General features: G+C 39.2%; 58 protein-coding genes and 1 tRNA gene (2 of these 59 only partly in view). 37 read left to right on the top strand and 22 right to left on the bottom strand.

Going from position 1 to position 57,671, the window contains the following annotated elements; translation table 11 throughout:
• From pduL to ACYQ2D_RS07970, 7 genes are all read left to right on the top strand, one after another.
• On the top strand, positions 1–322 hold the 3' portion of the coding sequence (gene pduL, locus ACYQ2D_RS08000) for a phosphate propanoyltransferase (protein WP_117456987.1). 248 nt of this gene lie to the left of the window's left edge; 322 of the gene's 570 nt are visible here — the last part of the coding sequence; the start codon falls outside the window, past its left edge; it ends in the stop codon at positions 320–322.
• A gap of 242 nt (positions 323–564) precedes the next feature.
• Positions 565–1,491, top strand: a complete 927-nt coding sequence (gene pfkB / locus ACYQ2D_RS07995) for a 1-phosphofructokinase (protein ID WP_022303175.1) — start codon at positions 565–567, stop codon at positions 1,489–1,491.
• Between the two features lie 24 nt (positions 1,492–1,515).
• Positions 1,516–3,429 carry a PTS fructose transporter subunit IIABC gene (locus tag ACYQ2D_RS07990; RefSeq protein WP_117456986.1) on the top strand — a complete coding sequence of 638 codons (1,914 nt, stop codon included), beginning with the start codon at positions 1,516–1,518 and terminating at the stop codon, positions 3,427–3,429.
• Between the two features lie 68 nt (positions 3,430–3,497).
• Positions 3,498–3,755: an HPr family phosphocarrier protein gene (locus ACYQ2D_RS07985; protein ID WP_022303173.1), complete on the top strand. Its 258-nt coding sequence runs from the start codon at positions 3,498–3,500 to the stop codon at positions 3,753–3,755.
• An 83-nt stretch (positions 3,756–3,838) separates the two neighbouring features.
• Positions 3,839–5,503, top strand: a complete 1,665-nt coding sequence (gene ptsP, locus ACYQ2D_RS07980; RefSeq protein ID WP_117456985.1) for a phosphoenolpyruvate--protein phosphotransferase — start codon at positions 3,839–3,841, stop codon at positions 5,501–5,503.
• Entirely contained in the window at positions 5,481–6,224 is a 744-nt protein-coding gene (locus ACYQ2D_RS07975) for a DeoR/GlpR family DNA-binding transcription regulator (RefSeq protein ID WP_459785066.1), read from the top strand. Before ptsP ends, ACYQ2D_RS07975 begins: the two co-directional genes overlap by 23 nt.
• A gap of 83 nt (positions 6,225–6,307) precedes the next feature.
• On the top strand, positions 6,308–6,748 hold the full coding sequence (locus ACYQ2D_RS07970; protein WP_022303170.1) for a MarR family winged helix-turn-helix transcriptional regulator: 441 nt from the start codon (positions 6,308–6,310) through the stop codon (positions 6,746–6,748).
• Between the two features lie 57 nt (positions 6,749–6,805).
• On the opposite strand, the gene ACYQ2D_RS07965 is transcribed toward ACYQ2D_RS07970, so the two are convergent.
• Both ACYQ2D_RS07965 and ACYQ2D_RS07960 read right to left on the bottom strand, forming a co-directional pair.
• Positions 6,806–7,114, bottom strand: a complete 309-nt coding sequence (locus ACYQ2D_RS07965; protein WP_022303169.1) for a hypothetical protein — start codon at positions 7,112–7,114, stop codon at positions 6,806–6,808.
• A 73-nt stretch (positions 7,115–7,187) separates the two neighbouring features.
• A complete protein-coding gene (locus ACYQ2D_RS07960) occupies positions 7,188–8,942 on the bottom strand; it encodes a DUF885 domain-containing protein (RefSeq protein ID WP_459785065.1) in 1,755 nt (584 codons plus the stop codon).
• A gap of 257 nt (positions 8,943–9,199) precedes the next feature.
• On the opposite strand from ACYQ2D_RS07960, the gene ACYQ2D_RS07955 reads away from it, so the two are divergent.
• Genes ACYQ2D_RS07955 through ACYQ2D_RS07945 form a run of 3 tightly spaced genes read left to right on the top strand, consistent with a single transcriptional unit; the run spans position 9,200 to position 12,768 of the window.
• Positions 9,200–10,474: a hypothetical protein gene (locus ACYQ2D_RS07955; protein ID WP_117456981.1), complete on the top strand. Its 1,275-nt coding sequence runs from the start codon at positions 9,200–9,202 to the stop codon at positions 10,472–10,474.
• Positions 10,475–10,499: 25 nt separating this feature from the next.
• On the top strand, positions 10,500–11,426 hold the full coding sequence (gene trxB, locus ACYQ2D_RS07950; protein WP_459785064.1) for a thioredoxin-disulfide reductase: 927 nt from the start codon (positions 10,500–10,502) through the stop codon (positions 11,424–11,426).
• Positions 11,427–11,484: 58 nt separating this feature from the next.
• Positions 11,485–12,768: a galactokinase gene (locus ACYQ2D_RS07945; RefSeq protein ID WP_117456979.1), complete on the top strand. Its 1,284-nt coding sequence runs from the start codon at positions 11,485–11,487 to the stop codon at positions 12,766–12,768.
• 429 nt (positions 12,769–13,197) lie between these two features.
• Here the strand turns inward: ACYQ2D_RS07945 and ACYQ2D_RS07940 are convergent.
• The 5 genes from ACYQ2D_RS07940 to ACYQ2D_RS07920 form a co-directional block, all read right to left on the bottom strand.
• Positions 13,198–13,270, bottom strand: a tRNA-Lys gene (locus ACYQ2D_RS07940).
• A gap of 280 nt (positions 13,271–13,550) precedes the next feature.
• Entirely contained in the window at positions 13,551–13,691 is a 141-nt protein-coding gene (locus ACYQ2D_RS07935) for a hypothetical protein (protein WP_372555116.1), read from the bottom strand.
• A 40-nt stretch (positions 13,692–13,731) separates the two neighbouring features.
• Complete coding sequence (gene trmB, locus ACYQ2D_RS07930) at positions 13,732–14,385, bottom strand: tRNA (guanosine(46)-N7)-methyltransferase TrmB (RefSeq protein ID WP_117456978.1); 654 nt, start codon at positions 14,383–14,385, stop codon at positions 13,732–13,734.
• Between the two features lie 404 nt (positions 14,386–14,789).
• Positions 14,790–15,404 (bottom strand): helix-turn-helix domain-containing protein, encoded by a 615-nt coding sequence (locus ACYQ2D_RS07925; RefSeq protein ID WP_008393242.1) that lies wholly within the window; start codon positions 15,402–15,404, stop codon positions 14,790–14,792.
• Positions 15,405–15,773: 369 nt separating this feature from the next.
• Positions 15,774–16,445: a helix-turn-helix domain-containing protein gene (locus tag ACYQ2D_RS07920; protein ID WP_008393244.1), complete on the bottom strand. Its 672-nt coding sequence runs from the start codon at positions 16,443–16,445 to the stop codon at positions 15,774–15,776.
• 494 nt (positions 16,446–16,939) lie between these two features.
• On the opposite strand from ACYQ2D_RS07920, the gene ACYQ2D_RS07915 reads away from it, so the two are divergent.
• The 19 genes from ACYQ2D_RS07915 (at position 16,940) to ACYQ2D_RS07825 (ending at position 34,981) form a co-directional block, all read left to right on the top strand.
• On the top strand, positions 16,940–18,001 hold the full coding sequence (locus ACYQ2D_RS07915) for a replication initiation factor domain-containing protein (protein ID WP_268885626.1): 1,062 nt from the start codon (positions 16,940–16,942) through the stop codon (positions 17,999–18,001).
• Positions 18,001–18,204 carry an excisionase gene (locus ACYQ2D_RS07910; protein WP_002610247.1) on the top strand — a complete coding sequence of 68 codons (204 nt, stop codon included), beginning with the start codon at positions 18,001–18,003 and terminating at the stop codon, positions 18,202–18,204. Before ACYQ2D_RS07915 ends, ACYQ2D_RS07910 begins: the two co-directional genes overlap by 1 nt.
• A 78-nt stretch (positions 18,205–18,282) precedes the next feature.
• Positions 18,283–19,476 (top strand): site-specific integrase, encoded by a 1,194-nt coding sequence (locus tag ACYQ2D_RS07905; RefSeq protein ID WP_459785062.1) that lies wholly within the window; start codon positions 18,283–18,285, stop codon positions 19,474–19,476.
• A gap of 282 nt (positions 19,477–19,758) precedes the next feature.
• The gene (locus tag ACYQ2D_RS07900) at positions 19,759–20,070 is read left to right on the top strand and encodes a hypothetical protein (protein WP_117456977.1); all 312 of its coding nucleotides are present in this window, start codon (positions 19,759–19,761) and stop codon (positions 20,068–20,070) included.
• A 4-nt stretch (positions 20,071–20,074) separates the two neighbouring features.
• Complete coding sequence (locus ACYQ2D_RS07895) at positions 20,075–21,115, top strand: V0D/AC39 family V-type ATPase subunit (protein WP_022303162.1); 1,041 nt, start codon at positions 20,075–20,077, stop codon at positions 21,113–21,115.
• Positions 21,116–21,131: 16 nt separating this feature from the next.
• On the top strand, positions 21,132–23,072 hold the full coding sequence (locus ACYQ2D_RS07890) for a V-type ATP synthase subunit I (RefSeq protein ID WP_117456976.1): 1,941 nt from the start codon (positions 21,132–21,134) through the stop codon (positions 23,070–23,072).
• Between the two features lie 54 nt (positions 23,073–23,126).
• A complete protein-coding gene (locus ACYQ2D_RS07885) occupies positions 23,127–23,564 on the top strand; it encodes an ATP synthase subunit C (RefSeq protein ID WP_022303160.1) in 438 nt (145 codons plus the stop codon).
• Positions 23,565–23,613: 49 nt separating this feature from the next.
• Positions 23,614–23,922 carry a V-type ATP synthase subunit F gene (locus tag ACYQ2D_RS07880; RefSeq protein WP_117457043.1) on the top strand — a complete coding sequence of 103 codons (309 nt, stop codon included), beginning with the start codon at positions 23,614–23,616 and terminating at the stop codon, positions 23,920–23,922.
• 28 nt (positions 23,923–23,950) lie between these two features.
• Positions 23,951–24,538 carry a V-type ATP synthase subunit E gene (locus ACYQ2D_RS07875; RefSeq protein WP_022303159.1) on the top strand — a complete coding sequence of 196 codons (588 nt, stop codon included), beginning with the start codon at positions 23,951–23,953 and terminating at the stop codon, positions 24,536–24,538.
• Positions 24,531–26,297: a V-type ATP synthase subunit A gene (locus ACYQ2D_RS07870; protein ID WP_117456975.1), complete on the top strand. Its 1,767-nt coding sequence runs from the start codon at positions 24,531–24,533 to the stop codon at positions 26,295–26,297. The genes ACYQ2D_RS07875 and ACYQ2D_RS07870 overlap by 8 nt, the downstream gene beginning before the upstream one ends.
• Before the next feature lie 12 nt (positions 26,298–26,309).
• Positions 26,310–27,695, top strand: coding sequence for a V-type ATP synthase subunit B (locus ACYQ2D_RS07865; RefSeq protein ID WP_022303157.1), 1,386 nt, complete (start codon positions 26,310–26,312; stop codon positions 27,693–27,695).
• A gap of 15 nt (positions 27,696–27,710) precedes the next feature.
• A complete protein-coding gene (locus tag ACYQ2D_RS07860; RefSeq protein ID WP_459785059.1) occupies positions 27,711–28,328 on the top strand; it encodes a V-type ATP synthase subunit D in 618 nt (205 codons plus the stop codon).
• Between the two features lie 176 nt (positions 28,329–28,504).
• Positions 28,505–29,440 carry a substrate-binding domain-containing protein gene (locus tag ACYQ2D_RS07855; protein WP_117456974.1) on the top strand — a complete coding sequence of 312 codons (936 nt, stop codon included), beginning with the start codon at positions 28,505–28,507 and terminating at the stop codon, positions 29,438–29,440.
• A 53-nt stretch (positions 29,441–29,493) separates the two neighbouring features.
• On the top strand, positions 29,494–30,354 hold the full coding sequence (pstC, locus tag ACYQ2D_RS07850; RefSeq protein WP_459785058.1) for a phosphate ABC transporter permease subunit PstC: 861 nt from the start codon (positions 29,494–29,496) through the stop codon (positions 30,352–30,354).
• Positions 30,347–31,192, top strand: a complete 846-nt coding sequence (gene pstA, locus ACYQ2D_RS07845) for a phosphate ABC transporter permease PstA (RefSeq protein ID WP_118701373.1) — start codon at positions 30,347–30,349, stop codon at positions 31,190–31,192. The genes pstC and pstA overlap by 8 nt, the downstream gene beginning before the upstream one ends.
• A gap of 5 nt (positions 31,193–31,197) precedes the next feature.
• Positions 31,198–31,962 (top strand): phosphate ABC transporter ATP-binding protein PstB, encoded by a 765-nt coding sequence (gene pstB, locus ACYQ2D_RS07840; protein WP_459785056.1) that lies wholly within the window; start codon positions 31,198–31,200, stop codon positions 31,960–31,962.
• Between the two features lies 1 nt (position 31,963).
• Complete coding sequence (gene phoU, locus ACYQ2D_RS07835) at positions 31,964–32,629, top strand: phosphate signaling complex protein PhoU (RefSeq protein WP_118701374.1); 666 nt, start codon at positions 31,964–31,966, stop codon at positions 32,627–32,629.
• Positions 32,630–32,645: 16 nt separating this feature from the next.
• On the top strand, positions 32,646–33,329 hold the full coding sequence (locus tag ACYQ2D_RS07830) for a response regulator transcription factor (RefSeq protein WP_118701375.1): 684 nt from the start codon (positions 32,646–32,648) through the stop codon (positions 33,327–33,329).
• Positions 33,326–34,981, top strand: a complete 1,656-nt coding sequence (locus ACYQ2D_RS07825; protein ID WP_459785055.1) for a sensor histidine kinase — start codon at positions 33,326–33,328, stop codon at positions 34,979–34,981. Before ACYQ2D_RS07830 ends, ACYQ2D_RS07825 begins: the two co-directional genes overlap by 4 nt.
• 82 nt (positions 34,982–35,063) lie before the next feature.
• Here the strand turns inward: ACYQ2D_RS07825 and ACYQ2D_RS07820 are convergent, their stop codons facing one another.
• A complete protein-coding gene (locus ACYQ2D_RS07820; protein ID WP_022303148.1) occupies positions 35,064–35,510 on the bottom strand; it encodes a GatB/YqeY domain-containing protein in 447 nt (148 codons plus the stop codon).
• Between the two features lie 76 nt (positions 35,511–35,586).
• A complete protein-coding gene (locus ACYQ2D_RS07815; protein ID WP_022303147.1) occupies positions 35,587–36,225 on the bottom strand; it encodes a trimeric intracellular cation channel family protein in 639 nt (212 codons plus the stop codon).
• Positions 36,226–36,466: 241 nt separating this feature from the next.
• On the opposite strand from ACYQ2D_RS07815, the gene ACYQ2D_RS07810 reads away from it, so the two are divergent.
• The 3 genes from ACYQ2D_RS07810 (at position 36,467) to ACYQ2D_RS07800 (ending at position 40,628) form a co-directional block, all read left to right on the top strand.
• Positions 36,467–37,786, top strand: coding sequence for a sodium-dependent transporter (locus tag ACYQ2D_RS07810; RefSeq protein ID WP_117456967.1), 1,320 nt, complete (start codon positions 36,467–36,469; stop codon positions 37,784–37,786).
• A gap of 146 nt (positions 37,787–37,932) precedes the next feature.
• Positions 37,933–39,105 (top strand): NAD(P)-dependent malic enzyme, encoded by a 1,173-nt coding sequence (locus ACYQ2D_RS07805; protein WP_022303145.1) that lies wholly within the window; start codon positions 37,933–37,935, stop codon positions 39,103–39,105.
• 215 nt (positions 39,106–39,320) lie between these two features.
• Positions 39,321–40,628, top strand: coding sequence for a CapA family protein (locus ACYQ2D_RS07800; RefSeq protein WP_117456966.1), 1,308 nt, complete (start codon positions 39,321–39,323; stop codon positions 40,626–40,628).
• Here the strand turns inward: ACYQ2D_RS07800 and ACYQ2D_RS07795 are convergent, their stop codons facing one another.
• Positions 40,629–40,829 (bottom strand): GTPase, encoded by a 201-nt coding sequence (locus ACYQ2D_RS07795; RefSeq protein WP_117456965.1) that lies wholly within the window; start codon positions 40,827–40,829, stop codon positions 40,629–40,631.
• Positions 40,830–40,934: 105 nt separating this feature from the next.
• On the opposite strand from ACYQ2D_RS07795, the gene ybaK reads away from it, so the two are divergent.
• On the top strand, positions 40,935–41,426 hold the full coding sequence (ybaK, locus tag ACYQ2D_RS07790; protein WP_117456964.1) for a Cys-tRNA(Pro) deacylase: 492 nt from the start codon (positions 40,935–40,937) through the stop codon (positions 41,424–41,426).
• Here ybaK and ACYQ2D_RS07785 read toward each other — a convergent pair.
• Positions 41,413–42,834 (bottom strand): DUF6382 domain-containing protein, encoded by a 1,422-nt coding sequence (locus ACYQ2D_RS07785; RefSeq protein WP_459785053.1) that lies wholly within the window; start codon positions 42,832–42,834, stop codon positions 41,413–41,415. The genes ybaK and ACYQ2D_RS07785 overlap by 14 nt on opposite strands.
• Before the next feature lie 95 nt (positions 42,835–42,929).
• Positions 42,930–43,349, bottom strand: a complete 420-nt coding sequence (locus ACYQ2D_RS07780; RefSeq protein WP_118701378.1) for a hypothetical protein — start codon at positions 43,347–43,349, stop codon at positions 42,930–42,932.
• A gap of 187 nt (positions 43,350–43,536) precedes the next feature.
• On the opposite strand from ACYQ2D_RS07780, the gene ACYQ2D_RS07775 reads away from it, so the two are divergent.
• Complete coding sequence (locus ACYQ2D_RS07775; protein WP_187558877.1) at positions 43,537–43,713, top strand: hypothetical protein; 177 nt, start codon at positions 43,537–43,539, stop codon at positions 43,711–43,713.
• A 135-nt stretch (positions 43,714–43,848) separates the two neighbouring features.
• On the opposite strand, the gene ACYQ2D_RS07770 is transcribed toward ACYQ2D_RS07775, so the two are convergent.
• The 8 genes from ACYQ2D_RS07770 to ACYQ2D_RS07735 all read right to left on the bottom strand — a co-directional run bounded on the left by ACYQ2D_RS07770 (position 43,849) and on the right by ACYQ2D_RS07735 (position 51,382).
• Positions 43,849–44,733: a TadE/TadG family type IV pilus assembly protein gene (locus tag ACYQ2D_RS07770; protein WP_459785050.1), complete on the bottom strand. Its 885-nt coding sequence runs from the start codon at positions 44,731–44,733 to the stop codon at positions 43,849–43,851.
• A gap of 130 nt (positions 44,734–44,863) precedes the next feature.
• The gene (locus ACYQ2D_RS07765; protein ID WP_117456959.1) at positions 44,864–46,255 is read right to left on the bottom strand and encodes a DUF5702 domain-containing protein; all 1,392 of its coding nucleotides are present in this window, start codon (positions 46,253–46,255) and stop codon (positions 44,864–44,866) included.
• A gap of 15 nt (positions 46,256–46,270) precedes the next feature.
• Positions 46,271–46,444 carry a Flp1 family type IVb pilin gene (locus ACYQ2D_RS07760; RefSeq protein WP_022303136.1) on the bottom strand — a complete coding sequence of 58 codons (174 nt, stop codon included), beginning with the start codon at positions 46,442–46,444 and terminating at the stop codon, positions 46,271–46,273.
• An 87-nt stretch (positions 46,445–46,531) separates the two neighbouring features.
• Positions 46,532–47,851: a type II secretion system F family protein gene (locus ACYQ2D_RS07755; RefSeq protein WP_459785049.1), complete on the bottom strand. Its 1,320-nt coding sequence runs from the start codon at positions 47,849–47,851 to the stop codon at positions 46,532–46,534.
• Positions 47,841–48,599 carry a type II secretion system F family protein gene (locus tag ACYQ2D_RS07750; RefSeq protein ID WP_459785048.1) on the bottom strand — a complete coding sequence of 253 codons (759 nt, stop codon included), beginning with the start codon at positions 48,597–48,599 and terminating at the stop codon, positions 47,841–47,843. The genes ACYQ2D_RS07755 and ACYQ2D_RS07750 overlap by 11 nt, the downstream gene beginning before the upstream one ends.
• Positions 48,568–49,776, bottom strand: coding sequence for a TadA family conjugal transfer-associated ATPase (locus ACYQ2D_RS07745; protein ID WP_118701383.1), 1,209 nt, complete (start codon positions 49,774–49,776; stop codon positions 48,568–48,570). Before ACYQ2D_RS07745 ends, ACYQ2D_RS07750 begins: the two co-directional genes overlap by 32 nt.
• 89 nt (positions 49,777–49,865) lie before the next feature.
• On the bottom strand, positions 49,866–50,873 hold the full coding sequence (locus tag ACYQ2D_RS07740; protein ID WP_117456956.1) for a P-loop NTPase family protein: 1,008 nt from the start codon (positions 50,871–50,873) through the stop codon (positions 49,866–49,868).
• Entirely contained in the window at positions 50,870–51,382 is a 513-nt protein-coding gene (locus ACYQ2D_RS07735) for an A24 family peptidase (RefSeq protein ID WP_022303131.1), read from the bottom strand. The genes ACYQ2D_RS07740 and ACYQ2D_RS07735 overlap by 4 nt, the downstream gene beginning before the upstream one ends.
• 270 nt (positions 51,383–51,652) lie before the next feature.
• Between ACYQ2D_RS07735 and ACYQ2D_RS07730 the strand changes: the two genes are divergently transcribed.
• Positions 51,653–52,258 carry an SGNH/GDSL hydrolase family protein gene (locus ACYQ2D_RS07730; RefSeq protein WP_118701386.1) on the top strand — a complete coding sequence of 202 codons (606 nt, stop codon included), beginning with the start codon at positions 51,653–51,655 and terminating at the stop codon, positions 52,256–52,258.
• Between the two features lie 45 nt (positions 52,259–52,303).
• Here the strand turns inward: ACYQ2D_RS07730 and aroC are convergent, their stop codons facing one another.
• Complete coding sequence (gene aroC, locus ACYQ2D_RS07725; RefSeq protein WP_117456953.1) at positions 52,304–53,413, bottom strand: chorismate synthase; 1,110 nt, start codon at positions 53,411–53,413, stop codon at positions 52,304–52,306.
• 25 nt (positions 53,414–53,438) lie between these two features.
• On the bottom strand, positions 53,439–54,305 hold the full coding sequence (locus ACYQ2D_RS07720; RefSeq protein ID WP_459785046.1) for a class I SAM-dependent methyltransferase: 867 nt from the start codon (positions 54,303–54,305) through the stop codon (positions 53,439–53,441).
• A gap of 249 nt (positions 54,306–54,554) precedes the next feature.
• On the opposite strand from ACYQ2D_RS07720, the gene ACYQ2D_RS07715 reads away from it, so the two are divergent.
• Both ACYQ2D_RS07715 and ACYQ2D_RS07710 read left to right on the top strand, forming a co-directional pair.
• Positions 54,555–57,128, top strand: coding sequence for a cation-translocating P-type ATPase (locus ACYQ2D_RS07715; protein WP_117456951.1), 2,574 nt, complete (start codon positions 54,555–54,557; stop codon positions 57,126–57,128).
• Between the two features lie 188 nt (positions 57,129–57,316).
• Positions 57,317–57,671: the beginning of an aspartate aminotransferase type Ic gene (locus ACYQ2D_RS07710; protein WP_117456950.1), read on the top strand. The gene runs 926 nt beyond the window's last position; 355 of the gene's 1,281 nt are visible here — the first part of the coding sequence; it begins with the start codon at positions 57,317–57,319; the stop codon falls past the right edge of the window.

The following is a 57,671-nucleotide window of genomic DNA, read 5'->3' as shown; positions in this document are numbered from 1 at the left end:
AGCTCCAATTCGTGAATCCGGTGATATTGCTGGTTCAGGTGCCTGTAAGCTGGTAGGTCCTGCTGGTGAAGTAGAACTGACAGAAGGTGTAATCGCTGCAAAACGTCACGTACATATGACTCCGGAAGATGCAGAAGCAGCTGGAGTAAAAGATAAAGACATCGTAAAACTGGATATCCAGTCTCCAAACGGTCGTTCTTTAACATTCGGCGATGTTGTAGTTCGTGTAAGCGCAAGCTATGCAACAGCTGCACATATCGATACAGATGAAGCAAATGCTCTTTGTCCAGGTAAAGAATGCTACGGCGAAATGATTAAATAATTAAAAACAGTCATGATTGAAAGTCCTTTAGATGAGAATACTCATTTAAAGGACTTTTTTTGATTGGAATCAGAGGCAAAATCAGCGTAAAACGTCATACTTGTGCAAAATGCACCAAAAACGTTTAGGATTTTCGTATATTAATAATGATTGGTTTTGATTGATTTTGAATGAAAATGATTGTATAATACAGTCATAGCAAGAGAGAACAAGAAAGAAAAAAACAGAGCAGGAGGGAAAATATGATTTATACAGTTACATTTAATCCATCCCTTGACTATATTGTTTCTGTGAATGGGTTTGAACTTGGAAAAACGAACCGTACCGATTCGGAACTCTTATTACCTGGAGGAAAAGGAATCAACGTTTCGATTGTTTTGAAAAATCTGGGAATCGATAATACAGCACTTGGATTTATGGCAGGATTTACCGGAGAAGAGATTCAGCGCAGAGTCGAAGAGATTGGCGTAAAGGCAGATTTCATTTCAATCGAAGATGGAATTTCAAGAATCAACCTGAAGTTAAAAAATATTGAAGGAACAGAAATTAACGGTCAAGGACCAAAAATCAGCAAAGAAAAACGAGAAGAACTGCTTCAGATATTAGATAAACTAAAAGAAGGCGATGTGCTGGTTTTAGCAGGAAGCATCCCATCCAGCTTACCGGATGACATTTACAAAAACATCATGAAGCGTCTGGAAAAGAAAAACATTCTGATTGCAGTGGATGCTACAAAAGATTTACTTTTAAATGTTTTAGAACATCATCCATTTTTGATTAAACCAAACAATCATGAGCTTGGAGAAATCTTTGGAGTGGAATTAAAGACGAGAGAATCCGTCATTCCTTATGCGAAGAAACTTCAGGAAAAAGGAGCAAGAAATGTGCTGATTTCTATGGCAGGAGAGGGGGCAGCCCTCGTTGCAGAAGACGGAAGTATTTATCTTGCCGAAGCACCAAAGGGAACACTGGTAAATGGTGTCGGCGCAGGAGATTCGATGGTGGCAGGGTTCCTTGCAGGTTGGCTTGAAAAACACGATTACAGACATGCATTCCATACAGGAATCGCAGCCGGAAGTGCAAGTGCATTTTCCGAATATCTGGCAAGCAGGGAAGAGGTTCAGGCTGTGTATGAGCAGGTAACATCAAAAGAATATAAAGAACAATAAGGAAAGAGAGGGAGAAGTAAAGGTATGAGAATTACAGATTTACTCGATGCAAGAAGTATTTCGCTTGACTGTTCGCCAAAAACGAAGCAAGAGGCATTGGATACAGCAGTTGCCCTCATGGTAAAGAGCGGAAAAATTAATGACGAAGAAGCTTACAGACGTCAGGTTTATGCAAGAGAAGAAGAAAGTACAACAGGAATAGGAGAAGGAATTGCAATTCCTCATGGAAAATGTGATGCCGTAACAAAACCTGGTCTCGCGGCAATGGTAATCAAAGATGGTGTTGATTTCGATGCATTAGACGGAGAGCCGGTTACCCTGCTGTTTCTGATTGCAGCACCAAATACAAAAGATAATGTACATCTGGATGTATTAAGTAAGTTATCTGTACTTATGATGGATGAAGATTTCTCAAATGGACTGAGAAATGCAAAAAGTGTAGAAGAATTTTTGAAAATCATTGACAAAGCCGATGATGAAAAACCAGACATTGATGAACGTCTTGAAGATACAGGAGCAAAAGAAGATTCCAAAGTAAAAATTCTTGCAGTTACCTCTTGTCCGACCGGTATTGCTCATACTTACATGGCAGCAGAGGGACTTGAAAAAGCAGCAAGAGCCAAAGGATGCTTTATTAAAGTAGAAACCAGAGGGTCCGGTGGAGCAAAAAACGTGCTGACAGCAGCAGAAATTGAAGAAGCAGACTGCATTATCGTTGCAGCCGATGCACAAGTTCCGATGGATCGTTTCGATGGAAAGAAATTGATTGAATGCCAGGTATCTGACGGAATCAGTAAAGCAGATCAGCTCGTTGAACGTGCGATGGCAGGAGATGCACCGATTTATCAGGCAAAGGGTGCAGTACAAAAATCCAGTCAGTCAAAGGGAAGCGGAGGAGTTGGACATCAGATTTATACACAGCTTATGAACGGTGTTTCCCACATGCTTCCATTCGTAGTCGGTGGTGGTATCTTAATCGCACTTGCATTCTTAATTGATGGTTTAAGTGTAGATATGAATTCTCTTCCGGTTGACCAGAGAGCAAACTTTGGTACAATTACTCCGGTTGCAGCGATGCTTAAAGGAATCGGTGGTACAGCATTCGCATTCATGCTGCCGATACTTGCAGGATTTATCGCAATGGCAATCGGTGACAGACCGGCACTTGCAGTTGGTTTTGTCGGTGGTATGATTGCTTCTCAGGGAAAATCCGGTTTCCTTGGCGCTTTAGTAGCAGGTTTTGCAGCAGGATACATCATTGTATTACTTAGAAAATTATGTGACAAACTTCCACAGGCAATTGAGAAAATTGCACCGGTTCTGATTTATCCGGTAGTCGGAATTCTAGTTATGGGATTATTAATGAACTTCGCAGTAGAACCGATTATGGGGGCAATTAATACTGCATTAAATAATGGTTTGACAAGCATGGGCGGCTCTAGTAAGATTATTTTAGGATTTATCTTAGGCGGTATGATGGCGATTGATATGGGTGGTCCATTTAATAAAGCTTCTTATGTATTTGGCACTGCAGCAATTGCTTCCGGTAACTACGATGTCATGGCAGCAGTTATGATTGGAGGTATGACTCCTCCATGTGCAATCGCACTTGCAACTTTATTATTTAAAAACAAATTTACAAAAGAAGAAAGAGATGCAGGTCCTACAAACTTTATCATGGGACTGGCATTTATCACAGAAGGTGCAATTCCATTTGCAGCATCTGACCCGCTTCATGTACTTCCGGCATGTGTTATCGGTTCCGGAATCGCAGGTTCTTTAAGTATGTTATTCAACTGCACTTTAATGGCACCACATGGTGGAATCTTTGTATTCCCTGTAGTCGGAAATCCGTGGATGTACCTGGCGGCACTGGTAGTTGGAACAATTGTTTCCACTGTACTGCTTGGAATTTTAAAGAAAAAAGTAGAAGAATAAGAAAAAATTAAAATTAAGAAAATAAAAAGCAAGAAAATAAAATTAAAACAAGAAAAGGAGAATTTACCATGAAAGAATTTAAGTACACAATCACAGATCCAGAAGGAATTCACGCTCGTCCGGCAGGAGAACTTGTAAAAGCTGCAAAAGAGTTTGCAAGCACAATTAAATTAAACAAAGACGGAAAAGCAGGAGACTGCAAACGAATCTTCGGAATTATGGGACTCGCTGTAAAACAGGGAAATGAAGTTACCTTTACTTTTGAAGGGGAAGATGAAGATGCAGCTTATGAAGCAATCAGCGCATTCGTGAAAGAAAACCTGTAAGAAAAAAGCAGAACATGAAATAAAGCCGGGGTCAAATTAGTTTTGACCCCTGTTTTTTTAAAGGAAGAAAGGGGAAGTTAGCGATGCAGATTTATAGTGGAAAAAGTGTATTTAGTGGAATTGCAATTGGAAAAATCTGTGTATATCAGAAGAGCGAGCAGCAGGTAAAACGTGTACGTACAGAAGACAGTGAAAAAGAGTGGGCACGTTATAACGAAGCAAAAGAGAAGGCATTGGACCAGCTTCGTGGTTTATATGAAAAAGCATTAAAAGAAGTCGGTGAAGCAAATGCTGCTATCTTTGAAGTGCATCAGATGATGCTTGAGGATGATGACTATAATGAGTCCATTGAAAATATTATCCGTACTCAGAAAGTCAATGCCGAATATGCGGTTGCATCGACAAGCGATAATTTTTCTACCATGTTTTCGTCCATGGATGACGACTACATGAAAGAACGTGCTGCAGACGTAAAAGATATTTCTGAGAGAATCCTTTCCCTGCTTGCAGGCGGAGAAAAAGGCAAAGTAGTGACGGATGAACCGGTAATTATTGTGGCAGATGACCTTGCACCGTCAGAAACCGTACAGTTAGAAAAAGATAAAGTGCTTTCTTTTGTAACCGTGCATGGTTCGGTTAATTCGCATACTGCAATTCTTGCAAGAACCATGGCAATTCCGGCTTTAATTGGAACAGAGATGCCTCTGGATGAACGTGTCGACGGAAAATTTGCAGTAGTAGACGGAGTAAATGGAAAAATCTATGTAGAGCCGGATGAAGAGACACTTGCAGAATTAAAAGAACGCCAGAGAGAAGAGTTAGAAAAGAAAGAACTGCTCTTACAGCTCAAAGGAAAAGAAAATATTACACTTGATGGAAAGAAAATCATGCTGTATGCTAATATTGGAAACATAAAAGATTTAGCAACTGTCGTACAGAATGATGCAGGTGGAATCGGACTCTTCAGAAGTGAATTTATTTATCTGGAAAAAGAAGATTATCCGACTGAAGAAGAACAGTTTAAGATTTATAAGACTGCAGTTGAGACAATGGCAGGAAAACGTGTGATTATCCGTACGTTAGATATCGGCGCGGATAAACAGTGTGATTATTTCAAAATGGAAAAGGAAGAAAATCCGGCACTGGGATATCGTGCAATCCGTATCTGCCTGACCCAGACCGAAATTTTCAAGACACAGCTTCGTGCGCTGTTTCGTGCAAGTGCTTATGGAAATCTTGCGATTATGTACCCGATGATTACAAGTCTTTGGGAAGTAAAACGAATTAAAGAAATCGTAGAAGAAGTAAAAGCAGAACTAACAGCAGAAGAAATTGAATTTGGAAATCCACAGCAGGGAATTATGATTGAGACACCGGCAGCCGTTATGGTGAGTGGGGAGCTTGCAAAAGAAGTCGATTTCTTTAGTATTGGAACAAACGATTTAACACAGTATACACTTGCAATTGACCGTCAGAATCCGAAATTGGATCTGTTTTATAATGCACATCATCCAGCTGTGCTTTCTATGATTAAGATGACTGTGGAAAATGCACACAAAGCAGGAATCTGGGCAGGAATCTGTGGAGAACTTGGAGCAGATACCTCTTTGACAAAAGATTTTCTGGCTATGGGTGTAGATGAACTGTCTGTATCACCGGGAAGCATCCTTCCGATTCGAAAAATCATTCTTGAGACAAATGTTGAAGAATATAAGAGAGGAAATTATGCTGACGGAGAAACGTTATGAAGTAATACTGAAATGTCTGAATGATAAAAACAGTATTACCGTTACAGAATTAAAAGAGTTACTTGGAATTTCAGAATCAACAATAAGAAGGGATTTAACTGCACTGGATAAAGCCGGAAAACTGGTAAAAGTATTTGGGGGAGCAGTTGCAGTGGATTCCGGATTTACAACCGTTGAGCCCTCTGTGGCTCAGAAATCAGGTGTAAATAAAGAAGAAAAAAGCCGGATTGCGCAGTATGCAGCATCTTTGATTTCACCAAATGAGTTTGTTTACTTAGATGCCGGAACAACAACAGGACGAATGATTGAATACATCACAGAAAAGAGCGCAGTGTTTGTGACCAATGCTGTCAGTCATGCACAGCGTCTGGCAGCAGAGGGATTCAAAGTTCATCTGATTGGCGGAGAATTAAAAGGGACAACCGAAGCTGTGGTAGGAAATCAGGCAATCTTAAATATTCAGAGACTGCATTTTTCAAAAGCCTTTTTTGGTGTAAATGGAATCAGCTTAAGGGCAGGGTTCAGCACTCCGGATTACAGTGAAGCAATGGTAAAACAGACCGCACTGCATCAGGCGAGAATTGCTTATGTGCTTGCAGATTACTCAAAATTTGGAAATGTCAGTTCCGTGACCTTTGCAAATTTAGAAGAAGCGGATGTGTTGACTGACAGAAAACCACCGGAAAGCTTTTCCGGATGTAAAAATATTCTGGTTGTGTAAATTTACGTTGTTTTTACAACCCAAATCAGTTATTATATTAAGTAGAAGAATTAATTAAGAAAAAGATTTGGGGGTGGTAAAAAATGGAGCGTTATGATGTATTTCATGATATTCTTGTGAATTTATTTCAGGAGATTATGGATATCGAAGAAAAAGCCCTGATTACCGCTGAATTTAAAAATATATCCGTGAATGATATGCATATCATTGAGGCAATTGGAACAGGAGAACCGAAAAATATGTCAACTGTGGCAAAGCTGATGTCCGTCACGGTTGGAACACTTACAATTGCGATTAATAATCTGGTAAAAAAAGGTTATGTAAGCAGAGTCAGAAGTGAAGAGGACAGAAGAGTCGTGTTGATTTTCCTGACTGAAAAAGGAAAACGGGCGTATCAGCATCATCGGGAGTTTCATGATGGAATGGTAAAAGCACTGGTGGAAGGTCTGGATGAAGGGCAGCAGAAGATTCTTGTGAAATCTTTACTGAATTTGAGAACGTTTTTTAATTCTTATAAAAAATGATGTGAGTGTCAAAAAATAAAAGATTGGAAGTCTTATCGACAGAGAGAAAAGCTGGTATCAATCGATACCAGCTTTTTTTATTTTAATTGTTCCTTTTATCCGTGCGGGATAAGTCTCTAAAATTTCGCCGTTGAAATAAACTGTAATTTTATCATTGATTTCTATCTGTGAAGTATCATAATTTTTCGGCCAATCACAAACTATTTGGTTAAGATTATCTGTTTCTAACATAAATGTTGTTTCATTTTTTTCCAGCACTGTACCTTCTATGCTGGCGTTTGCTGGCTTACACAGAGTTCTCACTACTACAAATATTCCCAATATTACAAATAGAATGATTATGGTGCTTGCAAGTTTTTTTTTCATAAGGACCTCCTTTGTAGGACGGAGAGAGAAATCAATTGAATTTATTTTTGATACTCACATTATAGCATAAAATTTAATAATTCTCCAGCACATACTTTTCTATAACCGGAAATGGAGCAGGTCCAGTTTCTAATACAAATCGGTGAAATTCTTTTTTATCAAATTTATCACCGGCTTTTTTTTCAGCCAAGTCTCTTAAATCCATAAAATTCAGATATCCCAGATAGTATTTTAAATAATTGGCAGGATTTTCAATGATGTATTGGTAAATTTCCTTGCAGGTATCATCAGAAGCAATGCCGAATCCATGCAAAGACTGTGTAACCTGAGCTAAGGTCCAGCCGTATTCATGGATTTTAATATCGAGTAGAGAATACAGGCAGAGACTGATGGAGCGGTTTTGCCATAAAAGCTGTAAAAGTTCTGGTTCGACTTTAAAATAGGAGGCGGCATAGCCGTAGGAAATGGATTCGACATAAGTCGCCCAGCCTTCAATATAGCCACTGCATCCGAGCAGATTTCGGATAGGAGCAGGATTTTGATTTCCATAATATAAAGTCTGATAGAGGTGTCCCGGAAAGCCTTCATGGGCAAGTGTGGTAAAGAGTTCGGCAGGATTTACCTGTGAACTTTGATTGATATAAATGGTATTTGGACTTAAGGTATCCGCAGGTGGAGTCAGATAAAAAGCGGGACTGGAAAATTCTTCCATTGAGGTGGGAACATATTTCACTTCGTACTTGGGACTGTCTAAATCAGGAAAATCCGTCTGCATGGCTTTGTTTAGATAGGAAAGCATTTCTTCTGGTGTGGCAGAAAGAGAAAAAACAGAAAGATTTTGTGCAAGGGATGGATTTTGGGAGAGCAGAGTCTGCATCTGGCGGTAATCAAGGGCAAGCTGGGTAAAAAGCCGTTCTTCGATTTCGTTGGTACTGCGAAAATCTCCGACCTGACTTTGAATCAGATAGTGATAATAGGCAGTACCATCTGGAAAACCGGCAAGCCCTCTGTCATTTTTTTCACTGCCTTTTAGAGCAGAAAGCTTTTCTGAAAGTGATTGATAGGAAGGAATCACGCAGGTATGGATTAATTTTTCATGGAGGCTTAGATAGGAATCTGCCTGTTTTTTGGTAAGTGTATCAGCATTTTGAAGTGAATTAATCTTATCTTTAAAAGCAGAAGCAAGATAATCCGAGGAGAGCATGGTCTGACACTGTGTAAGCAGGCGCTCCAAAGAAGCATCACTCATAAAGAGTCCACGTTTCGCTTTTTGAGATTCAAATTCTGCCAGTTCGTTATAATAGTCGGGGAGGCAGGAGAGCAGAGAAAAATAGTCTTTGATATCGTTTCCTGTGCGGAAGGTGTATTCGGCAAGCAGAATCGGAAGCTGGGAAGAAATTCCGAGATGAGGACTTAAGGGTTCTTGAAGCCAGAAAAAGTTTTCACCGGAAAGCTGCGTGGAAAATTCCAGAGAGAGAATATCATAAGTCAGCTGGTTTTCTTTGGAAAGTTTTTGATAGTGAAAGTTTTTCAGGCGTTTTTGATTGGATTTTAATTTAGAAAATGAATTAGAATGAGCTTTTTCGTTCATTGAGCCAAGACTGATTTTATAATCCTTGATTCCAAATTTCTCGGGATGTGCAAGCGTATAATGCAGATTTAAAGTATTAGAAGAAAGTTCGGAAGTAAAAATAGAATCGGTAAAGTGTTCAAACTGTTTGTTTTCCAGAGTGGGTTCGATTTTTTTCAAAAAGATGATAGAAAAAACAAGAAAGAAGCAAAAAATGAAAATCAAGATTCGATATTTGTTATGTAGGAAATTTTTCAAAGAACTGTCCTCTTAAAGCTTGAGAATTCTTTATTAGTTTATGAAAAAAATGAAAGAGTATGAATGCAGATAAACATTCCCCTGCTTCAAGTGCGCAAATCGCGAAGCGACTGCGTTCATGAGCAAGTAGCGAAGCGGATTGCGAATGTCCGCTTTACCAATACAGACAAATTGGAAAAAGCCTCTGCTGGAAAAAGGCAGAGACTTGTGATAAGCTAATGAAGAAGTGAACTCTAAAATAAGGGAGGAAATGTAAGGTGAAAAAGAAGATGCTGGTTTTATTTCTGGCAGTGGGAATGATACTTGGAGGATGCCAGAACACACAGGAAAAACCACAGACCGGAAAGGGAGAAGAAACATCACGGGACGAAACGGAAGACACGCCAGAAGAAGAGAAGAACTATGATGTAAAACTGTCGAAGAACTTATATGATTTTGAATTTGCAATAAATGATACGGTTTTTCATTTGCCGCAGGCGCTGGATGATTGGAAGGAGACTGGATGGTCTTATGAGCGTGCCGAGTCGGAAGAAATGCTGGATGGTGATTCGTTTTTGGAGGGGGAGACATTAAAGAACGAGGAAAAAGAACTGATTGTGGATATTGTGAATCTGGATGGAGAAAAACAGCAGCTTGGCGCATGCAGTGTTGGGGGAGTGACACTGGAAAATACAGATAAGGATAATATGGTTTATCAACTGCCTGGAAAAATCACAGTGGGAGAATCCACATTAGATGATGTTTTAGATGCGTATGGAGACCCGGATGACCAGTATGAGGAAAAAGACTGGGTTTATGTAACCTATGAATATGGAATTTATAAGAAAGCGGATTTGGTATTTGACATTGAAGATGAAGTCCTTGAAAAAGCAGTGCTGAAAAATTACAGGGATTCTGAACCGGAAGAAACCAGCAAAGACGTGCCAAAAGAAGTGAGTGACTATCAGGCTCCGGAAGCTTTTTCAGAGAATCCACTGGATTTTATCGTGCAGTTTGATGGAGATTTTTATCAGCTTCCGGCACCGGTTTCTGAATTTATCAAAAACGGATGGAAAATCGATGAAGAAGGTTCCGATACTTCGGTAAAGGCAGGACGCCATGGCTATGTAACATTGGAAAAAGACGGACAGACGTTATATGGTGTTGTGAATAATTACTCTAAGAGTGCAGTTCCGATTAAAAATAGTTTTCTTACCAATCTGCATGGAGATTTTGATGTGACAAAAGTGCCGATTCAGATTTACAGAGGGATTACGCTTGGAATGAATGAAGAAAGTATGAAAGAAGCGTTATCGGATGCAAAATATGAAACAAAAGAGGACGAAGAAGGAGTTTCTTATTATCTTTATGCAGATGAAGAAAAACGGGATTATGTGCGGATTTTTGTAGATAAAAATTTAAAATTGGTGCGTGAAATTGAGCTGAGTAACAGTCCGGAAGGACTGGAAGAGAAAATGTTATCGGAAGAGGATGAAAAAAGTGTAGAGGCTTCTGCAATGTCAGGCAGTGATACTCTTCCGGAACAGGAATAAATTTAAGAAAGAAGAGATAACAGGTATGGAAGAAAAAATTTATGATATGGTAATTATCGGAGCAGGTCCGGCAGGAATGAGTGCGGCGGTTTATGCAAAGCGTGCAGAGTTTTCTGTGCTGGTGATTGAGAGAGATTTTGCAAGCGGTGGACAGATTGTAAAAACCTATGAGGTGGATAACTATCTGGGGCTGCCGGGAATCGGCGGATATGAGCTGAGTGAAAAATTCCGGGAACACGTAGATAAATTTGAAGTTCCGTTTGTAAGAGATAAAGTACAGGAAATTCAGTTAGATGGAAAGCTTAAAAAAGTAATCACGAGAAAGGGAGGATATCTTGCTAAGACTGTGATTCTTGCAGGAGGATCAAGCCCGAGGCTGCTTGAGATTCCTGGAGAAGAAGAATTTCAGGGAATGGGTGTTTCCTATTGTGCAACCTGTGACGGTGCATTTTTCAGAGAGCGGGTGACAGCAGTAATCGGAGGCGGAGATTCAGCAGTGGAAGATGTGATTTTCCTTTCACGCATTTGTAAAAAAGTGTACATGATTCACAGGAGAGATTCGTTAAAAGCATCCAAATCTCTGCAGTCAGTCCTTGATAAACTTGAAAATGTTGAGATTTTGTGGGATACTGTAGCAGAAGCGATAAAGGGAAACAGTGAGGTAGAAACACTTCAGATAAAGAATCAGAAGACTCAGGAAAAACGTGAGCTTTCGGTAGATGGAGTGTTTGTTGCAGTTGGAGCAGTTCCGAATACCAAAGAATTTCAGAATTTGATTCAACTCGACGAAGCAGGCTATATCGCAGCGGAGGAAGATTGTAGAACCAATGTTGCGGGAATTTATGCAGCAGGAGATATCCGGACAAAGGCACTGCGCCAGGTGGTGACAGCGGTTTCAGATGGCGCAAATGCAGTTTACAGTGCGCAGAAATATCTATCTGAACTTGCATAAGGGACAGGGAAACACATAATAACACATGGCAAAAAGAGGATTAAGGAGGAACTTTTTGATGAAAAACACAAAAGTACTGGTAGAAGAACTGGAACAGGGAAAATATGACAGCGTTCTCTTAGATTTATATGTGGATGCGGAAAAACTGGACTATCAGAGAAAACGTTATATTGAGACAATCAAAAAATATGAGGAAACATTCGGAGAAGGCGAAGTGGAAATCTATAGCGCTCCGGGAAGAAGTGAAGTAGGTGGAAACCATACAGACCATCAACATGGAATGGTACTTGCAACTTCTATCAATCTGGATGCACTCGCAGTAGTAGGAGCTTCAAAAGATGAAAATATTCATGTAATGTCTGAAGGATATGACATGGTGGATGTTGAGATTGATGATTTAGAAGCCAGACATGAAGAAGAAGGAACAACTGCTGCTTTAATCCGTGGTGTAACCGCAGATTTAAAAGGAAAGGGTTATGAAGTAAAAGGATTTCAGGCTTACGTAACCAGCGATGTATTGATTGGTGCAGGACTTTCATCCTCAGCAGCTTTTGAAGTAATCGTGGGAACCATTCTTTCCGGTATGTTTAATGACGGAAAAATTGACCCGGTAGTGATTGCACAGTCCGGTCAGTTTGCAGAAAATGTATACTTTGGCAAGCCATGCGGACTGATGGACCAGATGGCATGTTCCGTTGGTGGTATGATTCATATTGATTTTAAAAATCCGGAAGAGCCGGTAGTAGAAAAAGTACCATCTGATTTTGAAGCTTATCAGTACAGCTTATGTATTGTAGATACAAAAGCATCTCATGCAGATTTGACAGATGATTATGCACAGATTCCGGCAGATATGAAAAAAGTAGCGAAATTCTTTAAAAAGAATTTCTTAAGAGAAGTTCCGGAAGAAGAATTTTATAACCAGATTTCTGCAATGCGTGGTCTGTTAGGAGACCGTCCGGTGCTTCGTGCGATTCATTTTATGGAAGAAGAAACCAGAGTACAGAAAGAAGTGGATTCTTTAAAAGCAGGAGACTTCAAAGGATTTCTTGAACTGGTAAAAGAATCCGGTAACTCTTCTTTTAAATATCTTCAGAATGTATATACCACAAATGACTTAAATCAGCAGGCCGTTTCTGTTGCACTCGCAGGAAGTGAGAGAATTTTAGGAAAACATGGCGTGTGCAGAGTACATGGTGGTGGATTTGCCGGAACAATTCAGGCATTCGTAGAAAATGATTTCGTAGAAGAGTATAAGAGAAGAATGGACAAAGTATTTGGACATGGTTCTTGTCAGGTATTAAAAGTACGTCAAAAAGGCGGGGTAAAAGTTCTCGGATAAGAAATATAATTTTCAGAATATTCACGGAAAAAAAGTGCACAAAAGATTTTAAAAAGTGGTCAAAATCACGAAAAATACGGAAAAAGTTATCCACATTTTATTGTGGATAAAAGGCTGTAAAATCAAGTTATCCACAAAGTTATCCACATTCGTGTGGAAAATGTGGATAACTTTTTTGATTTACATAAGATTCGAGCCAAACAGACGTTTTGTGCATAAGTTATAAAAGTGGATTTGTGGATAACTTTGTGGACAAAAAAATCACGAGAGTCAAATTCAATTATTGGGGAATAAACACTTAAATTGTATGAAATCATGAGAAAACTAAATATAATATCAGAAAATAATGAAATTCTATAAAACTTCATAAAGGACACAAAAAAACACCGTCCCCGCAGTATCAAGTCTCTGCAAAAACAGTGCTTTTAGTGCGCCTTCAGGGACTCGAACCCTGGACAAATAGATTAAGAGTCTACTGCTCTACCAACTGAGCTAAAAGCGCATTCGTTATTCCATTTCTTTAATGCAAAACTTATTATACTGGAATAAACGAAAAAATGCAAGGGGAATTTATTGTATTTTTTGTTTTTATTTAAAAACATGATGCTAAGGTCAAAAAGTTCAAAAATCGTTCGGGCTTGCACGACAAGATTTTTGACTTTGGGGCCGCCTAAACATGAAAATGTAGCGATTTACGTAGTAAATCAGCGGAATTTGAATGTTTATAGAATTGCGAGAGCTGTTTTACAGCGAAGCAATTCGTAGGCATCAATTAGAGTTTTTTAGCGTTTTTTCTTCAAATATTGCAGCGATTTCTCGGCTTCCATGGCGGCCTTCATAATTCGTGCCGCCTGTGTTCCCATTTTTCGATTGGTGTAAGCCCAGATAGAGAGTGTGGTCTGTAAAGATTTCTTTTTTGACAAAGCAAAGATTCCTTTTTATTTAAGTATATGAAAAGAAATCTTATCTTGCTGCAATTAATTTACAGATTGGATTTCCCTCAGAAGAGAATTTTTCTTCGTATTCGGTCATAATATTACCGACATTCATTTTTTCGTTGTTATGGAGGTCGTAAGTCCATTCGACCAGATGCCATTTGCTTTCATTGACTTCCTCTAAAGAGAAATCAAAGAGCGGGCGATTGTCGGTCTTAAATTCAATGACTCCGTCTGATTTTAAGATTGCATCATAGCGTTCTAAAAACTGACGTGAAGTAAGACGGCGTTTAGCATGGCGTTCTTTTGGCCATGGGTCTGAAAAGTTCAGATAAATTTTATCGACTTCCCCTGCGTCAAAAATGAGTGGAAGTTCTCTTGCGTCCGTGCGGACAAAGTAAACATTTGGAAGAGTGTTTCCATTTTCGGCACGTTCTTCCATTTTTTGAAGAGCACGCAGAAGAACACTGTCGTACATTTCAAATCCGATATAGTTGATATCCGGATTCTGGGAAGCAAGATCCATTAAAAAACGTCCCTTTCCCATTCCAACTTCAATGTGAATTGGATGATTATTTTTAAAGATTTCATTCCAACGACCTTTATTTTGTTTCGGTTCGTGAATGACATAAGGACTGCTTTCGATGGCATCTTTTGCTCCTGGAATATTTCTTAAACGCATATTTTGTTCCAGCCTTTCTATCGTAATTTATATATCGTGACTAATATCTGATACAGTATACTGAATCTGAAATTGTTTGTCAAAGCCTATTCGTCAAAACGGAAGAAAGATGTAGAAAAATAGACAAAAAAGGCAGGAGGAGTTTAGGAAAGTTGTATAATTTAATAGAAAATTTATGAAAAACTTTATATCTGATTTTTGATTATCCCTATAAATATTACACTTTCAAGCATTTCGAAGTATAGAAAAACACTCATTTTACCACGAATATACCACGATTGAACGAGCCTTGATATGACGATAAAATAGCACTAAAAAGACACCATTGACACATTGAAGTGGTGTCTTTTATTAATAAGCAGTCAATCCTAAGACTAACTGCTTTTGCAAAATAAAGGTAATCACTATTTTGTTTGTTTCTTTAGAATAATATAGCTTGCAATCACAACTACAAAGAATACTAACACGAAAACTAAAGTATGAAATATTCCTATCGGATAAGGTGCAATCCACCCTTCTAGTTTGAAAACCAATCCTGAAATATATCCTGTAATCATAGAAATAGGCATAAAAGCAACTCCGATTATATTAAGCCAATTTACATAAAAGGGGGATTTTTCTTCCGATAGTATTCTCGCTATAAAATATCCAACAATCCCTATAGCTTGAATAATCATTGAACCCCAAACTGCTTCCATTGTTTGTTCTGCATACCAATTACCAAATGCACAAAACAGCCCAATAGCAACAAAAGCTGTTGATGATATATAAAGTACCTTACTCGTAAGCTCTTTATTTTTTTGTTCTTTGTCTGCTACTGGTTCAATTCCCTTTAGGATATAGTCAGTTGTTACTCCAAAAAAATCACTCATTATAATTATTTTTTCTAAGTCAGGCGTACTTTGTTCACTTTCCCATTTGGAAACAGCCTGCCTTGAAACTCCAACTTTATCCGCAAGTTCCTCTTGTGATATTCCTTTTGATTTCCTTAAATATTGTATTCTGTCTGCCATATTCATTAGCTAACACTCCTTTCTTTCATGGTGTAATTTTAGCAATATTATCAGTTGCATAGCCACCATTTAGATATGGAAATATGTCAACTGGCAGTTGCAATGATGTTTTTTGACAAATCAGCAGAATATTCTTGCTTATAACGTAATTTAAACATATCCATATTATAACAGTTCCATATATCCGCCACAACAAAAATCAGCACACCCCCCTTGACATTTTTCTGTCTTGAAAAATACACACTTTTTCTTTCTTCCTCTTGATTACCAACCACAGAAAAGAAAAAGCCCTGTCAAGAGCCTTGCCACCATTGGTGGTGCTTTGCACTCTTTACTGGGCTTTTTGTTTGCTGTATCTTTCATTCAAGAGGAAAATTAAAGACCTCTGTTCCATTTCTCTTTCAGATAATCTTCATAGTCCGTTTCATCAAAATCTAACTGTGGCGAAGTGTCGGGAATGTTATTTCTGCTGTCTATGTCCGCAAGTTGACGGAATATCCAGTCATCATAAGGGTCATGGTATTTATACTCTTTGGGCTGTTCTCTGTATCGGTCTAACCCTCGCATTTCCTTATGTACTTTCATCATGCGTTCTATTTTTTGACGTTGTATCAACTGCTTGATTTCCATAAGTTCTTCTAACTCCGTAACCTCATTGGTAATGTAGTTATGGATATACTGTATGAGTTTGGTTTCCATGTAAAATCTGCATTCTTTTTCATCATTGAAAAATTCATTTTCAGACAGATAATCTAAGGAAACATTGAAGTCCTGTTCCCGTTTGATAATATCCATGATATATGGTTCGGTGTGGTCAATATACTTCCATTCTCCTGATAATAATTCATTGGGCGTTACTCCCAGCACGTCCATTATCTTTTCTAATGTGTCAAAGGTAGGATAATTCACACCCCGTTCAATCTTGGAAAGGCTCTGCATATTGATACCGATTTTATCCGCAAGTTCCTGTTGTTTCATTCCTCTGTGTTTTCTTATGGTCTGTATATTCTCTCCTAAGAAACTGATTTTCTTTTCGTAATGTTCCATAACTTAGTATAACCGCTCCTTTCGTTGCTTTTCTCGGTGTTTATAAGCATATCATACTTAATATTTATTAAAAAGTCAATCAAAACTTCTTGACAAGTAATTCTAATGGCGTTATTATCGTATTAGATAGGGTGATTAAGCACGCTAGGGTCAATCACACGCTTGAGTAAGCATAGAAAAGATGTATTTTCATTTTGATAGCATGAATAAGCATGGACTATCAGACCGAAAATAAGGTTTCTGACTGGGGCTGTTCCGTTTAGCCACGAGTCTTACAAGGCTCGTGAGCGTTAAGAACGGATCAGACACAGGAAGAAAGGGAACGCCTTTAGGCGTTCATAAAGGGCGTATATGTAACACCGCCCTGCGTATACATGTCATAGTACCTAGAAACTGTGATAAATAAAGGAAAAAACACGATTTTTACCCGCAAAAAACGGGGCATACGAAAGGAGCAATGCACTATAACTACACACAAAAATTTATCCGTTAAGATTGATTACATCAGCATTGTATTTGAAACGGCAACCGCTGAAGATATAATCATGCACATTTTAGATTTACCGACTGACATTTTCAATGTTTATCCAGCAATGATAAAATTCAAGACTTATCAAGCACGCTGGCAGATTGGAGATATTTATGTATCGGGGGACGCAAGAAAGACAGAGGATAACCCACAGGGGCTAGGCTGTTATCTTGTTATGACTGGCAGAGGTTGTGATGATATTTTCCGTATTCTCGACAGTAGGAATTATACCTTTGGGGATATGTTTCGACGCTGTGAGCGAAGATACGGACTGGATAACTTTCATTTCACAAGACTTGATATTGCCATTGATGATAAGAACGAAAAGCCATTCTTTACCATAGAGCAGATAAAGAAGAAATGCGAAAAAGAGGAATTTATTTCTAATAGTGAGGGCTACCACTTTGACGAAAGCAAGTTTGATGATTTCGACACCGCAAAGACTGTTTATATCGGTGCTGGTAAATCGGGATTATCCTACCGCTTTTATGATAAGGATAAGGAAGTCTGTTCAAAACATAATAAGACACTTGATGAAGTCGGCAGTTGGAAACGGACAGAAATGCAACTGCGTGATGATAAGGCTCATGTTTTTGCCATGACATTCAAAGACAGACCGCTGGAACTTGGGGAACTGGCTTTCGGGCTATTAGCAAACAACCTACGCTTTGTCGTGCCAAACAGAAATGAAAGTAATAAGAGCAGATGGAAAACGTGTCGGTTTTGGGAACGATTTTTAGGGGCTGTGGAAGTCTTGAAACTGCAAGTACCGAAACTACATAATTCCCTTGAGGAAACACAGCAATGGCTCACAGAGGGTGGCGTGATTTCCGCTGTCAAAAGTTTTTATTTCTTAGAAGAACATGACGCATTAGGTGGACTGGAAAAAGTAGGAACTATGCTTGACAGGGCAAGATACAGCAGTTCCCTTTCCAGTAAATTAACCGCCCACTTACAGAGGATAGACCGCACCGACCTTATCCCCTATATCCAGTATGACACGAAACATGGGAAAGGGGGGATCTGATGAATAACAACGATATTCCCGTATGGGAAAAATACACCCTTACCATTGAAGAAGCGTCAAAGTATTTCCGTATCGGAGAAAACAAGTTAAGACGCTTGGCAGAGGAAAACAAGGACGCTGGCTGGCTCATTATGAATGGCAACCGCATACAGATTAAACGCCGACAGTTTGAAAAGGTCATTGATAAATTGGACGCAATCTAATGCAAATGAGCCTTGTATGTGTTATGATGAACACAAGTCATATCAAGGCTCTTTCCAACAAGGAAAGGAGCAGACACCATGAAAGAAAAAAGACGGGATAACAAAGGTCGTATCCTGCATACTGGAGAGAGCCAACGAACAGACGGAAAATACTTATATAAATATGTGGACGCATTTGGAAACACAAAATATGTGTATGCTTGGAGATTGACACCCACAGACCCGACACCAAAGGGAAAACGGGAAAAACCCTCACTTCGAGAACTGGAACAGCAGATAAGACGGGATATTGAGGACGGTATCGACAGCACAGGCAAGAAAATGACGCTTTGCCAACTCTATGCCAAACAGAACGCACAGAGGGCAAATGTGAAGAAAAGCACAATGAAACAACGGGAACAACTCATGCGGTTATTGAAAGAGGATAAGTTAGGTGCTAGGAGCATTGATACGATAAAACCCTCTGACGCTAAAGAATGGGCGTTACGCATGAAAGACAAAGGCTTTTCCTATAACACTATTAACAACCATAAACGCTCGTTAAAAGCGTCATTCTATATCGCCATACAAGACGATTGTGTAAGGAAAAACCCTTTTAATTTCAAGTTAAGTGAAATCATAGAAAATGATACCAAAGAGAAAGTAGTATTGACAGAGGAACAGGAACAAGCCTTACTGTCATTCATCAAGACGGATAACGTGTATCACAAGTATTATGATGATGTGCTGATACTGTTAAAGACAGGACTTCGTATCTCGGAACTGTGCGGACTGACAGTAGCCGATATTGATTTCAAGAATGAGGTTGTGGTTATCGACCACCAGTTATTAAAGAGCAAGGAACAGGGCTATTATATTGAAACGCCTAAGACAAAGAGTGGAACAAGGCAAGTGCCATTAAGCAGAGAAACGATACAGGCATTTCAACGGGTCATAAGGAAACGCACAAAAGGGAAACTGATAGAGATAGACGGATACAAAGATTTTCTGTTCGTCAATCCGAAAGGCAATCCTAAAGTTGCGATTGATTACAACGCCTTATTTGTCCGTATGGTAAAGAAATATAACAAACACCACAAGGATAACCCCTTGCCACATATCACACCACATACGCTACGCCATACGTTCTGCACAAGACTGGCAAGCAAGAACATGAACCCGAAAGATTTACAGTATATCATGGGACATTCAAACATCAGTATCACAATGAACTGGTATGCTCATGCGTCCATAGATACCGCAAAATCAGAGGTTCAGCGTCTAATCGCATAAGAAGTATTTACCACGATTTTAACCACGATTGACAGGGAAAATATAAGAAGATAGACCTAGATATGTGAGGTTTACCACAAAAGCAAAATGCCCGTAGAGCCTATAAAATAAGGCTTTGCGGACATTTGAGAAGATATAAAAAGATAGTCAAAAAGACATATATGATTTAATAGAAAATCTATGGATTTTTTCTGAAAATAGTGTATGATAGGAGACAAGTAGTAGAATATAGTTAAAAAATAGTTTAACTTAAGATTTCACTTAAAACAAGGAGGAGCTTGCATGGATGATGTAATTAGTAAGCTGGCAGAAATAGAATTGGCTGCCTCCAAAATAATGGAAAATGTGGTGGAGGAGAAAAAAAGCCTTTCTTTAGAAAATGAAGCCAGGATAAAAGCCTTTGATGATGAGGTGGACAAAAAGACAGAAGAAAAATTGGAGGGGATACGAAAAGGGCTTGAAGTGGATATGGAGCAGGAACTGCTTTTACAGAAACAGCAGACGGAGGCAACCTTAAAAAAAATGGAAGCCGGATACGAACAGCGTGTCGAGGCAATGGTGCAGGAGTTATACGACAAAATATTAAGGATGTGATATTATGGGAACTCTGTTATCTTACAGTGGTCTTTCAACAAAAATCCGAGCGATGCAGAGCCGGCTGATGACAGAAAAACAATATCAGGAAATCGCACAGATGGAATCCGTGACACAGGTAGTTGCATATTTAAAAAGACAGCCTGGATTTGCAAAGCTGTGGGCGGATCTCGATGAAAGCAGTCTGCATCGTGGAGAGATTGAAAAACTTCTGACCCATACCATCCATCAAAATTTTGCAAAGATTTACCGATTCGCAAATCCATCGCAGAGAACCTTTATGGATTTGTATTTTAAGCGATATGAAATTGCGGTTATGAAGGACTGTCTGAGAAAAATCTTTGATGGAAGTGGAGATGGACTTGATTTATCACTGTTTCAGGATTTCTTTGATAAACATTCCAAATTAAATTTAGAGAAACTGACCAAATCAGCGACGGTTGAAGAATTTGTTTCTAATTTAAAAGGAACAGAGTATTATGCACCGCTTTCAAGGATTGGACAGGAGTATCATCCATTGTTGTTTGATTATGGAATGGCGCTTGACCAGTATTATTTTGCAAATATCTGGAGAATGAAAGATAAACTGTTTAAGAAGAGAGATTTAGAAGAGATTATAAAGGCTTATGGTAATAAATTCGATATGTTAAATCTGCAGTGGATTTATCGTTCCAAGAAATATTACCACATGGCACCGGCAGATATTTATGCGTTGCTCAGTCCGGTGCGTTACAAACTTTCAACAAAAGAAATTACAGAACTTGTAGAAGCTGTGGATGAGGAGGAGTTTCGCAGGGTACTTGATACTACGGCATATAAAAAGCATTATCCGGAACTGACACCTGATAAGCTGGAAGAATATTATAATTTCAGCATGAGGACGATTTTAGAGACGGAAGCAAGAAAGTATCCACATTCTGTAATCATGATATATTCCTACTTTTATCATAAGGAGCATGAGGTGGATCGGCTGACAACAGCAATCGAGTGTATCCGCTATGGTTTGGCTCCGGCTGAGACATTGGAATATATTCATAGAAATTAAACCGGAGGTAGCAGACATGATTGAGAAAATGAAGTTCTTAAGCATTACTGGTCCGAAGGCTGATATTGACCGAGTGGTTAACCAATATCTGGCAAAATATGAGATTCATCTGGAAAATGCAATGGCACAGCTGAATCAGGTACAAAACCTGTCTCCTTTTATACAGATTAATCCGTATAAAGAGGTGCTTGCAAAAGCAGAAGAATTTACGGGACTTCTTGGAGAGGAAAAACAGCTGAAATTACGGGATATCTCTTTAGAAGAAGCCACGGAATTGATTGACAGACTTGGAAGTGAGCTGTCGGAAATTAATGTAAAGTGTGAAGAAGAAAACAAAAAACGAACGAAAATAGTAGAAGATTTAAATCTGGTCAGTCCGTTTTTAAAACTTCCAGGCGATATTGACCAGCTGGTGCATTATCGTTTTGTGCAGGTGAGGTTTGGAAGAATTGCCAGAGAATACTATGAAAAGTTTAAGACTTATGTATATGATAGTCTGGACACTTGGTTTTATCCGTGCCACGAAGATGAGTATGTGTGGGGTGTTTATTTTGTGCCGTGGACCAGGATGGAAGAAGTCGATGCAGTTTTTTCTTCTCTGCATTTTGAACGAATTTATTTAAAGAAAGATTATTACTATGGAACTCCACAGGAAATCTACGATAAGTTAAGGGTAGAGTTAAATGCAGTAGATAAGAAAATTGCAGAATATAAGAGCCAGGCTTCTGAATTGTTGAAAAAAGATGCAGTATCTGTTTTTTCTGCAAAAGAGAAATTAAGTGCACTGTCGGTTAACTTTGATGTACGTAAAGTGGCGGCCTGCGTAAAAGAGCATCACGAAACGTTTTATATTTTATGCGGATGGATGGCGGAAGAAGATTCTATCGCATTTGCAAAAGAAATTGAAAATGATGCAAATCTGTTTTGTATTATTGAAGATGATAAGTATAACATCAATGTTCAACCGCCTACAAAACTGAAAAATCCGAAGATATTTAAGCCATTTGAAATGTATATTAAGATGTATGGACTTCCCGCCTACAACGAGATGGACCCAACAATCTTTGTGGCAATTACCTATTCCTTTATTTTTGGGGCGATGTTCGGAGATGTCGGACAGGGATTATTATTAGCAATCGGTGGACTCATCCTTTATAAAGTTAAAAACATGGATTTGGCAGCGATTATCGGCTGTGCAGGTGTGTTCTCTACGATATTTGGTTTTATGTATGGAAGTTTTTTTGGATTTGAGGATTTAATCCCCGCCTTGTGGCTGAAACCATCGGAGGCAATGCTGTTGATACCGGGTCTTGGAAATATGAATACGGTATTCGTAGTTGCAATTGTATTTGGTATGTTCCTGATTCTGCTTACGATGATATTTAACATTATCAATGCAGTAAGAAGTCGAGATATCGAAAATATAATTTTCAGCCAGAATGCAATCTGTGGATTGGTATTTTATGGCGCATTGACCGTTACGATTTTACTTTATATCACAGGACATGCACTTCCGGCAACAGTAGTATTAGTTGTAATGTTTGTAATTCCTCTGATTTTAATTATGTTAAAAGAGCCGTTGACCCGTATTGTGGAAAAGAAAACACCGGCAATTGAGGGCGGAAAAGCAATGTATTTTGTTCAAAGTTTCTTTGAGTTGTTTGAGGTAATGTTAAGTTATCTCTCGAATACACTTTCTTTCGTGCGTGTGGGGGCATTTGCAGTCAGCCATGCCGCAATGATGGGAGTTGTATTGATGCTTGCGGGAGCAGAGAGCGGAGGCAGTATCAACTGGCTGATTATTATTCTTGGAAATGCATTTGTATGTGCTATGGAAGGTCTGATTGTAGGAATTCAGGTTCTTCGTCTGGAATATTATGAAATGTTCAGCCGCTTTTATAAGGGCAGTGGACGTGAATTTAAGCCATTTTTAAAAAATGTAAAAACAAATCATTAAGTAAAAACAAATCATTAAGTAAAAACAGAAGCGAGAGCAAGGAGGACTTTTATTATGACAGGTATTATTCAAATTACAATTGCAGCAGCATTAATTTTAAGCATTATTCTTCCATTTGGAGCATTTTTTCTTGGAGAGAAAAACAGAAAACGTTATAAAACATCTCTTGGGGTGAATTGTTTCTTTTTCTTTGGAACCTTACTTGTGGCAACTGTTGTTATGCTTGGCGGAACAGTGACAGCAAACGCAGCATCTGACGCAGCAGCATCTGGTCTTGCAACCGGTCTTGGCTACATCGGTGCAGCACTCGTTACCGGTCTTTCCGGTATCGGTTCCGGTATTGCGGTAGCAAGTTCAGCAAGTGCAGCACTTGGAGCAATCAGCGAAGATGGTTCTTTATTTGGTAAATCTATGATTTTCGTAGCCATGGCAGAAGGTATTGCACTTTATGGTCTGATTATTTCTTTCATGATTTTAGGACGTCTTGGTTAAATTGGACTAAAAACAGCGGCAGGATAGAATGGGAAAGGAGCGGGCATTTATGAAAATGTTTTTAATCAGTGATAATATTGACACCTACACCGGTATGAGACTGGCAGGAGTAGAGGGTGTTGTGGTACATGAGCGGGAGGAACTTAGAAGGGCACTGGAAGATGCTATCGCAAATAAGGAAAATGGCATTATTCTTCTGACTGAGAAGTTTGGCCGTGAATTTCCGGAAATCATTGATGATGTGCGTCTGAACCATCGCCTGCCGCTTCTTGTTGAGATTCCGGACAGACATGGTACCGGAAGAGCAGAAGATTTTATTTTATCTTATGTAAATGAAGCAATCGGTCTAAAATTATAAATGATTCAGAAATAAGAAGGTGATGGACATGACAACGGAAGAAAAACTGCAGCATTTTTATGATGTATCGATGGAGAGTGCCAGGGAAGAAGCACAGAAGGCACTTGAAGAATATAGAAGGGCACTTGATGATATGTTTGAAGAACATAAAAAAGAAAAAGAAAAAAGTGCCGAGCTTCGTCTGAAACTGGAAACGGAAAATGCAAAGCGTGAAATTAATAAAGCATTATCTGCAGAGCAGCTTCACATTAAACGAAAACTGTCAAAGAAACAGCAGGAGTTAAGAGAAAAAATTTTTATTGATCTGCAGGCAAAGCTGGAAATTTTTCGTAAGAGCAGTGATTATCCAAAGTGGCTTGAGGAAAAGATAAAAGAAGCACAAAACATTGCAGATTCAGATGAGATTCAGATTTATTTATCAAAAATAGATGAAAATTTAAAAGAAAGTATAGAGGCAGAAACAGGGATTTCCATTCAACTTTCAGAAGAACCGTTTATGGGAGGAATGAGAGCAGTGATTCCTGCGAAGAATATACTGATTGACCAGACATTTTTAACAATGTTTGAAAGTGAAAAAGAAGAATTTAATTTTGACGGAGGGCTGCTAAATGAGTAGAACAGGAATCATATATGGAATTAATGGCCCCGTCATTTACCTGAAAGGAAATACCGGATTTAAGATGTCCGAAATGGTTTATGTGGGAGAAGAACATCTGGTAGGAGAGGTCATTGCGCTGACAAAAGATACAACGACTGTTCAGGTCTTTGAGGAGACAAGTGGATTAAAACCCGGAGAAACGGTAACTGCAACCGGAGATGCTATTTCAGTCACATTAGGACCTGGAATTTTAGACAATATTTTTGATGGTATTCAGCGTCCGCTTTCTGTTATTGCAGAACAGTCCGGAAAATATATTTCCAGAGGGATGCAGGTTGATTCGCTGGATACAGAGAAAAAATGGAATGTAAAATTTCTGGTAAAAGAGGGTGATGAAGTCCACGGAGGAACCATTTTTGCACAGACACAGGAAACGGCTTCGATTATGCATAAGTCCATGGTACCTCCGAAAGTAGAAGGAAAGATTAAGAAAATTCTTCCAAATGGGGAATATAGTGTAAGCGAAATCCTTGCGGTAGTGGAACAAACAGACGGAAGTGAATATCCATTGAAGCTTGCCCAGAAATGGCCGATTCGTATTCCGAGACCGACAAGCAAACGATATCCGGCAACGGTTCCGCTTGTCACCGGACAGCGAATTTTGGATACGTTGTTTCCGATTGCAAAAGGCGGAACAGCGGCAGTACCTGGAGGATTTGGAACAGGAAAGACGATGACCCAGCATCAGATTGCAAAGTGGTCCGATGCAGACATTATTGTATATATTGGATGTGGAGAACGTGGAAATGAAATGACTCAGGTTTTGGAGGATTTCTCAAAACTGCATGACCCAAAAACGGGAAATGCACTGATGGCACGTACCACCCTGATTGCGAACACTTCAAACATGCCGGTTGCAGCACGTGAAGCTTCTATTTATACCGGAATCACGCTTGCTGAATATTACCGTGATATGGGATACGATGTGGCAATCATGGCGGATTCCACTTCAAGATGGGCAGAGGCACTTCGAGAGCTGTCCGGACGACTGGAAGAAATGCCGGCAGAGGAGGGGTTCCCTGCTTATCTGGCATCAAGACTGTCTGCATTCTATGAAAGAGCCGGCATGATGCAGAACTTAAATGGAACAGAAGGTTCGGTATCAATTATCGGAGCGGTTTCTCCTCAGGGCGGTGACTTCTCTGAACCGGTTACACAAAATACAAAACGATTTGTGCGCTGTTTCTGGGGATTGGATAAATCCCTTGCTTATGCAAGACACTTTCCGGCAATCCACTGGCTGACCAGTTACAGTGAGTATTTAAATGATTTGGCACACTGGTATGGAGAACATGTTTCACCCAAATTTGTGGATGACAGAAATAAATTAATGGCAATTTTGAATCAGGAAAGCAGTCTGATGGAAATTGTAAAATTGATTGGTAGTGATGTACTTCCGGACGACCAGAAGCTGACCCTTGAGATTGCAAGAGTGATTCGTCTTGGATTTTTACAGCAGAATGCATTTCATCCGGATGATACCTGTGTTTCTCTGGAGAAGCAGTTTAAGATGATGGAAATTATTTTGTATTTAAATCAAAAATGCAGAAGTCTGATTGCAATGGGGATGCCGATGTCTGTACTTCGTCGGGAAAACATTTTTGAAAAAGTAATCTCTATTAAATATGATGTACCAAACGATAAGTTAGAGATGATGGATGATTATCAAAAAGCAGTAGATGATTTCTATGATACAGTCATGGAAAAGAATGGATAAGGAGGGAACGGAATGGCAATCGAATATCTTGGCTTAAGTGAAATCAACGGCCCTCTGGTTGTGCTCGAAGGGGTGCAGGATGCAGCCTTTGATGAAATTGTAGAATTTAAAGTAGATGACGGTACAAAAAAAATCGGGCGTATTGTAGAAATTTATGAGGATAAAGCTGTCATTCAGGTATTTGAAGGAACAGAAAACATGTCTCTGTTAAACACCCATACAAAATTGACCGGACATCCGATGGAAGTAGAATTATCTCCGGACATCCTTGGGCGAACCTTTAACGGAATCGGAAAACCAATTGACGATCTTGGCCCGGTGATTCCGGAAATGAAATTAAATATTAATGGTCTGCCGTTAAATCCGGTCAAACGAGAGTATCCGAGAAACTTCATTCAGACAGGTATCTCTGCGATTGATGGTTTGACAACCCTGATTCGTGGACAGAAACTTCCGATTTTCTCAGGAAACGGACTTCCACATGATCAGCTTGCAGCACAGATTGTAAAACAGGCTTCTCTTGGTGGGGACAGTGATGAGAAATTTGCAATTGTATTTGCGGCAATGGGCGTAAAATATGATGTAGCAGAATTTTTCCGCAGAACTTTTGAGGAGAGCGGTGTTGCGGACCACGTAGTCATGTATCTGAATCTGGCAAATGACCCAGTAGTAGAGCGATTGATTACACCAAAGGTTGCACTTACTGCGGCAGAGTATCTGGCATTTGAGAAAGGCATGCACATTCTGGTCATTCTTACTGATATTACTTCTTTTGCGGAAGCGATGCGAGAGGTTTCTTCTTCAAAAGGAGAGATTCCATCAAGAAAAGGTTATCCGGGTTATTTGTACAGTGAACTGGCAACCCTTTATGAACGTGCAGGAATTGTAAGAGGTGGAACAGGTTCGGTTACACAGATTCCGATTCTTACAATGCCAAATGATGATATTACGCATCCAATCCCTGACTTAACCGGGTATATTACAGAAGGTCAGATTGTACTCGAGCGTCAGCTTCATGGGCAGGCAATTTATCCGCCGATTAATGTCCTTCCATCCCTGTCTCGTCTGATGAAGGATGGTATCGGTGAAGGTTATACGAGAGAAGACCATCAGGATGTAGCAAACCAGCTGTTTTCCTGTTATGCAAAAGTAGGAGATGCCAGAGCACTTGCATCTGTTATTGGTGAAGATGAACTTTCACCGCTCGATAAAAAATATCTGGAATTTGGAAATGCATTTGAACAACAGTTTGTCGGTCAGGGACCGGATGAAAACAGAAGTATTCAGGAAACCCTGGATCTCGGATGGAAACTGCTTGGAATGATTCCAAGAGATGAGCTCGACCGTATTGACACGAAGATACTGGATAAATACTATCATCCGGAAGAGAATGCATAAAGAAGAGGTGATGTTATGGATCCGAATACCTTTCCAACCAAAGGAAATCTGATACTGGCAAAAAATTCTCTCGCTTTATCCAAACAGGGCTTTGATTTGATGGACAAAAAAAGAAATATTTTAATTAAAGAACTGATGGAGTTAGTAGACCAGGCAAAAGATATCCAGTCACAGATTGATGTCACATTTCGTACGGCTTATTCGGCACTTCAGAGAGCAAATTTGGATATTGGAATCAGCTATGTACAGGAAATTTCAAGAACTGTTCCGGTGGAAGATTCGATTCAGATTAAGACCCGAAGTGTTATGGGAACAGAGATTCCATTAGTTCAGGCGAATGAGTCATCCAATGCGCCAACTTATGCTTATTATGGAACAAAGGCTTCTCTTGATGAAGCAAAGTCAGCGTTTGAAAAAGTAAAACAGCTGACGATTCGTCTTTCTGCGGTGGAAAATGCAGCCTATCGTCTGGCAATTAATATTAAGAAAACCCAGAAAAGAGCCAATGCGCTGAAGAATATCACAATTCCGAAATATGAAGAATTGACAAAATCCATCAGCAATGCACTCGAAGAAAAAGAGAGAGAAGAATTTACAAGGTTAAAAGTAATTAAACGAATGCAGGGAAAATAAAAAACATAATTTTTATAGAAGAGAAGTTGTTAAAAGAGGAATTTTAACAACTTCTTTTTTTACCAAAATTTAACATGAGACAGATTTTATATTTTACTTTGCTTTTTTATACTGAGACTCGTAAATGAGAGCAATACTAAAAAAGATAAAAATTATAAAGCAAGGAGAATTTAATTATGAAGAAAAAATTAGCAGCATTATTAATTACAGGAATTATGGCAGCAGCAATGACAGCATGTGGAAGCAGTAATTCAGGAACAGACAACAGTGGAAGTACAGATGGAACTGCAAAAACAGAGAGCAGTGCCGATGCGGGCAGTGACTGGGATAATACAAGAGACATCACAGTTGTATCAAGAGAAGATGGTTCTGGTACAAGAGGGGCTTTCGTAGAATTATTCGGAATTGAAGAAGAAGTAAACGGAGAAAAAGTAGATATGACAACAGAAGAAGCAAATATCACAAACAGTACTTCTGTTATGATGTCTACCGTGGCACAGGATGAATACGCAATTGGTTATATCTCGCTCGGTTCTTTAGATGATTCCGTAAAAGCAGTTAAAGTTGATGGAAGCGAAGCAACAGCAGAAAACATCAAAAATGGAAGTTATAAAATTTCCAGACCGTTTAACATTGCAACAAAAGAGGATTTAAGTGACGCAGCACAGGATTTTGAAGACTTTATTTTAAGTACAGAAGGACAGAAAGTAGTGGAAGACAACAAATACATCCCTCTTGATGATGTGAGTGATTATAAATCAAATGGAGCAAGCGGAAAAGTTGTTGTTGCAGGTTCTTCTTCTGTATCTCCTGTAATGGAAAAATTAAAAGAAGCTTATCAGGCAGTTAACAGTGATGTAGAAGTAGAAATCCAGACAAGTGATTCTACAACAGGTATGCAGAATGCAATTGATGGTGTATGTGATATCGGAATGGCTTCCAGAGAATTAAAAGATTCTGAAAAAGAAGCAGGTCTGACACCAACTGTTATTGCAATGGATGGTATTGCAGTAGTCGTAAACAATGATAACCCGACTGATGAACTGAGTTCTGATCAGGTAAAATCCATCTTTACAGGTGATGTGCTTACATGGGATGAGGCGCTTCAGTAAAGAAGACTTAAGAAAGAATCAGTAGCCTGAAGAAGGTTAAAAGGGTGAACAGAATGAAAAAATATAAAGAACAGGTGATGCATGCGGTGTTTTTTATCGCCGCATGTGCATCCGTACTTGCAGTCGCTTTGATTTGTCTGTTTTTGTTTGTAAACGGAATTCCGGCGATGAAAGAAATTGGAATTTTCAAGTTTCTTTTAGGAACGATGTGGAAACCGGGAAATAATATTTACGGAATCCTTCCGATGATTATGGGAAGTATTTATGTAACCGCAGGTGCAATTTTAATCGGAGTTCCGATTGGAATTTTAACTTCTGTATTTATGGCTTCCTACTGTCCAAAAAAAGTATATCGTTTTTTTAAATCGGCAATTGACTTATTGGCCGGAATCCCATCGGTTGTATATGGTTTCTTTGGTTTAATGATGTTAGTTCCACTGATTCGCAATTTATTCCACAAAGGAAACGGAAGCAGTATTTTAAGTGCTTCTATCCTGCTTGGAATCATGATTCTTCCGACGATTATCGGGGTGACGGAATCTGCAATCCGTGCAGTACCTTCCAATTACTATGAAGGTTCTCTGGCACTTGGCGCAACAAAAGAAAGAAGTCTGTTTTTCGTTGTGCTTCCGGCTGCCAAATCCGGTCTGATTGCAGGTGTGGTACTTGGAATCGGTCGTGCAATCGGTGAAACTATGGCAGTTGTAATGGTAGCAGGAAATCAGGCACGTATGCCTGCCGGAATCTTAAGAGGTGTCCGAACCATGACATCAAACATTGTACTGGAAATGGGATATGCAGCAGATTTACACAGAGAAGCATTAATCGCAACAGGCGTGGTATTATTTGTATTTATCTTAATTATTAACTTCTGCGTTGCCAGATTAAATAAGGGGGAAAGTGGTCATGCATAAAAAAGAACATCAGGGAGCGAAAATCAGTGCCGGTATTTTAAAAGGTCTGGTCTTTGCATCAGCCGCTTTAACCTTTTTAGTCTTATTTTTCCTGATTGTCTATATTTTGGTTCATGGAATTCCGAATCTGACACCACAGTTATTTGCATGGAAATATACAAGTGAAAATGCTTCCATGCTTCCATCTATCATTAATACGTTAATTATTGTGATATTATCACTGGTCATTGCAGTGCCGCTTGGTATTTTTTCCGCAATCTACCTTGTGGAATATGCAAAAAGAGGAAATAAATTTGTAAAAATTATTCGTCTGACGACAGAGACACTTTCCGGAATTCCATCTATCGTATATGGTCTGTTCGGTGCATTGTTTTTTGTAACCGCATTAAAATGGGGTTATTCTTTACTTGCAGGTGCTCTGACATTGTCAATTATGATTCTTCCGCTGATTATGAGAACGACGGAAGAAGCATTAAAATCCGTTCCGGATTCCTTTCGTGAAGGAAGTTTCGGACTTGGAGCAGGAAAACTCAGAACGGTATTTCAAATTGTACTTCCAAGTGCAATTCCCGGTATTTTAGCCGGTGTTATTCTTGCAGTCGGACGAATCATTGGAGAAACAGCAGCTTTGATTTATACCGCAGGTGCGGTGGCAGAAGTGCCGTCGAGCATCATGGGTTCTGGTTCAACTTTAGCAGTACACATGTACAATCTTTCCAGAGAAGGTTTATATATGAATCAGGCGTATGCAGTATCCGTTGTCCTGTTAATTTTTGTTCTGCTGATTAACTGGGGTTCCGGAAAAATAGCAAAGAAACTTACGAAAGGGAAAGAATAACGGAAATGGAATTGAAAAAAAATCAGAAAATAGAAGTCTCAAATCTGGATTTGTATTATTCAGATTTTAAGGCATTAAAAAATATAAATATTAAGATTCCGCAAAATGAAATTACAGCATTTATCGGACCGTCCGGATGTGGAAAATCGACGCTTTTGAAATCATTAAATCGTATGAATGATTTGGTAGAAGGATGCCGGATTGATGGACAGGTTTTGCTGGATGGAGAAGATATTTACGGAAGGATGGATGTCAATCTGCTTAGAAAACGTGTCGGAATGGTATTTCAGAAGCCAAATCCATTTCCAATGAGTATTTACGATAACATTGCTTATGGACCGCGCACTCATGGAATCCGTTCCAAATCCAAACTGGATGATATCGTAGAAAAATCCCTGCGTGATGCTGCCATCTGGGAAGAGACAAAGAATCGTTTAAAATCCAATGCACTTGGAATGTCCGGTGGACAACAGCAGAGACTTTGCATTGCAAGAGCACTTGCAGTTCAGCCGGAAGTACTTTTAATGGACGAGCCGACCAGTGCCCTTGATCCAATTTCAACTTCCAAAATCGAAGAACTGGCAATGGAATTAAAGAAAGAGTATACAATTGTAATGGTTACGCATAACATGCAGCAGGCAGCCCGTATTTCTGATAAAACTGCATTTTTCCTTTTAGGGGAAATCGTAGAATTTGGTGAAACAGAACAATTATTCTCTATGCCGAAAGATAAGAGAACAGAGGATTATATTACAGGGAGGTTTGGTTGATATGCGTACAAGATTTGACCAGCAATTGGAAAAACTGCATGTGGAATTAATTAAAATGGGAAGTTTATGCGAGCAGGCAATCACACTGGCTGCGTCTTCTTTAGAAGTTCAGGAAGAGAATACTTTGCATAAAGTGGCAGCACTTGAGAGTGAAGTAGATGCAAAAGAAAGAGAAATTGAAGATATCTGTATGAGACTTCTGCTTCAGCAACAGCCGGTAGCAAGAGATTTACGTGTTATCTCGGCTGCCTTAAAACTGATTTCTGATTTGGAAAGAATCGGCGACCAGGCGGCAGATATTTCTGACTTGACTCCTTATATTGTAAACAGCAGTATTGCGAGTAAAGTTCAGATTCATGATATGGCAAAGGCAACGATTGACATGGTAACAAAAAGCATTGATGCGTTTGTAAAAAATGATTTGGAGCTTGCAGAAAAAGTTATTGAATCAGATGATATCGTAGATGATTTATTTAATAAAATAAGAGAAGAACTGATTCAGGAAATTCAGGGAAAAAACAATGACCCAAGAGCGGCAATTGATATTTTAATGGCAGCAAAATATTTTGAGAGAATTGGCGACCACGCAGTTAATGTTGCAGAATGGGTACAGTATTCTATTACCGGTGTGCATAAGAGTAATGAACATCATATAGCAGACAGATAGGAATGAGGTGAAAGGGTTGGTCTATCTGGTAGAGGATGATGAAAATATAAGAGAACTGGTCACATACACATTAAACAGTCAGGGGATTGAAACAGAAAGCTTTGAACGCCCATCTAAATTTTGGAAGGCAATGCAGCAGGAGATTCCATCCCTGTTTTTGCTTGATATTATGCTGCCGGAAGAGGATGGACTTAGTATTTTGAAGAAAATTAAAAATACAAGCCAGACCAAAAAATTGCCTGTTATTATGCTGACTGCAAAGGGAAGCGAATATGATACAGTATTAGGTCTCGACAGTGGAGCGGATGATTATATCGCAAAGCCGTTTCGTATGATGGAACTGATTTCACGAGTGCGTGCTGCATTAAGGCGAAGCGATCCGGAGGAACAGGAAAGGGTCAAAGAATATCAGTTTGGAAAAATCTATGTTTGTCCATCCAGACATATTGTGAGTGTGGACGGAAAAGAAATTTCACTTACTTTAAAAGAATTTGAACTGCTGTGCGTACTGCTTTCTGAACAGGAAACTGTATTTTCAAGGTCAAAATTGTTAGACCGTATCTGGGGCTATGAATTTGATGGGGAAAGCAGAACGGTAGATGTTCATGTGCGGACACTCAGGCAAAAGCTGGGAGATGCCGGAGACTGTATTAAAACAGTAAGAGGAGTAGGATATAAGATAGGAGGAAAAGCTTCATGACAAAACGGATTTTCCGCTCAATTATGCTGGTTTCTGCAGTCTGCATGGTGACAGGACTGGCATTTCTTATGGGCGTTTTATATCATTTTTTTGGGAATCAATTAGAAAAAGAATTAAAAGCAGAAGCATCTTATCTGGAACTTGCAGTAGAGGAAAATGGAGAGAGTGTACTTGAGAAGCTTCCAAAAAATTCGGCAAGGGTGACCTGGATTGCGGAGGATGGAACGGTTATTTTTGATAATAAAGCAGACGCTTTTGATATGTCGAATCACAATGACAGGGAAGAAATTAAGGATGCACAGAAAAACGGTGCAGGAACTTCTGTCAGACAGTCTGATACATTAGGAGAAAAGACGGTCTACTATGCAAAACGTTTGTCTGATAATAGTATCCTTCGTATTTCGAGCGATCAGTATACGGTGATTGCTCTGTTAAAACAGCTGATTCTCCCAGCTGTCTGCGTGCTGGTTCTTATGATATTATTAGGAGCATTTTTTGCATCGAGACTTTCCAAACATATCGTAACACCATTAAATGAGCTGGATTTGGAACATCCGGATGAAATTGATACTTATGATGAAATGGCTCCATTTATTACAAAGATTAATAAACAGCAGAAGACCATTCAGAAACAGCTTTCGGATGCAAAACGACAGCAGAAAGAATTTCAGATTATCACAAAGCAGATGCAGGAGGGACTTCTTGTCATCGATACACAGACAGATTTGCTTTCCAGTAATGCCAGTGCACTGGAACTTTTAGATGCCGGACAGGTAAAAGATAAAGAAAGTGTGCTGTCACTGAATCGTAGTGAAGCATTTGAGAAGACAATAGACAAAGTCTTACGTGGAGAACATGTAGAGTCCGTATTAAATTTGGGAGAACGTTACTGCCAGGTTTGTGCAAATCCGGTATTTGACAAAGAAACGATAGCAGGTGCAGTGATTCTTTTAATTGATGTGACTGAAAAAATGCAGAGAGATTCTTTAAGACGGGAATTTACAGCAAATGTCTCTCATGAATTAAAGACTCCGTTGACTTCGATTTCAGGCTTTGCAGAAATCATTCAAAGTGGTTTTGTAAAACAGGAAGATGTTCGGAAGTTTGCAGGAAAGATATTTGATGAGACACAGAGACTGGTTACCTTAGTGGATGATATTATAAAAATTTCTCAGCTGGATGAAAATTGTCAGCCGTATCAGAGAGAGAAAGTAGATATCTATAATCTGGCTAAAGATGTATTGAGCAGGCTTCAGGAATCTGCTAATAAAGCACAGGTTCAGTTGAATATGGAAGGTGAACATGCAGAACTTGAAACCGTACTGCCGATTTTAGATGAAATTGTTTCTAATCTGTGTGATAATGCGATTAAATACAATAAAAAAGGCGGAAGTGTTACCGTTACGGTATTAAATACAAGAAATCAGATATGCCTGTCTGTCTGTGATACCGGAATTGGAATCACAGCGGCGGAAAAGAGCAGAGTATTTGAACGATTTTATCGTGTGGATAAAAGTCATTCAAAAGAAATTGGTGGAACCGGTCTTGGACTTTCGATTGTAAAACACGGTGCTGCTTATCTGGGAGCAAAAGTAGAACTGGAAAGTACCATTAATAAGGGAAGTACATTCCGTCTGATTTGGCAAAAATAAAAGAAAAAGACCTTTTGAACATTGTTCAGAGGTCTTTTTTGAATTGAAAATTAGTATTTTGAATTTTATTTTGAATTAGAAATTACTGCATCATACCTGCAAGTACCTGATTTACCAGTTTGCCATCTGCAATTCCTTTTACTTTTGGCATCAGGACTTTCATGATGCGTCCTTTATCTTTTCCGGTTGGTGTTTCAATTTCAAGTTCTTTTAAAACTCCATCGATTACTGTTTTGATTTCGTCTTCATTTAACATTTTTGGTGCAAATTCTTCGTATACGGCGATGCGTTTGCTGCATTCTTCGATAATATCAGTTCTGTCAGCAGGAGTCATTTCTAAGGTTTCTTTTGTCTGTTTGATTTCTTTTAAGACAACTTCATTTTCTTCTGCTTCTGTTAAATCTTCTCTTTTATCAATTGCTTTGTTTTTCAGTGCGGATAAGAGCATGGACAGAGAGTCTTTTCTTTCTTTGTCTTTTGCTTTCATCGCAGCTACCATTGCTTTTCTTACTTCATCTGCTTTACTCATAGTGGTTATCGCTCCTTTTCAAAATATTTTCTAATTTAAGAGTATAACACTCTGAAAAAAAGAATGAAACCCCTAATTAGCGGATTCTCCATAAATTCCAATGAAAATAGGAAGCGAGGAGACGGATGACGACAGTCACAATCAAGCCGATAATTGCACCGGCGGCTTCACCGACAGAGTTTCGGCATATCACACAGGCAGCACCTCCGGCAATGGAAGCGCAGGCATAAATTTCCCGAACCAGAATATAAGGGGTTTCGCCTGCCATGATATCACGAACTACACCACCCCCGACCCCGGTCAATACTCCGACAAAAACAAAGAAAAAGGCATTGTCTTTGTTCATAACATTTGCGGCAGCCTGAATCCCGACTACAGTAAAGATTCCAAGTCCGAGCGTATCACATAAAAGCATGATGGTATCGTAATATTTACTTTTAAACCCAGAATCTAAGATAGAAGGATTGGTGTAGACAATTGTAAACAGCAGGGTAGCAGTCAGCACCGAAAATAACACATATACCGGTTTGGAAAATGCAGCAGGAGGAGTGACGCCGAGAATAATATCACGCATCATTCCGCCACCGACGGCGGTAGTCGCTCCTAAAATGTTTACGCCAAAAATATCCATTTTTTTTTCGATGGCGATCATTGCACCTGAAGATGCAAATGCAATTGTGCCGATAATTTCAAGAATAAAGGTAAAAGTATCCATAGATGTCCTCCCAACAAAGACTTTTGTGAGTGAGAAAAAGTCTTTGAAAAATTGTAGAATAATTAATATTGTATTAGTACAACAAAGCAGTTTCAGTATAGCATAAAGACGTAAAAAAAACATCTTTAAATGGCACAAAGTCCGTGAATTACGGACGTTAAAAGATTTGACTTTTTATGGATTTTTTGTTACTCTATTTAAGACTATAAAGTGTAAAATTGTGAAGTTGGAAAGGGGAAAAATGGAGAAACATAAAAATGGGAGCTTTACAAGCTCAATTGGTTTTGTATTGGCCTGTGTAGGTTCAGCAGTCGGTCTGGGAAATATCTGGATGTTTCCATATCGTCTTGGAGAGTATGGCGGAGCAGCATTTTTAATTCCGTATCTGTTTTTTATTCTGTTGTTTGGATTTGTCGGGTTATCCGCAGAATTTGCATCAGGAAGAAAAGTAGGAACAGGAACGCTTGGGGTGTACGCTTATTGTTTTAAAGAAAGAAAACAGGAAAAACTTGGAAAAATTTTAGGCTGGATTCCGCTTATGGGTTCACTTGGAATTGCAATCGGATATTCGATTATTATTGGATGGGTCTTAAGATATTTAGGTGCGTCAGTAACCAATACCGTGCTGAAAGAGGATTCCGCAGAATTTTTTGCCGGAGTTACCGCATCCATGAAAAACGTTCCGTGGCATATGATGATTGTGGCGATTACGGTTATCATTTTATTAGTAGGAGCCGCATCTCAGATTGAACGGGCAAATAAAGTACTGATGCCGTTATTTTTTATTTTATTTGCGGGACTTGCAGTGCGTGTCTTTTTCTTAGAGGGTTCACATGAGGGATACCGTTTCTTATTTGTGCCGAACTGGAAAGCACTTTTAAATGTAAATACCTGGGTTATGGCGATGGGACAGGCATTTTTCTCATTGTCGATTACAGGTTCAGGAATGATTGTGTATGGTTCTTATCTGCCAAAGAATGAGGATATTGTAAAATCTTCTTTACAGACACTTATCTTTGATACAATTGCGGCACTGCTTGCAGCGCTTGCTATTATGCCGGCGGTGTTTGCCTTTGGAATTGAGCCATCCGCAGGACCATCTTTAATGTTTATTACTTTGCCAAATGTATTTAAACAGATGCCGATGGGAAGACTATTCTCAGTTCTCTTCTTCTTATCCGTCTGCTTTGCCGGAATTACTTCTCTGATTAATATGTTTGAGGCAGTAATTGAGAGCTGGCAAAATCGTTTTAAAATCGGGAGAACAAAATCTGTTTTGCTTTGTGGCGCAATTACATTTTTAATCGGGTTATTATTGGAAGAAGAAACCAGAGTTGGAAACTGGATGGATTTTATTACCATTATCATTGTTCCGTTTGGTGCAGTACTGGGTGCAATTTCTATTTATTATGTATTAGGTTTTGATAAAATAAAAGAAGAACTGGAACTTGGAAGAAAGAAGCCACTTCCGGTAATATTTAAACCGGTGGCAAAATATGTGTATGTTCCGCTTTCTATCATTATCTTTATTTTGGGATTAATTTATAAAGGTATTGGATAATTTTGTTGACAAAAATTATCAATTATAAAGTTGCCCTTTAATTTTGCCTATGCTATAATAGGCGCAGACAGCAAATGAAGAAAGACAGCTGTGGATACTTTGAAAACGAAAAATAAAATTTCTACTAAACAAAAGGAGAGTACGTCATGGATGCAAAAGAATTTGCTTTAAAACAGCACGAGGAATGGAGCGGTAAAATTGAAGTTGTCAGCCGTGCAAAACTGGAGACACCAGAAGACCTTTCTGTAGCTTATACACCAGGTGTTGCAGAACCGTGTCTGAAAATTGCAGAAGATGTTGATTTATCTTATAAATATACAAGACGTCATAACATGGTAGCTGTTGTGACAGACGGAAGCGCAGTTCTTGGACTCGGAAACATTGGACCGGAAGCAGGTATGCCTGTTATGGAAGGAAAATGTGTTTTATTTAAGGCATTTGCTGATGTGGATGCTTTCCCGTTATGTGTAAGAAGTAACGATGTAGATGAAATTGTAAACACTGTTCGTTTACTGGCTGGAAGTTTTGGCGGTGTCAATCTGGAAGATATCTCCGCTCCTCGATGCTTTGAAATTGAAAGAAAATTAAAAGAGTGCTGTGATATTCCGATTTTCCATGATGACCAGCATGGTACAGCAGTTGTAACAGCAGCAGCATTAATTAATGCGTTAAAATTGACAGGAAAGAAATTGGATGAAGTAAAAGTTGTTACTTCAGGTGCTGGTGCAGCAGGAATCGCAATCATTAAACTGTTAGTAAGCCTTGGATTAAAACGAGTAATCATGTGCGACAGAAAAGGTGCGATTTATGAAGGTCGTGAGGGCTTAAATGCAGAAAAACAGGAAATGGCAAAAATCTGCAATCTGGATAAAGAAAAAGGAAGTCTTGAAGAAGTAATCAAAGGCGCTGATGTATTTATCGGTGTATCTGCGCCGGGTGCGGTAACAGAAGAAATGGTGAAATCCATGGCTGAAAAACCAATCCTCTTCCCGATGGCAAATCCGGTACCGGAAATTATGCCTGACCTTGCGAAAAAAGCAGGTGCAGCAGTTGTCGGAACAGGAAGAAGTGACTTCCCGAACCAGATTAATAACGTACTTGCTTTTCCTGGAATTTTCCGTGGCGCATTAGATGTCAGAGCAAAAGACATTAACGATGAGATGAAAGTTGCAGCAGCTTATGCAATCGCAGGACTGGTTGATGAAAAAGATCTTGCAGAAGATTACATTATTCCAAATCCATTTGATAAACGAGTTGCAAAAGTGGTATCTGAAGCAGTTGCAAAAGCAGCAAGAGATACTGGCGTGAATCGTATCTAATGATTGCAGAATTGTACGAACTGTATTACAGTAAGGCAATTCGTGGTATCATTTGAGTGAATTATCAGAATGAAATACAAAAGAGAACTTTACGTGGACAGAGGCGCATAAAGTTCTCTTTTTATTTTTTTAGAACTTTGCTATAATGAGATGTGAGTTGCAAAAGCAGGTATATAATAATTCTGAGAGTACATAGAAATCGAAGGGGGAAATTTATGAATCAGGAAGAACGGGCAAGACTGGAAGAGAGACAACGCCAGAAAAAAATCAGAGAACGTCGTCGAAAAAAACAGGTTAGGAGACAAAAAATGTTGCTGGCTGGCATTATTATGATAATTGTTATAATAACAGCAGGGGTAAATATTGTAAAAAATAACCGTAAGAAAGCAGAACAGGCTGCTGTGACAAAAGCAAAGCAGGAAAAACTGGCAAAACAGAAACAAGAAGAATTAGAAAAAGAAAATACACTGTCTATGATTGCGGTTGGCGATAATCTGTATCACGATGCTATTTTAGAAGAAGGAAAAACAGATTCGGGAGCCTGGAATTTTGATTTTCTGTATCAAAACGTAAAAAAAGAAATTGAAGAGGCGGATCTTTCGGCAGTGAATCAGGAAACAGTTTTTGTGAATAATCATGATGAAGTTGCCGGATATCCGGAGTTTGCTTCCCCGCTTGAAGGTGGAGATGCGCTGATAAAAGCTGGATTTAACATTGTGACACAGGCAAGTAATCATGCTTATGATAAAGGAAAAGCCGGAATCTTAAATTCTGTAACATTCTGGCGAACCAGTCATCCAAATGTTACTCTGCTTGGAATCCATAAAGATCAGCAGGATGAGGAGCGCAATCGTATACAGGTAGTAGAAAAGAAAAATTTTAAAATTGCGATGATGAATTATACATTTGGCTTAAATGAGGCAACCCCTCTTCCGGAGGATGAAAGTTATTCGATTGATGTATTTGATGAAGAACAGGTCGCAAAAGATATTGAAACCGCAAAGTCGGAAAGTGATGTTGTAATTGTATTTTTACATACCGGTGTGGAAGATACGACGGATATCGATGAGGATACAGAAAATCGAATTGATTTTCTTGCCAGTCAGGGTGTTGATATTACGATTTGTTCCCATCCACATGTAATACGTGCCTTTGGCATGAAAGAAAGAGCAGATGGCGGTCAGATGCTGGTGTATTATTCACTTGGAAATTTTGTGTCTACGCAGGAAGCAATTCCGGAGTTGTTAGAAGGCATGGCAAAATTTACATTGAAGAAAGATTTAGATACAGGAAAAGTAACGGTTTCTGATTATTCAATGCAGCCACTTGTCATGCACTATGATACTGGAAAGACAAACTGTGCAGTTTATAAACTTTCGGATTATACAGAGGAACTTGCCAAAGCACATGGAATTCATGAATATTCTGAAGAGGAATTTACGTTAGAAAGTATTCAGGAGTTTTTTGCTCCATTTCTGACTCCCCAGACATTTGCGTCGGGAAGCCAGAAAAATAGTGACTAATTAATCGTCGCAGTATTGTTCTGGTGAAAATGGATAGAGACTTTTATAGGAATCCAGTTCATCAGAAGAGACAGGAGCACGATAAATCAGACCGGTCATTTCTGTGGTGGCAAGACCGTCAAAGTCATGTCTGGAGCTGAACTCTACATTGTATTTATCAGAAATAAAATCAGGTGAATGATTTTTAAAATTAGAATTCATGGCAGGCATCCTTTCTGCTTTCATTGAAATTTAAAGTGAGTTCGTTTATACTTTAGTATATGTAAAGAAATGAATTTGTAAGCAACAAAAACGAGGAAAGTAAAAATGGCAAAACATAAGGACAAAGAAGTAAAAACAAACGCAATGAGAATTTTGGACAAAAACAAAATTTTTTATGAAACAATTAATTATGAGTGCGATGAATTTATCGATGGGCTTCATACCGCAGAAAAGACCGGTGCACCAGTGGAACAGTCTTTTAAAACTCTGGTAGCGCAGGGAAAAAGCAAAGAGTATTATGTGCTGGTCATTCCGATTGCAGAAGAAGTAGATTTAAAGAAAGCAGCAAAAGTGCTGGGCGAAAAATCAATCGAAATGATTCATGTAAAAGATATTACAAAAGTAACAGGTTATGTTCGTGGAGGATGCAGTCCACTTGGTATGAAAAAACTGTATCCGACGATTATTCAGGAAAGTGCCGAAACCTTTGACATGATTTATGTCAGTGGGGGAAGGATTGGGTCTACAATAAAAGTAAATCCGCAGGAGCTGGCAAGGGTAGTAAATGCGAAATTTGCAGATTTTATCGTTTGTTAAGATTAATCTGTGAGTCATGAAAGATAAGCTCTACTTCGCTGATTTGAATCTTATCGTTATCACAAAGCTGATATTCTTCCTGAGGAGAAAGTGGTTTACCGTTTATAAAAGTTCCGTTTTTGGAATTTAAATCCATAATGAAAAAGCAGGCGGCATCTTTTCGGATTCTGGCATGCAGACGGCTGACAGTTGGAATAGAGAGGCAGAGACCGGCAAGTTCAGGATGTTTTCCGATAAGCAGAAATTCTTCTGTTAAGAAAACGGTGAGGGGCTGTCCATTTTCAAAAACAGTCAGAGAGGCAGATGGTGTTTGGGCAGAGGTATCTGGTTGAAGCAGTACTGTGTCGGAAGAACAGGCGGGAGATTGAGGGTTTGGCATTTGAGGCGTAGAAGCTTCAAAATCAGAAGAAAAATTTGAGTTGGAAGAACTTGGATTAGAAGAAAAACCTGAATCAGAGGAGAAATCTAAATCAGAGGAGAAATCTGAATTAGAAGAGGAGTTTGAATGGGAAAAGAAGTCTGAAGCAAAATTAAAAATTGACTCAGACTTCTTTTTTTGATGTCTTGAAGTAAGGAAAAAGATAAGAAGAGAACCTCCACCAAGAAGAATAAAAAGAAGGAAATTGAGGATGGCCTGAGAAATAGAAATCAGACGATAGTGCAGGCAGAAATAGATACAGACAAAAAAGGCGGAAAGTGAAAGTAAAATCCCAATCAGCCACCCGACAGAAGTTTTTTCGTGCAAGGTCTCTTCTTCAAAAAAGGACGTCATGACGTCTTGTGAAGGGGAATCTTCATTATCGGGATGGAGATTCTGTTTTTGAAAAACATTTGAGTGATAGAGGTTTTGAACATCGGGTTCTTTAGATTTTAATTTTGCAAGTGCGGTTTTTAAGAGAGCAGGACAAAGTGGTGACTCAAGGCTGTCTTTGTACAGTCCATAGCCTAAAAGTACGGCATTGTTATCTTCATGGTTAATTTTAGGCAGAAGATATTCGGTTAAAGAGATAAAATCTTTATCAGACGAAGCTGGTTCAAGTGGAAAACAGCAAAAATAAAAAGAAGATTCAAAATCCTGATAAATGTAATCGGGAGAAAGAAGCAGGAGGTCAGCGTCAAGCAGATAATCCTCCATGCAGGTAATTGTATTTAAGAGTGCTTCAAATAAAGCTTTCAAGTCGTTAGAATTGAATTTTTTTGTTTCATATATTTGAGACAGACTTTGCCGTGAAGTAATTTCATAGTAAAGAGAAGTTTCTCCATCAATCAGACGAGGGATGCATGGTAACAGTCCTTTAATTGAATTGGAAAACAGCATCTTTGCAGGGTAATCGGATAATGCCTGTTGATTTTCATTTTTTAAAATAAGATAGCTGTGATTGAGTTCACGTTTATAAGAAATATCCATATTTTTTTATCTCCTGAATAAAAATTTTAGAGTTAAAGTTATTTCATTGCGAGTCGGTAGTTGAGTGTGGGGATATGGAATATCCCGGTGTGATTTTATTGGGAATTGCTACCGGAAATATTGCACAATGCCTGAGCTTTTTTGATTTTTTCAATAAAAAGAACCGGTTGTATCACTTTAGAATGGGATGTGCCTTTGATGTGCCAGTTTAAGTTAAAAATTGGAAAACGGAATTGTTCTTCAAAGGAAACAAGGACTTCATGGTTGCTTCCGGAAACAGAATAACCACCTGTTTCCCAGTGGATTCTGAGATTTGCAGTAGAGAGCCCGTCTTGATTCTTTCTGACAGACTGTATGCTTCCAAGTTCAGAAGCTTCAAGAGATGCATTTGTACGGATGCTATGATGAAGTGTTCCAATTATTAAAAAAAGAGAGGCAAAAATAACCAGTAGAAATAAACCGCTTAAACAGGCAGCTTCTACGGTATAACTGCCACGAAGTTTTAACTTTGTCATGTCAATTCCTCCTTAAACCGATTGGGAAAAAAACAGATTCAGGAACATGCCGGCCAGTAAAAATGGAATAAAGGGGATGGTTTCAGTGCGGTTTTTTTTATGAAAGAAGAATAAAAATCCTGCCACGAAAAAAGAAAGAAAAAAAGCACCGGATAAGACTCCGAGTAATTCCCAGAACCCAATCCAGATGCCAAGGGCAAGCACAATCAATCCGTCGGCCAGACCGATTGCACCGTTTGAAATCCAGCATAATAATAACAGTGCAGTTCCGGGCAGAACGGAAAGAAAAATTGCGGGAAGGGCGGGAAAACCGGAAGTAAGAGAAGTCTGCATTTTGGAAAAAATCGGAATTGAAATCCACTGATACTGAATACAGAAATAAAAGATTCCGGTTATAAGAAAAAGTAAAATTTTCCAAAGGGAGACGCATTGGTCTTTGAAATCTTCCAATCCCATAAAAGCTAAAAAAAATAAGACAGCAATTTTGCTTTGCATAGATTTAATGACCTCCATTTCGTTGTGAGCATCGGGAACATAGATGTAGATTTTGTAGTTCGGATTTCTTGATAAGTCTTACGTGACGGGTCAATCCGCCACAAGAAGAACTGCTGTGATAACGGTTTCCGCTTTGCGTAATATAAAAAGTGTTCTGGTTAGAAGAGGAGCGGACACAGCGCTCACAGGGATGGTATTTTTCTCCATAAACATTGCGAAGAGAAGAAAGATTGGATTTTGAAGCAGTTGTAACAGAAAGAGAAAGATAAGTACAATCGGAAAAGGTATGATAGACACCTTGATAATCGGTCACATAAACCATTTCTTCGGAATCAGAAGTATCCATATCCGTATTGTTGGAATCATAGCCAGTCCATGCATGAACAGAAGATACGATGGTAACAGGAATTGGCTGAAGTGGAATCAGAGCGACAGGGCTTTTGTATAAAAAAGAGGCTTTTAAGGTAATCCGTCCATTTTGGTAAGAGGACATCAAAAGAGAGATGCCATTTTTATGTCCCAAAATCTGGGGCAGAGCTTCTTCTTTCAGTGCGTTGGAAAGCTGAGTTTTTGCATAAGCGATGCATAGGGCACTGGAAACTGCGCCGACAGGAGAAGATTCAGCGTCAGATTCGCAGTAAGCATACATTCCGAGTTCCCGGCTGCTTTGGCTAAGAGATGCTTGAATGACTGACTGAATCCGATATAAATCAAGAAATAAAACAAGGATTACAATAGCCAGGAAGAAGAATGGAAAGACAAATGCACTTTCTACAGCCAGGCTTGCAGAGGGCTGAAGAGAGTATTTTTCCTTTCGTGTTGATTTTAAATAGTTTGATTTTAAATTAAGCCTGTCAGTGCTATTTACAGAGTCGTTTATCTTATCCATAAATCCTCCTGGAATGTATATATCCTCGAAGTCTTTTGGGATTTGACCGAATCAAAAAAGTTCCTGGCTTTTAATTGCGAATATCCACTTGACTTTTGTGAGAATACATGAGTGTAAAAAGGGTTATCGGTTACATATCATACCCGTAAGTGCGTACAGCACTCCAGGTTTTCTGTTGCGGACCTGTAAAAATTGTTTCTGTCTCCAGGCTTTCAATGCAGGAATCCATGTAAAATGAAGAACGTTTTGGAAGTGTTCGAATATTCTGTTCAATCATATCCATGCATCGAAATGCCTGTGTCTGTTCAGAAGAAGAATACAAAAGAAGATGCAGATAATTTTGATAATTAAGCCCGGAATGGGAGCGAATGGTATCGCTTTGGAGAAGAGTGAAAATCTGTCCAATCTGTGAGAGATTTAGCTGCCAGCTTTCAGTCGATTTAATTGCCGGAACACTGCCTCCAAGCATGAGCTGTCTTACATCAAGCAGGCTTTCGGCATAAGCCCATCCGGCAATAATAAGTGCTTCTGCGATTGCCATGCCCTCTGGAATTAAAAGAAGGGAACATAAGGCAGCAGCGGTCATAGCCGCTTCTTCTCGTTTTTGAGGGTCAGTATAAAGATACACACAATTGGCCGCTTCACGAATGGCAATCAGCCGGTGGACGGTTGCTTTTAGGTTTTCTTCATCGGAAGCACGACCACCGATTATGTATTCAGCTTCATAACTTAGGGCATGTCCGTCTTTTTCGGTGATATAATTTCCAAGTTTGTCCATAACATAAGCCTGCATTAATAATTTACCGGAATCGCTGTTCTGACTTTGAAGAGTGCCCATGCCTTTTTGAAGTGTGCGGTGAGAGAGTGTATCTGTAAGAGAAATTTCTTTTTGGGAAACCTGCCGGTCTGAGGGCAGTACCAGACCAAGGATGCCAAGTTCACGCAATCGTTTTAAGATGGCGATAGGATTATTGGTTTCCGTAAATGCGGGAGGGTGTTCTTCTGCTTCTGTGACATCAAATTCCATGTCTGGTAGTCCTTGTTCTTTTTGTTCTTCCTGATTTTTAAGGGTAGAGTCCGTCTGTTCAAGGAAATCTCTTAAAGAAGAGATGGCTTGTGTTCCAAGTTGATTTTTAACAGCCCGGGAGACCTGCCCCATAAAAGAACGTGCATTTTCATCCGTAGAAAGCACATACCCGGTGATTGCACAACTTTGAATCTGACATCTGGTAAGACTTGTTTCGAGTGTGGGCTTCATAAAAGATTCCATCTGCCGGACGATAAAAGAAGGATTAACTTGACTGCTTCCGTAGCCGGCATCAAGATAGAATAAATCATAAGAATCTAATAAATCCTTATCATATTGGGCGAAAATAGAATAAATACCGGTATCGGCTGCATGCATTGCCTGAATCCGTCCTGCCTGAGTTCGGGCAAGCTGAATACCCGAGAGGAGAAGAGAGAGCAGGATAGAAAAAACCAGGCACATCGTAATCGTCATACTTCCTCTGCATTTCTTCACAGATAAATCCTCCTGTTAAATAGAACTGCTTTGTTTTGTTATTTTGTCTAAGAGTGATTGAATCAAAGAATTGAGCTGATTTTTGAAAATAATGACAAGTCCGATTAAAACAACCAAAATCAGTACAATTTCAATAACAGTTACGCCTGATTCATCTTCCAGAAAAAGTTTTAGTAAATTCTGTTTCATAAGTCTCACCTCCTTTCTAAGGAAAATGTGTGTTTGACTTTAATGGCTAAATAAATCAGGTAAAATCTAAAAATATAGATAAATCGATTAGGTAAAACTTAGAAATGCGGGAAGCATTAGAAGTGCCAGAACGATTACAAGCTGTAAAAGCATGGGAAAGAGAAGTTTTGTCTGTGCTTCTTCTCCGAGAATCCGTGCTTTTCGTTTGCGATTTTCAAGGGCGTCCGTGACCTCTTTCTCTAAGAGCAGGAGAGTATTTTGATTTCCTTTTTTTAAGTTTTGAATTAAAAGTACAGATAAAATTTTGTATTCCGGACAGGGACAGCGGCTGCCAAAATTTTCATAAGCACGAGGCTGTGACAGTCCACCTTTTAATTCATGACAGGTCTCTAAAAGTGCTTCGTAAGCAGGACGTTTGGGCAGATTTTGATTCCGGTAATTTTTCTGATAATCGTCTGCAATTTTTTCAAGACTTGCACGTATCGTAAGACCGGCATGCAAAAACAACAGCAGTTTACTGACAAGATCGGGGTAATCTCTTTGCATCAGTACTTTTTGCTTTTCTATTTTTTCTTGTTCTTTTTGCCGTTTCAATGGAAGAAGTAAGAAACCGAGCAAGCTGAAGAAGATACAGACAAAAAGACCAGTCTTTGCAGGTTCTTTATAAAAGAATAGATGCTGCCCGTCAATTGAATCAGGAAGAGCAAGGGTTGGATTGCTTGAAGAATCATTTGTAACTGCTTTTTGAATGGAGGCATTTAATGATTTTTCTTTGCTTAATTTTTCAGGATAAACATAAAGCTCTTTCTGCCATGAAAGCGTCTCTTCTTCAAGCGAAAGCTGACAGCGAAGCGTAACGGAAGCACCCTTAGAAGGGACATCTTCTCCGATAGCACCGGTATAGTCGAGTATTTTAGGGTCAGAGGTTGTCCAAAAAAGCTGAACAGGACAATCAGGAAGAGATTCGGGAAGAGAAAGCGGTGTATGAATGGAAGAAAAACTCTTATTTTTTCCAAGAATGGAAGAATCCAGTTTTTTTGAGGCTTCATCTAAAAGAGTCTGTGATTCCTCTTTGCTGTAGGTTTTGGATGGAACTTTCAGTGTAATATGGTGTGTTTTTCCATCGTCTGTCTGAAATTTCAGGGATTCTTCGTGAATGCTTTCATTGTATTCGCTACGTTTTAAATCAGTAACAATATCGGGATGTCGGCTCTGCCATAATCCAAGAGAAATTCCCAGAAGATTTCCAAAGAGAATCAGAAAAATACTGACTCGCAGCAGGGTTTGTTCCTTTGCATCTTTTAGGCTTGGTTTCAAGTTTGCTTTAGGTTTCAAGTTTGCTTTAGGTTTTAATTTTGCTTTAGAGTTTAAGTTTGTTTTAGAGTTTAGTTTCGTTTTAGATTTCAATTTGAACCATCCTCCTGCCAAAGAAAAATGCTGTCAGGTACAAGATCAGGCAGATTGTCATGATACAGACTCCGGCTATATTGTGATAGAGAACATCAAGAAAGCCTGGAGAGGTAAGACGCATATAAAGAATAATTCCGGCGGGCATAAGACTCATAAAGGTATGTTCCATTTTTTTTGCAGAAAGCAGAGAGTCAATTTCTTTTTTGACGTCAATTTTTTCTTCGATGATGCGTGCACTTTTTTCCAAAGTTTCCCGAAGATTTCCACCCGTTCGTTTTGCCTGTGCAATAATCTCAGAAAAGTTACGGATATCTTCTACCTGACTTTTTTTACCAAGTTCATAAAATAATTTTTCTACCGGAACACTGAGAAGCATCTGAGATTCCATGTAAGATAATTCAAGAACCATTTCGCTGTAAGTTCCGTAAATACGCATTAAATCTTTTTTTGCTTCCGAAACTGCATTTTCAAGAGAATAGCCGGCAGAAACAGCGGCATCAATAGAATTTAATGCATCCCGAAACTGATGATAAAGCCGTTTTCGCTTCTCATAAAGAAGCTGTTTTTTCTTAAAAGGAAGATACAGAAAACAAAAGGGCAGAAGAAGAAAAAAAGAAATCACGTTTCGGTAGCATAAGTCATTGACAAGGAAGCACAAAATCAGAGAGAAGACCGAATACTGAATCCGTTCTCGAAGAGAAAAGGTATAATGGTCATAAGATAGTTTCACATAAGAGGGTTTCATAAGAAATTCCTGCCCTTTCTAATTTTTCAGTGTGTTTCAGATGATTTTTAAAGACAAGCCCCTGTTCTTCTTCATAACAGAAAATAGGATTTAACTGTACTTCTCCGTTTTTTAGTCCATCCAGTTCAGAGATTTCTAACACTTTACGGCTTTTGTCACGCAGACGTCCCAGATGAATAAAAAGGTCAAAGCCTGAGACAATCTGACGGCGGATGGCAGTAATCGGCATATTCAAGTGAACCAGCACAAGGGTTTCAAGTCTGCTGACCATATCGGCACAGCTGTTTGCATGAATGGTAGAAAGGCTGCCTTCTGAACCAACATTGACTGCCTGAAGCAGTTCGCTTGCTTCGCTTCTGACTTCACCGACAATAATCCGGTCGGGTCTCATTCTAAGTGCCGTTTTTAATAAGTCAGCAGTTGTGATTTCCTGTGAATCCTCGATATTTGCCATTCGACATTCAAGACGGACAAGGTTTGGGATTCCCTGGATTTGAAGCTCAGCATTATCTTCAATGGTGATAATGCGTTCATCTTTTGGAATATAAGCGGAAAGTGCATTTAAAAAAGTCGTTTTTCCGGCTCCGGTTCCACCGCCGATTAAAATGGTATAACGTGCTTTTACCAGAGGGAGCAAAAAAGATAATACCTGTTTGGTAATACTTTGCTTTTCGAGCAGAGTTTTCATTGTGATGGCTTCTTTAGGAAATTGTCGAATGGTTAAAATCGGACCATCCACAGAAATCGGCGGAATGACTGCATTGACACGGGCACCGTTTTCCAGTCTTGCATCCACAATCGGATGCAGGGTATTAATGACACGGTTACAGCGGGCAACAATCTGTTGAATTACATCTTCAAGTTTTCCGCTTGAAGTAAAAGTCTTATTCCATGTAATCAAGTGTCCTTCCCGTTCAATAAAAATTTTGTCCCATCCGTTTACCATAATTTCGGTAATGCTGGTATCTTCGAGAAGTTCTTGAAGCACATCGAGTTTTCGGATGGAGCGAAATAATTCTTTTCTAAGATTGGCTTTTTCATTGAGGCTCAGACCGTAGTTTGAGCCCTCCTGCAAAAGCAGTTCGTCAATTTTTTCGAGAATTTCTTCATCATCGGATTCCCATAAAGAATTTAACTGCTCAAAAAGCTGATTTTGTAAGGTTAAAAAACAATCCATAACTATGTCTCCTTTGAAAACTTAAAAAATTAAAAAAAGAAAAGATAAGCTATAAAAGATAAAAAGCTGATTGAAATTAAAAGAGAAAATTAAAGGTATCCGGCTTTGGAAAGTTCGTATTTTACGGCATCACCAAATACACCGGATAAAAAAGAATCTGGAAAATGAGAACTATCAGGAGGGGGAAGAAAACAAGAATGAGTTTTTTCTAAAATGAGTTCCTGTTTTGTGTTCGTTAAATAGGCTTTATACTGTTCTGATTTTGCCATAGAAACAGGTTCTTTTAAATTAGGCAGAAACAAGGTATTACATTCAGAAAAAACAGGAAAGACAGCAGAAAGATTTGGACCAAAATCGAGAACCAGAGTCTGATAGGGATTTTCTTCCATAGCAAAAAGAGCGAAGAGCGCTTCACAGTCGGCGGAAGTAAGATTCCAGATATCCTGCGGAACATAGACAGGAGGGAGATAATGAAGCGATCCATTTTTTTGAATTAGTGAAGCAAGAAATGCAAAAGGATTTTCTTTTTTGTGGCGCAGCAGATAAAAAAGGTCGCCGATGGTGTAAGTGGTGTTATTAGAAAGAAAATAAGACAGACCGGAACAGGATTCAAAGCTGATAAAAAGAGTTGGATTTTTTTCGGAAAGAAACTGGGAAGCTGCAAGTGCAAATGCAGTTTTTCCACAGCGTGCAACCGGAGAATAGATGCCGATGAGCGTCAGGTTTTGAGTGTCAGAATTTGTTGAATGTTCCATTGTTAAGAAAATCTGATTGGAACAAAGTTTCATTAAGTCCTGAAAAAGCTGACTGCATGGTTGATACTTAAAAAGACAGGGCAGATTTTTCTTATAAGAGAGATTTTCTTCAGAAAGTAGAATCAAAGTTTCAGAAAATAGAGAAATAAGCTGTGGTGTCAGCATGGCTTCTGTGGTAAGAAGCATGGAAATTGAATGGTCAGAATGAAACGTAAGAAGTTTTTCGAGAGAAGTAAAGGGGAGAAACTCTAAAGAAAGAGTGCAGTTTTGTTGAAAGCCAGAACAGAGACGACAGATAAAATCTTCGTTAGAATCGTAAAGTGCAATGATTTTTTTGGTCATAAACAAAATCCTCCAATTAAGAGCAGGGTGGCAAGAAAAATGGGAACTGTAAAATGAAAATGTTCAGGACGATTTCCGGATTTCATATAGGGATGAATTTGTTTTTTGGAAAAAATATCGGAGACATAAGAAAAGAAATAAGAAATTCGTTCTAAGAAATAGGCAGAGCTTAAAAACAGCAGGCAGGAAATCAATGCGCCGATGAAGAATGAAAAAGCAATCAAGGAAAAAATGTCGGAAAAATTGAGAAAAATGCCAAGCGTACCAAAAAGCTTTAAATCTCCAGCCCCCATTGCGTGAAAAATAAACAGTGGAAATAAAATCAGGATGGGAAGAAAAAAATTTTTCAGGGAGAAAAGCAGACCAAAAAAGCCGTTTTGAAATATCTGATAAGAGAAACCCAGAAGAATACCAAGAAAAATCCAGAGATTTGGAACTTTTTGCAAGAATAAATCACAGCAGAGAGCTCCGGCAGATAAAAAAAGCAGAAATTGAGCCTGTAAAGGCATAAATATACCAGTCCTTTCTGAGAAAATTGGTAAAAATAATGGAAAAATCATGAAAATAAGGAATAAAAATGACTTCGACGAAGTGAACTAAGAATTTAAGATGTGAATGATTATATACTTTATTTCGCCCAATGTCCAGTTAAAATGACATAAAAAAAGATTTTTGTTAAGACTTCACAAAATTACTATTTGCAATAAGTGTCATTTTCAGTTAAAATAGATGTTATACAATTAGGTGGACAAAAAGTCCATTGCTGAAGGAGAATAGCCATGGGTGTAATTGTATTTTTAGGTGACAGTATTACAGATGCGGGGAGAACCACCTCTTGTCCGCCGCTTGGGAATGGGTATGTAAAGGGATTTGCAGACTCCGTCAGTCAGAATTGGAATGTTTTAAATCAGGGAGTTGATGGTTACATTACGGAACGAATTGCAGAAGACCTGCATAAGGACTGTATTGCGTTTCATCCGAATTATGTAAGTATCCTTGTAGGAATTAACGATGTAGGACTGATAGCAGAAGCCGACACAACAGAGCATGAAAAATTGTATATGTTGGAAGATAGTATTCGTGCTTATCACGAAATGTTATTTGATTTATCCCGAGAGACGCAGGCAGAAATCATCACACTGGAGCCGTTTATTTTCCCAAAAGATGGAAAATATGAAAATTGGGTGCCTTGGCAGAAAAAGATGTCAAAGAATATTAGAAAACTGGCGCGTAATTACCACGCAAGATTTATTTCGGTTCAAGAACCTCTTAATCGCGAGATTGAAAGATTGGGACATGATGCCATCACCACAGATTGTATTCATTTGACCGCAAAAGGTCATGAAATTCTGGCAAAGATTGTCAGAGATGGATTTGGACTTTAAAACAAGGGAGAGAGTATAGTTGGTTAAAATACTCTCTCCCTTGTTTTAATACAATTCCCGGAAAAATTTCTGAACCAAATCAAATCGGCTTGTCATTCCGGCAAGCATGGCATCTAAGATAACCAGGGCAGCCATACATTCTACTACAACAACCGCTCTTGGAACGATAATCGGGTCATGACGTCCTTTGATTGAGATATCCAGATTTTCGCCGGCTCTTGTGACACTTTCCTGAGTGGCAGAAATAGATGGAGTCGGTTTAAATGCTGCTCGGAATAAAATTTCACATCCGTCGCTGATTCCGCCTGTGATACCACCGGAATGGTTGGTCTTTTTCGTAATGTGGCCAGCTTCATCTGCACAGTAAGCATCATTATTATGAAGTCCGTCGGATTGTGCAACTGCAATTCCATCTCCGATTTCAAAAGCTTTTACAGCTCCGATAGAAAGAATGGCTTTTCCAAGGTTGGCATTTAATTTCTCAAAGGCAGGTTCGCCAATTCCGGCAGGCACGCCGATAATCATACATTCCACCATTCCACCGGCAGAATTTTGTTCTTGCATGCAGGTTTCAAGATAGTCGGAAGCTTTTTTTGCAGCCTCTGCATCGGGCATATAAAGCGGATTATTTTCAGCTTCCGATAAATCAAATTTTTCTTTATTAATAGCAACAGGTCCGATGGACAAAGTATAGGCAGAAATCTGAATTCCAAGAGATTTTAACATTTTCGCCGCAACTGCACCGGCAGCAACACGACCGATGGTTTCACGTCCGGAAGAACGTCCGCCCCCACGGTAATCGCGGAATCCGTATTTGATATCGTAATTACGGTCTGCATGTCCCGGGCGATAATAATTGGCGATTTCACTATAATCATGAGAACGCTGGTCGGTATTTTTTACCATAAGGGAAATCGGAGTACCGGTAGTCTTTCCTTCAAAGACACCGGAAAGAATTTCCACGCGGTCTGCCTCCTTTCTCATGGTGGTAAAACGGGACTGTCCTGGTTTCCTGCGGTCAAGATAAGTTTGAATATCCTCTTCACAAAGCGGAAGTCCGGCAGGGCATCCGTCTATCACAACACCGATGCCTTTTCCATGAGATTCTCCCCAGGTTGTAATTTTAAACAGGTTTCCAAATGTTGAACCAAACATAGTTTACACCTCTTTTTCTTTCGTCTTACTTGTCGATGGATTCCCAGCGTCCGGAAGCTCCACATGGAAGCACCAGCCCGCTTTCGGTAACCGGAAGACCGATTTCCTGTGAATCTACTTTTCCGTTAAATTGTTTTAATTCGGTTGAAATCATATAAGTTAAAACAGCAGGAGCAAGTCCGGTTGTATAGGAGTTAATCAGGAAAAACAGAGGATTGTCACTTAAAAGTTTAGCACAGAGCTTTACTAATGGGTGAATTGCCTCTTCAATTTTCCAGATTTCTCCTTTTGGTCCTCGTCCATAAGATGGTGGATCCATGATAATGGCGTCGTAGTGATTTCCACGTCTGATTTCACGTTCTACAAATTTGACACAGTCATCAACCAGCCAGCGGATTGGTGCATCGCCGAGTCCGGAAGAAATGGCATTTTCTTTTGCCCAGGTGACCATGCCCTTTGAAGCATCCACATGGGTAACATGAGCACCGGCAGCAGCAGCGGCAAGAGTTGCCCCGCCCGTGTAGGCAAAGAGATTTAATACTTTAATCGGACGACCGGCATTTTTGATTTTTTCAGAAAACCAGTCCCAGTTTGCTGCCTGCTCCGGAAACAGTCCGGTATGTTTAAAACTGAATGGCTTTAAGTTGAAGGTTAAATTTTTATACTGAATGGTCCACTGCTTTGGCAGGTCGAAAAATTCCCATTCTCCGCCGCCTTTTTTACTGCGGTGGTAATGTGCATTCATTTTTTTCCATCCTTTGTGAGTTCTTGGAGTATCCCAGATGACCTGAGGGTCTGGACGAACCAGAAGATAATCGCCCCATCGCTCTAATTTTTCTCCATTTGAAGTATCAATGACTTCATAATCTTTCCATTGGTCTGCAATCCACATAGTGAAATCCTTTCTATTTATTAGTTAACTAAAAATATGATATGAGTGTCAAAAGGTATCAATTTTCTTCATATTCGTTAATTAGTATAGCAGAAGCGCAAAGTCGAGGCAATGCGCAAATCAAACAGAAATGAGTTATTCTTGAAAAAATGTCTGCATACATTGAGATAGAATGTATCATTGTTAAGATACGAACCTGCAAAAGGGAAGAAACTACCGACAGGTCAGTATGAAAAATCAGGAGGGCTTATGTACGAACAAATGGAATGTGGCGAAGTGTGTAAAAGATTTCATACAGATGAGAAAGCTGGACTGACGCAACAGGAAGCAGAGAAAAGGTTAAAGGCAGATGGGAAAAACCGATTAAAAAAAGTCAGGGAAGAGACAACGATAGACCGGATTCAAAAACAGTTAAATGACCCGATGATTTTTGTCCTTTTTATGGCAGCGTCTGTTTCTATTCTGCTTAGAGAATTTAGTGATACGGCAATTATTTTATTCGTGATTGGTTTAAATACGATGATAGGTGTAGTACAGGAGGGAAAAGCGAAAAAGGCGATGGATGCCTTAAAGAAAATGACAGCACCGGAAGCCACGGTAAAAAGAAATGGGACTTACCGAAAAATTCCGGCAGAAGAACTTGTAAAAGGCGATGTTGTAAAAGTGAAAGCCGGAGACCAGGTTCCGGCAGACATTCGTTTGTTTTTGTGTAAGGGAATTGAAGTAAATGAGTCGGCATTGACCGGAGAATCCACGGCAGTAAGGAAAGCCTGCGAGACGATGAAGCAGGAGGTTACAGCCTCTGAACAAAAAAATATGCTGTTTCTATCTACGGAAATTGTGAAGGGAAATGGAGAAGGAATTGTAGTTGCAACGGGGATGGAGACAGAGCTTGGAAAAATAGCCAAGATGATAAATGAACAGGAAAATGAAATGACACCGCTTCAAAAGAGATTGGGAGATCTGGGGAAAATCTTGAGTAAGGCGGCTGTTTTTTTATGTCTGTTACTTTTTTTGATGGGAGTGCTTCAACATAGAAATCTGTTACAGATGCTGTTGTTATCCATTTCTTTGGCAGTTGCAGCAATTCCGGAAGGACTTCCTGCGGTTGTAACGATTGTACTGGCACTTGGTGTGGCAAGAATGGCAAAAGCCAATACGATTATCCGTAAATTACCAGCTGTAGAAACACTTGGAGCGGTCAGTGTGGTTTGTTCTGATAAGACCGGAACGTTGACGGAAAATAAAATGAAAGTGTTGAAACTTTATGCGGAGGATAAAACCTTATCGGTTTCTCAGGTTCGACCAAGAGAATTTTCCCGTTTGATGCAGGGATTTTTGCTTTGTAATAATGCAGTAATCGGAAAGACGGAACTGGGGGATTCCACAGAACTTGCACTTCTTTCTATGGGAGAACAGATGGGGATATCGAGGGAGCGGTTGGAAGAACGTTATCCGAGATTGGAAGAAATTCCGTTTGATTCAGATAAAAAATACATGGTTACGCTGCATAAAGATCAGAGTCAAGTATGCGCTTATATAAAAGGTGCCTGTGATTATCTGTTGGAAGTCTGTAGTTTCTGGTGGATAGGAGGAAAGATAGAACCGCTTGGACAGATTCAGAAAATGAAAATCAGACGAGTAATGGAAGGGATGGCAGAAGAGGGACTTCGGGTGCTGGCACTGGCTTTTAAAGAACATGTATCAGACTGGAATGAAAGCAGTATTATGAAAAATCTGGTATTTGCAGGACTTGCCGGAATGATGGATGCGCCAAGAAAACAAGTAAACCAGTCAGTCTATCAATTAAAACGTGCAGGAGTTCAAGTCGTAATGATTACCGGTGACTATCAGGAAACGGCATTTTCAATCGCAAAAATGACCGGTATTGCAAGAAAAAGAGAGCAGTGTGTGACCGGAGAAGAATTAGATGCAATGAGTGATGCAGAATTTTCTTCTAAAATGAATGACATCCGTGTGTTTGCAAGGGTAACACCGGCACATAAAGTAAAAATTGTAAAAGAATTTAAGAAAAATGGAAAAATTGTGGCAATGACAGGAGATGGGGTAAACGATGCACCGTCCCTTCATGCAGCAGATATCGGAATTGCGATGGGCGCAAATGGAACAGATGTGGCTAAAAATGCGGCAGATTTGATTTTGGCAGATGACAATTTTTCCACGATTGAAAAAGCAGTGGAAGAGGGGCGCAGTATTTATGTCAATATTAAAAAGTCGATTTTATTTTTATTGTCCTCAAACTTTGGAGAAATTATGACGATGTTTGTGTCGATTGCATTTTCGATGCCATCGCCATTAAAAGCAAGCCATATTTTATGGGTGAATCTGATTACAGATTCCCTTCCGGCACTGGCGCTTGGTGTAGATAAAAATGATACCGGATTGTTGATGGCAAAGAAGCCAAGAGATGAGAAGGAAAGCCTGTTTGCGCATGGAGGATGGCTGCTTACGATTGGGTATGGGCTTTTGATTGGTGCGATTACTTTGTATGCGTTTCTGACAGGCGGACAGACTTATGCATTTACGGTGCTTGGAATTTCGCAGTTATTTCATGCAATCGGAATGAGGGATTGTGAGAAATCTATTTTTCAGATGAATCATCTGGAAAATCCGGTTATGATTTTTTCTTTTTTTACAGGGCTTGCACTTCAAGTGGCAGTGACAGAGATTCCGTGGCTGGTGGAAGCATTTCAGACCCGTCGCCTTTTGATGGGAGAATGGCTGTGGCTGTTGGGAATTTCGGCGGTTCCGCTTGCGGTACATGAAATAGTGGTGCTCATAAAACGATTAAAAAAAGGGTGACGGTGTAAATATGCAAGATTTTATATAAAAAATTGCATTTAAAACACAAAAATTCGTGTATAAGAGATAAAAAACGATGAAAATGCAAGAAAGACTTGACAATCAGTCATAAAGTAGCATACAATACTGCTTAGTAAGCCGAAGAAAAATGAATTGGATGGCAAATTGAAAAAATCAGGAGGAGAGCCATGACACCGTACAGAGAACTCAACAAAGAACAGCTGCAGGTGCTGAAAGCCCAGTTAGAAAAAGAATTTGAAGAAGTAAAAGCAAAAGGTTTAAACCTCGATATGTCCAGAGGAAAACCGTCAAAGAAACAGCTTGAACTTGCTATGGATATGCTTGAAGAATTAAAGAGCACAGATAAGCTGAAATGTGAAGCAGGAATTGACTGTCGTAACTATGGTTTGTTAGAAGGTATTCCGGAAGCAAGAAGACTTCTTGGAGCAATGACAGAGGTAACTCCTGATAAAATTATTATTTTTGGAAACTCCAGTCTGAATGTGATGTTTGATACCATTTCCCGTTCTATGACACATGGTG

Source organism: Blautia stercoris (genome assembly GCF_054657695.1).
This window is presented reverse-complemented; position numbering and strand designations above follow the sequence as displayed.

Bases quoted from the DNA above. Each gene is read 5' to 3' on its own strand.
- pfkB (WP_022303175.1), top strand. From the start codon at position 565: ATGATTTATACAGTTACATTTAATCCATCCCTTGACTATATTGTTTCT.
- ACYQ2D_RS07990 (WP_117456986.1), top strand. From the start codon at position 1,516: ATGAGAATTACAGATTTACTCGATGCAAGAAGTATTTCGCTTGACTGT.
- ACYQ2D_RS07985 (WP_022303173.1), top strand. From the start codon at position 3,498: ATGAAAGAATTTAAGTACACAATCACAGATCCAGAAGGAATTCACGCT.
- ptsP (WP_117456985.1), top strand. From the start codon at position 3,839: ATGCAGATTTATAGTGGAAAAAGTGTATTTAGTGGAATTGCAATTGGA.
- ACYQ2D_RS07975 (WP_459785066.1), top strand. From the start codon at position 5,481: ATGCTGACGGAGAAACGTTATGAAGTAATACTGAAATGTCTGAATGAT.
- ACYQ2D_RS07970 (WP_022303170.1), top strand. From the start codon at position 6,308: ATGGAGCGTTATGATGTATTTCATGATATTCTTGTGAATTTATTTCAG.
- ACYQ2D_RS07965 (WP_022303169.1), bottom strand. From the start codon at position 7,114: ATGAAAAAAAAACTTGCAAGCACCATAATCATTCTATTTGTAATATTG.
- trxB (WP_459785064.1), top strand. From the start codon at position 10,500: ATGGAAGAAAAAATTTATGATATGGTAATTATCGGAGCAGGTCCGGCA.
- ACYQ2D_RS07945 (WP_117456979.1), top strand. From the start codon at position 11,485: ATGAAAAACACAAAAGTACTGGTAGAAGAACTGGAACAGGGAAAATAT.
- trmB (WP_117456978.1), bottom strand. From the start codon at position 14,385: ATGCGTTTAAGAAATATTCCAGGAGCAAAAGATGCCATCGAAAGCAGT.
- ACYQ2D_RS07925 (WP_008393242.1), bottom strand. From the start codon at position 15,404: ATGAATATGGCAGACAGAATACAATATTTAAGGAAATCAAAAGGAATA.
- ACYQ2D_RS07920 (WP_008393244.1), bottom strand. From the start codon at position 16,445: ATGGAACATTACGAAAAGAAAATCAGTTTCTTAGGAGAGAATATACAG.
- ACYQ2D_RS07910 (WP_002610247.1), top strand. From the start codon at position 18,001: ATGAATAACAACGATATTCCCGTATGGGAAAAATACACCCTTACCATT.
- ACYQ2D_RS07905 (WP_459785062.1), top strand. From the start codon at position 18,283: ATGAAAGAAAAAAGACGGGATAACAAAGGTCGTATCCTGCATACTGGA.
- ACYQ2D_RS07900 (WP_117456977.1), top strand. From the start codon at position 19,759: ATGGATGATGTAATTAGTAAGCTGGCAGAAATAGAATTGGCTGCCTCC.
- ACYQ2D_RS07895 (WP_022303162.1), top strand. From the start codon at position 20,075: ATGGGAACTCTGTTATCTTACAGTGGTCTTTCAACAAAAATCCGAGCG.
- ACYQ2D_RS07890 (WP_117456976.1), top strand. From the start codon at position 21,132: ATGATTGAGAAAATGAAGTTCTTAAGCATTACTGGTCCGAAGGCTGAT.
- ACYQ2D_RS07885 (WP_022303160.1), top strand. From the start codon at position 23,127: ATGACAGGTATTATTCAAATTACAATTGCAGCAGCATTAATTTTAAGC.
- ACYQ2D_RS07880 (WP_117457043.1), top strand. From the start codon at position 23,614: ATGAAAATGTTTTTAATCAGTGATAATATTGACACCTACACCGGTATG.
- ACYQ2D_RS07875 (WP_022303159.1), top strand. From the start codon at position 23,951: ATGACAACGGAAGAAAAACTGCAGCATTTTTATGATGTATCGATGGAG.
- ACYQ2D_RS07870 (WP_117456975.1), top strand. From the start codon at position 24,531: ATGAGTAGAACAGGAATCATATATGGAATTAATGGCCCCGTCATTTAC.
- ACYQ2D_RS07865 (WP_022303157.1), top strand. From the start codon at position 26,310: ATGGCAATCGAATATCTTGGCTTAAGTGAAATCAACGGCCCTCTGGTT.
- ACYQ2D_RS07860 (WP_459785059.1), top strand. From the start codon at position 27,711: ATGGATCCGAATACCTTTCCAACCAAAGGAAATCTGATACTGGCAAAA.
- ACYQ2D_RS07855 (WP_117456974.1), top strand. From the start codon at position 28,505: ATGAAGAAAAAATTAGCAGCATTATTAATTACAGGAATTATGGCAGCA.
- pstC (WP_459785058.1), top strand. From the start codon at position 29,494: ATGAAAAAATATAAAGAACAGGTGATGCATGCGGTGTTTTTTATCGCC.
- pstA (WP_118701373.1), top strand. From the start codon at position 30,347: ATGCATAAAAAAGAACATCAGGGAGCGAAAATCAGTGCCGGTATTTTA.
- pstB (WP_459785056.1), top strand. From the start codon at position 31,198: ATGGAATTGAAAAAAAATCAGAAAATAGAAGTCTCAAATCTGGATTTG.
- phoU (WP_118701374.1), top strand. From the start codon at position 31,964: ATGCGTACAAGATTTGACCAGCAATTGGAAAAACTGCATGTGGAATTA.
- ACYQ2D_RS07825 (WP_459785055.1), top strand. From the start codon at position 33,326: ATGACAAAACGGATTTTCCGCTCAATTATGCTGGTTTCTGCAGTCTGC.
- ACYQ2D_RS07820 (WP_022303148.1), bottom strand. From the start codon at position 35,510: ATGAGTAAAGCAGATGAAGTAAGAAAAGCAATGGTAGCTGCGATGAAA.
- ACYQ2D_RS07815 (WP_022303147.1), bottom strand. From the start codon at position 36,225: ATGGATACTTTTACCTTTATTCTTGAAATTATCGGCACAATTGCATTT.
- ACYQ2D_RS07810 (WP_117456967.1), top strand. From the start codon at position 36,467: ATGGAGAAACATAAAAATGGGAGCTTTACAAGCTCAATTGGTTTTGTA.
- ACYQ2D_RS07805 (WP_022303145.1), top strand. From the start codon at position 37,933: ATGGATGCAAAAGAATTTGCTTTAAAACAGCACGAGGAATGGAGCGGT.
- ACYQ2D_RS07800 (WP_117456966.1), top strand. From the start codon at position 39,321: ATGAATCAGGAAGAACGGGCAAGACTGGAAGAGAGACAACGCCAGAAA.
- ACYQ2D_RS07795 (WP_117456965.1), bottom strand. From the start codon at position 40,829: ATGAATTCTAATTTTAAAAATCATTCACCTGATTTTATTTCTGATAAA.
- ybaK (WP_117456964.1), top strand. From the start codon at position 40,935: ATGGCAAAACATAAGGACAAAGAAGTAAAAACAAACGCAATGAGAATT.
- ACYQ2D_RS07785 (WP_459785053.1), bottom strand. From the start codon at position 42,834: ATGGATATTTCTTATAAACGTGAACTCAATCACAGCTATCTTATTTTA.
- ACYQ2D_RS07780 (WP_118701378.1), bottom strand. From the start codon at position 43,349: ATGACAAAGTTAAAACTTCGTGGCAGTTATACCGTAGAAGCTGCCTGT.
- ACYQ2D_RS07775 (WP_187558877.1), top strand. From the start codon at position 43,537: ATGCCAAGGGCAAGCACAATCAATCCGTCGGCCAGACCGATTGCACCG.
- ACYQ2D_RS07770 (WP_459785050.1), bottom strand. From the start codon at position 44,733: ATGGATAAGATAAACGACTCTGTAAATAGCACTGACAGGCTTAATTTA.
- ACYQ2D_RS07760 (WP_022303136.1), bottom strand. From the start codon at position 46,444: ATGAAACAGAATTTACTAAAACTTTTTCTGGAAGATGAATCAGGCGTA.
- ACYQ2D_RS07750 (WP_459785048.1), bottom strand. From the start codon at position 48,599: ATGAAACCCTCTTATGTGAAACTATCTTATGACCATTATACCTTTTCT.
- ACYQ2D_RS07745 (WP_118701383.1), bottom strand. From the start codon at position 49,776: ATGGATTGTTTTTTAACCTTACAAAATCAGCTTTTTGAGCAGTTAAAT.
- ACYQ2D_RS07740 (WP_117456956.1), bottom strand. From the start codon at position 50,873: ATGACCAAAAAAATCATTGCACTTTACGATTCTAACGAAGATTTTATC.
- ACYQ2D_RS07735 (WP_022303131.1), bottom strand. From the start codon at position 51,382: ATGCCTTTACAGGCTCAATTTCTGCTTTTTTTATCTGCCGGAGCTCTC.
- ACYQ2D_RS07730 (WP_118701386.1), top strand. From the start codon at position 51,653: ATGGGTGTAATTGTATTTTTAGGTGACAGTATTACAGATGCGGGGAGA.
- aroC (WP_117456953.1), bottom strand. From the start codon at position 53,413: ATGTTTGGTTCAACATTTGGAAACCTGTTTAAAATTACAACCTGGGGA.
- ACYQ2D_RS07720 (WP_459785046.1), bottom strand. From the start codon at position 54,305: ATGTGGATTGCAGACCAATGGAAAGATTATGAAGTCATTGATACTTCA.
- ACYQ2D_RS07715 (WP_117456951.1), top strand. From the start codon at position 54,555: ATGTACGAACAAATGGAATGTGGCGAAGTGTGTAAAAGATTTCATACA.